The following is a 54,770-nucleotide window of genomic DNA, read 5'->3' as shown; positions in this document are numbered from 1 at the left end:
AATCCTGACCACATGCATCACATAGCACAAAATAAATTAAAGGATAATCTTCCTTGTATTTGTTTTAAACGACACTGCCAGTTGCTATGTCTGGCGTACATACTCAAAACTATTAAGGATAAACTTTGATAGTTATTACCGTGCCAGGAGCTTGTATGTGCCGCCTGGTGTACATATCAATAAAACATAAGGATATGCTTTCTAATTTCGTTGTTCATGCCGTGACTCCATATATGGGAGTGCGCGGTTTTTTCAAGTTCAGGATATTTTTACGAAATCAGTATGTTAGAATTTAATCCACTAGGAGATTTATGTATGAATGTTTTATTAGAATATGTTGATAGTTTATCTGCTTGGCCGATATCTATTTTAAATTGGATGGATAAAAATTCAACTGTCGCAGATTGGCTCAGCAGTATAGCTACAGTTATAGCAACGGTTACAGCATTGTATTTATCAAAAAAAGAACCCCAAAAAATCCATTTCAATTTGGTGAATGGGAGTGTATTTAAGGATGATTTTAAATACAGTAGAGTAAGTATTCAAAATTTGAAAAGTAAGTTCAGGGATAAAAAAGTAACTCTCCATTGGTTGAATGTCGCAATGCTTAATGCAGATATGTTTGATGTCGTTGTGGTTGAAAGCGGAATAATTGTTAAGGGGAGTTTTAAGAAACAAATACTCAATAAAGATAGTGTTTTTACTGTCAGAGCGAATAGCCGTGAATTTATTAATTTCGGACATATGTCCGGTAGTGGCTTAGGACACCTTGTATCTTTAAGCAGTTACAGTCTCAACCCTTTTATTACGGGCAGAAGTGTTACTTTTAAGGTATATGTAAAAGATTCAGTTGGGAGAATTTATAAATCAAAATATTATCACCTTGATATGTTTTAAAAGCGCTATAAGCGCTTTTTATTTTGCACTGAAAAGGAGTAATGGAATGAAAGAATATAAATTGGAAAACGGGTAAATCATTGAGTTCACCAAAGAGGGTGTATTGATTAAGGGGAATGCCATCTCATTGCGAGGAGACATTGACATTATTAGAGACAATCACGCGGTTTCTATTTCAGAAATTTTCGGTAATTCAGGGAGCAACAATGTTATCGATTTGAATGAGAATGAATCCGATAGAAAGGTTGTTCCAGCTCATGAGTTAATTGTATTTACAAACAACGGGCAAACGTACCATTTTGAAAATGTAACTAACTTCAGGCCAACTACAACAGGGTTCTCGTTTACTTATCATGGTAAGGCAACTGGTATTGATAGAGATGCAGTGTTCAATAATACGAGCGTTGCTGGTTGGGCATTTGCAGACCAACACTAGTCCTTGAGGTGAAATAGATGAGAATGCATAGATCTGCAGAGATTGGTTTCCGAGAATTGACTAGTTTGATGTGAACACCTATCTGTCTTGTCAGTTAATTTTTAGTGTTTAGTGGAAAGGATAGAAACATGGGACTTCGAGAAACTTATACGTTAATCATTGCCAAGAAGATTGGTGAGAATAAATGGCATGATCCGCTATATGCTGAGGCGATCAACATGAGTGGAGTGGATAAGTTGCTGGACAATTACGCTGACCAGATTGGGTTCACCGTAAATACAGATGAATTGACGCCTAATGTTGAGTGGGTTGGTGCACGGGTTATCTGGGACACCCGGGTTCATATCCTAACCGAGGTCAATACAGTTGAGGGTGTCACGGAAGCAAGGTGGGTGTGATGGGACAGAAGGTTCATAGATGCCGAGAGGTTGGCTGCCGGACAATGATTCCATATGAGGAAACCTGGTGTGCAGTTCATGAGCCATTGCATCCACGCAGGGTGTCAGCGAAGACGTACAAGCAGTATGACGAGAAGCGTATGGCTGACCCTGAACGTGGTGAGCGTAATGCCTGGTATCGCAAGCCACCTTGGCGGCAGATGAGAGATTACATTATGGAACGGGACAACAGTATGTGTGGATACTGTGCAATGTGGGACAGGGTAACGCCAGCCGACATGGTAGACCACATTGTACCGAGAGAGTTTGATAGAGAGTTGGAGTTGGATGAAGATAACTTGATTGCTTCTTGCAATTGGTGCCACCGACAAAAGACGAATTGGGAGCAAAAGTATTACGGTACCGGAAACGGGCGTAAATTGCGTTCTGACGTTATTCCTATTACTGATGTAAAACTAATCAAGACAATCTTTAAACAGGCTTAGAGACCCCCCTACGGCTTTCTAAGGAAGAACCAACGACGATAGTGTCGTTTTTTGTAGAATTCCCAGAAAATGAAATTTGAAAGGAGACCAGGGTATGGCTGGAAACAAAAATTCAGGGCGAAAAGCCAGTTTGAAAAATACAAATGACAAGAATTTGGACAGACGAGAACGTGCACAACGCGCGCAAGAGAATAATTCAGGGTTCCAGCCGATAGGCCCGGCTCCGGAAGAATTGAGTGAGTTTGGGAAGTCGCTTTGGGGCCGTGTCGTCGGTCAATTAGCAAATCGTAAGTACTTAACGGCGCTAGATGAGCCTTTATTGATGGAATACGTGGAACAAGTTGAGATGTCGAAGTTCGCTCAGGTTGAAATCCGGGAGAACGGTCTAACTTACACAGACGACAACGGGGTTATTAAGAAAAACCCAGCCGTAGACATCAAAAATAACGCAGCTAAAAACATTAAATCGATTGGTTCATCTTTGGGGTTAGATCCAATCAGTCGTTCAAACTTGCTTGCTGAAGAACCAACTGAAAGCGAAGGGAACGGCAAGAATGTCGTCGGTATGTTTGGATGACGTTTAAACCGCTTGACCCCGTAACTAAATATGCAAACGACGTTGTTAAAGGCAAAATTTTAGCTGGAAATGACATCATACTTGCATCACAACGTCATATAGACGACCTAGAACGCCAAGACACTGACGAGTTTAACTTCCACTTTGACGTGGAGTTGCTTCACAAGTTCCTGGCGTTCGCTGCATTAGTGCCAGACCCAGATGATGGTGTGCCTAAGCCGTTGATGCCTTGGCAAATATTCATTCTTGGTTCAATTATTGCGTGGCGTAATAACAAGACCGGTGGTAAGCGATTTAGACGAGCGATTATCTCGATTGCACGTGCGCAAGGTAAGACTTACTTAGCTTCAATAATTGCAGCATATGATTTTTTCGTTCAAAGCTATCAAAAGTCTAATCAGGACATTTTGTTGTCAGCGAATACAACTGACCAGACGAAAAAGTTGTTCAACTATACCAAAGCAACGGTAGAGTTAATGCTCAACTCAACGTTCAAAGGAACACACAAGAAAGACGTTGCAGTTCGTTTCATGGATATTTTTGATAACCGACGAAAGAACCAAATTGTGCGTATTTCTGCTGAAGGTGGTAAGTATGACGGTTATCACGCAACGACAGCAATATTTGACGAAGCTGGCGACCAAAAGACGCGTGAAGCGTTTAAGAAAATCACGTCAGGGCAAACTAACAACAAGGAAGCTATCTTCATTCAGATTTCAACTGCCTATCAAAATCCAAACGCTCCCTTGCGAGAGGACATTAAGATTGTTCGAGAAGCAATTCAGAGTGGAGAACGAGTTCTTGATGATAATTTCCTGGCCGTTTGGTCACAAGATGAAGCGAGCGAGATTGAACGCCCTGAAACTTGGATCAAGTCCAATCCGTTACTGGGGTTAGATGAGAAAAAGGACGCAATTCTTAATGGTTTGGTGTCAGACCGTGATGTGGCTGTGTTCGACGGAACGACCAATGATTTTTTGGTTAAGTCGTTGAATGTCTGGGTGAATGCAGATGAAAATTCAGCGTTCGAACTGCAAGATGTGACGGACACCGTGATTGATACGGGTGAGTTTGATATTCGAGGCCGTGATGTTTATATCGGGTTCGATAATTCCATGACATCCGACGACGCGGCAGTTGCGTTTGTGTTCCCGTATCGTGATGATGACGGAAACAAGAAGTGGCACCTGATGCAACATAGCTTTATTCCATGGCACAAGGCAGGAAGTATCGGTGCCAAAGAGAAGCAAGACGGCATCAATTATACTCACATGCAAGAGTTGGGTTATGCCGATATTACACAGCATGAAAAAGGACTGATTGATAATGAGTTCGTGTTCACCTGGTTAACTGATTTCGTATCGGATAACGAGTTGAACGTTATATATTTTGCCTACGACGCAGCTCACACATACGCCATTATCAAGGCGTTTGAAGAAGCTACAACGTGGACAATGTTGCCAGTGCGTCAGGGTATCTGGACGCTTAATGAGCCGACAAAGTGGTTAACCGACGCTTTCGTTGAGCACAGAGTGACGCACTACAACGATTTGATGATGGAAAAGTCATTGATGAATGCCGTTATCGTGTCGGCCGACAACGGGATAAAAATTGATAAGAACAAAGCAACGTACAAAATCGACCTTGTGGACGCTTTAATTGACGCATTAGTGGAAGCAATCAATCACTTTGAGGACTTCACAGACCTTGAACGAGATGATGATTACGACCGCATGAATGATGAACAGTTGAACAACTACATTTTGTCGGGAAAGTTTGGGTTTTAAACATGGATATGCGATACATTATTTCGAATATTTTGTCAGTAGTAGGAGCGTTGGCCGTTGTGGCTGGCGCTTTTTTTGTTGGCACGGTTTTTGGCCTATTCACAATTGGTCTGTTTTCGTTTGCTGCTTCGTACTTTATCGGAAAGGAATAATTGCGCATGTTTTTTGAAAAACGAAGCGTTCCTATTCGTGGTTCAGGCTCCGGTATAAGCGTAGTTGATGGTGGGTTTGCCTACTTTGGAGACTACGTAAATGCAGAGCAGGCAATCAGGAATAGTGACGTGTGGACAGCCGTTAACATCTTGGCATCCGATATTGCCAGAGTGAAATTCAAGGCCAAAGACGAGAAAGTGAATAACCTACTAGCTAACCCGTCTCGTTTGACCAATCGTTTCAACTTCTGGCAATCAATGGTGGCATCAATGTTGCTTTCAGGTAATGCCTACGCATTACGACGCGTGAAACAAGGACAAGAATTTCTTGAATTTGTGCAACCTGATCATGCAACAGTCTGGCTATCCGACGACGGCCAAACTCTAACTTATGATTTCCGGTTTGACGCAGTTGATGAACCAGATGAAAAGAACGTTCAATCAAGCGACGTCGTTCATCTTCGCATGTTGACGTTGAACGGTGGAATGGTCGGACGTTCACCACTAGTGGCGCTGAATAACGAACTCACACTGCAAGAGACGGCGCGTAAATTGACCCTGACAAGCTTGCGTAAAGCTATCATGCCTAGCGCTGTTTTGAAGGCTAAAAAGCCGTTGATGCCGGAAGCCCGTGAAAATGCACGTGCAGAGTTCGAGAAAGCCAATAGTGGCGATAACGCAGGCCGTGTAATCGTCATGGACACGCTATTCGACTTCACGCAGTCACAAGTTAGTGCTGACGTTGCGAAGTTGCTCAACTCAACTGATTGGACGCGTAATCAAATCGCTAAGGCGTTCATGATGCCGACTGACATGTTGGGTGGAGAGAGTGAGCACTCAAACGCTGAGCAAATCACAGCGACGTATAACACGACACTTGGTCGTTACTTGCAGCCAATCGTTGATGAGTTGCAAATGACGTTCGGTGTTGAGATTGATGCAGATGTTCGCACGGCAATTGATTTGGACGGGTCGCAAGTTGAAGCGCGCACCAAGGAACTATTCAGTGCTGGGATACTCTCTCAACAACAAGCAGTGAAGGTTTTGAGTGATTCAACTTCTGACATCGTCACGGATGACATTGCGAAGATGACTACCGCGCAAGAGTTGGAGGACAAAACAAATGGCAAAGAATGAAGTGCGTAGCCTGTTGTCAGCCGTTGAGTTACGTGCAGACGGTGACGGTCGGACGGTGAGTGGATACGCCATTATGTTTGACAAACCGTCGCAGGATTTAGGCGGATTTATTGAGTATATCGATAAGGGAGCACTCAAAGACGTTAATTTTGACGGTGTTTACCTTGTCTATGCTCACGACATGAACCAACCGCTTGCACGAGTTGATGCCGGCACTCTCAAACTTAAAGTTGACGACAAGGGATTGTTCTTCAAAGCAACGCTGCCTAATACAACGGTGGCAAATGACGTTTTGGAAAATATTCGAGTTGGCAACATCAAGGGAATGAGTTTCGCTTTCACGACGAAAGCTGATACGTGGACGTTTGGTAAGAATGGTTCACCCGACATCCGACACGTGACCGCGATTGATGAAGTGTTTGAGGTCACTATTACGCCATTACCGGCGTATCAAGATACTAGTATCGCTATTTCATCACGTGACGCCAGCAAGCCTGCATACGGCAAGCGAGAGCGTATGAGAGATGAGTTAGCAATCATTCGAGTAAGGAAGGAGTTCATGTAGATGAACATTGCAGACAGCATTGAGCAAAAGAAAGCTGAGCTGGTTGAAGCAATTGAAGCAACGCAAGCCTTGATTGATGATCCAGACTCAACTGCTGATGATTCAGCCGAAGCCATGGCAAAGGTGAAGCAAATCCAAAAGGATATTGAGGACTTGCAGAAGCTTCAAGAAGCAACGCCTGAACAAGAAAAAACTGAAGATAAAACGGACGAACCCGCACAAGACGAGAGCGAAGATAGCTCAACTCCTGATGCGGGTTCTTCTGTATCCGAAGAAAACACGGAAGATGATGCGCCAGCTGATGAGTCAGCAAAAGACAACACAGAGGAAACAGACACACCGGCAGACGGTGACGACGAAAAGAAGAAAGATGAGGAACGATCAATGCCTGTTGAAATTAAGGACAAAGAGCAAAAGGTAGAAGCACGTGACGCGTTCAACGCGTTCATGCGAACTAAGGGTGAGAAGCGCGACGGTTTGACGTCAGATGACGCTGCCGTAGTTATCCCTGAATCAATCATCTATGACCCAACATTGGAGTTGGAAACGGTTGTTGATTTGGCTTCATTGGTTACCAAGACGCAAGTGTCAACGGCTTCTGGTAAGTACCCAATTTTGAAGCGACCATCAGCAGTCTTGCCTTCAACTGAAGAATTGGTTGAAAACCCAACGTTAGCCAACCCACAATTCGATAACGTTGAATGGGACATTGACACATACCGTGGCGCTATTCCGGTATCACAAGAATCATTGGATGACGCACAAGTTGATTTGGGTTCACTAGTTGCACAACACATTCAAACGTTGAAGATTAACACGACGAACGCGAAGATTGCTGCCGTGTTGTCAACGTTTGCTGCAAAGTCATTCCCAGCTGCTGGTTTGGTGGACGGATTGAAGGGTGTTGTGAACGTTGATTTGGATCCAGCGTACAGCAAGTCGTTCGTTATGACGCAATCAATGTTCGATACTTTGGATAAGGTAAAGGACGGTGAAGGTCGTTACTTGTTGCAAGACCAAATTGGAACTGCAACTGGTAAGACTTTGTTTGGCTTGCCTGTCGTTGTTATCGGTGACACGCAATTTGCATCAACAGATGTAGCCGGAACTAAGAAGGCATGGGTTGGTGATTTGCGTCGGGCCGTATTGTTCGCTAACCGAGCTGATATTGCCGTTCAATGGGTAGAGAACAACATCTACGGACGTATCTTGCAAGGTGTATTGCGTTTTGACGTTGAAAAGGCCGACGCTGACGCTGGTTACATGGTAACTATCGCAGCACAAGAAGCTTAATTGAGAAAGGAATAGGAAAATGACTAAGGTTTACAAGGTATTGCAAGCATTTACGGATAAGGAAACGAAGGTGCGTTATGAAGTAGGCGATATGTTCCCAAAATTGCCAACAGATGAGCGTATCCAAGAGTTAATGGGTGGAGATTTGGCAAACTTTGACGGCCCTGTCATTGCTGATATCGAAGATGACGGCCAAAACGAGCCAAACGATGATGATGTTCAAGAAGTTGAGCTGACAGATAAGGCGACGGTTCCTGAAATCACTGCATATTTGGACGCTCACGAGATTAATCACGACGGCATCACCAAAAAGGCTGATTTGCTGGCTTTGATTTAACAGAAAGGGGATAGCGCATGGACGAACTGTTCCCAGCGGTTAAGACTGCATTGCGCTTGACTGTTCCAGATGCTGATTTGGATAACGAAATCAATGATTTAATTCAGGCAGCCCGCATGGACTTACATGTCGTCGGTTTAGTTAGCGCTGATTTCTCAACTGAGAATGCAGTGTTGATTAAGCAGGCGATTATTTTGTATACCAAGGGCAATTGGGGTTATGACAATCCTGACGCACCGCGTTTTTTGGCAACGTATGAAGATTTGAAGGTGTCACTGGCACTTCACTCACTGTACGACCCAGCGGGGGATGCAGAATGAGATATGATTCAGTTATCTACCTTGTAGCAGTTGAAAAGCAATTCGACGATCTAATGCAGGAAGTTGAAGTTGAGCAACCGCAACGCAAGGTGTTCGCAAATCGATACGCAGATGGACGAGAGATTGATGATGAGGCGGGACAAAGAACTTTCCGGCCTGATTATACTTTCGTCATTGCGCGTGTTGAGTACAATAACGAACCAATCGTATATTTCAACAATGAGCGCTTGCACGTCTCACGAGCTGACCTTTCAGGCGAACGTATTCGTTTGTACCTATCAAGGGACACACGTGATGGCAGATAAAGATTTTGCCAGTGAGCTAATGGCTGAACTCAAAGCTTATACCGAAGATGTACAGGAAGGGCTTGAAAAAGCCAAAACTGACATTGCAAAGGAAAGTGTTAAACGATTGAAGCGTGGTGGTGGTTTTAAGAACAAGACTGGTCGTTACAACAAGGGGTGGGCGATTAAGAAGGACAAGAAAACCATTAACGTTTGGAATGCTAAGGCGTGGTATTTAACCCACTTGCTAGAGGCTGGACACGCCAGTCGTAATGGAAAACGTGTGCGTGGTTACACTCACATTGAACCTGTTTACGATTGGGCACGTGATGAGTTTGAGAGTGAAGTTAGAAAGCGGATTTAGGGGGTTGATATGAAGTTTAGCGAGTTTGCCAAGGCGTTTGTGTCAGCTACCGGATTGCCACTGGCTTATTACGAGTTTAAAGGCGACGCACCGTCGTTACCGTTTGCTGTCTACATGGCAGTTGATGATGACGGAACGGTGTTCGCAGACAACACCAATTTTTACAAAGCAACCGTTGTAGACCTTGAACTGTACTTCGATAAAAAAGACTTAGCACTAGAAAAAAGTGTTGAGTCTTTTTTTGATGATAACGAAATCCCGTTTAGTTGGGATGAATCGTTTATCGACACAGAGCAAATGTTTATGCGGGTATATGAATTCACGTTAGGAGAATGAACATGGCAGAGAACAAGGTTCAATTTGGACTTAAGAATGTTTACGTTCACCCGTTTACGGATGACGGAACACAAATTACGTATGACACGGCTATTAAGTATCCTGGAGCCGTTAACCTTTCACTTGATGCAGCAGGAGATAAGACTGACTTCTATGCTGACAACGGAATTTTCTGGTCAGGTGATAACAACCAAGGATTTACTGGAAAGTTGGAAATGGCAAACATGCCATACGCTATTTCAAGCATTGTGCTTGGCGATTTGCGCGACGACCACGGTGTCATTGCACAATCGTTGCGACAAGGTAAGGCCGTTGCTTTGACTTTCGAGTTTGACGGTGACCAGAAGGCTACGCGTCACATTTTGTACAACGTAACCTTCGCACGACCTTCTGAAGCAGGTGCAACCAAGTCGGACAAGTTGGACGTGCAAACCAAGGAGTTCGACATCACGGCTGCATTGGATCCATATCTTGAAATTGCCAAGATGAAGACTGATTCAGAAACAGATGATGAAACTTATGCTGCATGGCACACGACGCCATACCGCGCATCTTTCACAAACCCAGCTCCTACACCAGAAGCGTAATGGGTTCCGGCTTTGGCCGGATACATATCTAAATATGAAATGGAGAAATAATCATGAAAAAGACAATCGTATTGGGACAACAAGAACTTACTTTGGTTTCATCTGGTGCAACGCCTATCTTCTATCGCAATGAGTTCGGCCGCGACTTTTTCGCAGATTTCACGAAGTTTTTGGAGTTCGCAACGCAAGCATCCGAAGCAGAAACAGATATGGACAAGATGAAGTTGATTATGGATCCAAACAACATTCAACTTGTACAACGCATGGCTTACGTCTATGCCAAGAACGCAGACCAAAACATCAAGCCTATTGAGCAATGGTTTGCAGAGTTTGAAGAATTCCCTGTGTTTGACGTATTAGGGGACTTGGTTGATTTGGCAATGACTTCAATCTCAACAAAAAAAGCCTAGAGGACGAGTACGTCAGCGACGAGCAATTTGATACTGACAGTTTCTTGCTGATTGCTAAAAAGACGGGCTTGTCCTGGGATGAAATGCAGATGATGGACTTGGGGCAAGTCATGGATTTTATCGTTGAATACGCTAATAGCGAGATGAAATCACAAGAGCGTGCCAAGTCGGATAAGAAACCGGCGCGCAAGGCACAACAACAAGATTTCGACGCTTTTTAGCAGAAAGGAGAATATATGGCGGGTTCACGAGTTAAAGGAATCACCATTGAGATTGACGGTAACACCAACGGACTTGATAAGGCGTTGGCTGGCGTTAATCAACAAGCTAATCGCACGACAACTGAGTTGCGTGACGTTAACAAGTTGCTGAAACTTGACCCCGGCAACACTGAACTGGTTGCGCAAAAGCAGAAGTTGCTATCGAGCGCGGTTGAGACAACTCAAAGCAAGTTAGATCAACTCCGGTCAGCACAAGCGCAGGTTGATAAGCAGTTCGAGAGCGGTGATTTGGGTGAAGCGCAATACCGTTCATTCCAACGTGAAGTCCAAGCTACTGAAGGACAACTGAATAAGTTGAAAGGTGGATTGGGTGATGTAAATAAGTACATGGACGGTTCGGAAGATGCGTCAGCACGAGCAGAGGCCGGATTTAAGAACGTTTCAACTGCTGCACAAGATACGGCGGATAACGTTGATACAATCACCAAATTAAACATTGGTGAGTTCATGGGTGGTATTGCTGATAAAGCTGCCGAAATGGGTGGTGAAGTCATTAGTACCGGTATGGACTTCGCAAATGCGCAAGCAACCATGCAAACTTCAATGGGGATGACTAAATCACAAGCCGAAGATGCCATGAAGTCAGTTCATGCTGTGTTTGATTCAGGTTTAGTGGATAACGTTGAAGAAGCTAACACAGCCGTTATGACGGTTAAGAACTCGTTTCAGGACTTGAACGGAACGGACTTGACCAACATGACAATCACACTGCAAGGTATCGCTAATCGTGCAGGAGTTGATATTGAAGATGCCGTTAATGCCAGTTCGCAGGCTATGAAGGGGTTCGGTGTCAGTGGAACGGAAGCGACTGATATTGTCGCTAAGGGGTTGCAGTTAGGACTTGATAAGAACCACGACTTCTTGGATACGGTTAATGAGTATGCACCAACATTTAAGGACGCTGGCTTGTCTGGCGAAAACATGTTGAATGTTCTTAACGCTGGATTGAAGAATGGGGCGTTCAACACTGACAAGGTTGCCGACGGTATCAAGGAATTCCAACTTCGACTGACATCCGGACAGCTTGATGAGCCAATGCAACAATTTAGCCAGGCGACGCAAGATGTCTTCCAGAAGTTCAAAGATGGTGGTGCAACATCAGCGGAAGTTATGGCGGCCGTTGGTAAGGATTTGAAGGGTATGCCAGCCGACGAAGCCAAGGCAGCGGTTTCAGGACTGGGTACGCAATTCGAAGACTTGGGTCAAAATGCGTCAGCTGCATTGCTTGAAGCTGCAACTGGTACGCAGAATGTAACCGGTGCTTCGAAAGAACTAGCGAAACAGACACCTGGCGAGAAAATGCAGGCTTCAATCAATAAATTGAAGGACGCACTTTCAAAAGTTGTGGCGCAGATGGCACCAGTCATTGATTGGGTAGCCAAACTAGTTGAAAAGTTTCTCAATGCTGATCCGATTATTCAAACATTAATCGGAGCGTTCGGTGCCGTGGCTGCAGTTATTGCAGTTCTAATGCCGGTAATTACAGGATTGGTTACGATATTTAGCGTACTTGGTACGGGTGCCATCCTACCGATTATCGGTATTATTGCGGCCGTAGTTGCAGCAATTTCGGTTATTGTCACCGTAATAAAGAATTGGGGTGCAATCGTTGAATGGTTGAGTACAGTTTGGGCGACTATCAAGGTAAACATTCAATACGCAATCTATCAAATACAGACCACTGCCACGGCCGTTTTTACGGCCATAGGAACGTTTTTCAAGAACGTTTGGAATGCTATTAAGGCAACGTTCACAACGACGCTAAATAGCATTAAAACGACGGTTTCGAATGTGTTTAACAGCGTTAAAACATTTGTGTCGAATACTTGGAATTCGATTAAGGCGTTTTTCTCGTCAACATGGAATTCAATCAAGACGACCACTACAAATGTTGTTAATGCAATTCGCACAACAATTCAAACTGTGTTCAATGCGATTAAGAGTTTCATTACGAACGTGTTCAACGGTATTAAGAACGTAATTACCAGCGTATTTAACGCAATCAAGACGTTCATTACTAATACGGTTAACGCTATTCGTTCTACCATTCAAACCGTCTTTAATGCTATCAAGTCGATTATTACTAACATCATCAACGGTATTAAATCAGTTGCGACGTCGGTATTTAATGCAATTAAAGCGGTGATTACTCACGCGGTTAACAGCATCCGTTCAACTATCCAGAACGTGTTTAATGCTATTAGATCATTCATTAGCAACGTACTTAATGCCATTCGCTCAAACGTTTCATCAATCTGGAGCGGCATTAGCGGTGTAACTAATTCAGTATGGAATGGTATTCGTAATGCGATTTCTAATGTTGTGAACGGAATTAGAGACACTGTATCCAACGTTTTCAACTCAGTTCGCAGTATTGCCGGGTCTATTTGGAATGGCATTTCTGGAACTATCTCAGGCGTTGTTAACGGTATTCGTGGAACAGTATCAAACGTTCTGGGTTCACTTGGCGGAATTGCCAGTGGAGCATTTGATGGAGTGCGAAACGCTGCATCAAACGTGTTGAATGGTGCGCTGAATGTTGTTCGTGGAATTATCGATAACATCAAGGGCTTGTTTAACTTCAACTTGAAGTTCCCGTCAATTGATATTCCTAAAATTCCACTGCCACACTTTTCATTGAGTGGTTCGTTTAACCCGCTTAAGGGTAAAATACCGTCTGTTTCGGTTGACTGGTATGCCAAGGGTGGTATTTTCTCAAAGCCTACACTGTTCGCTACTGGAAGTGGTATGAAGGGTGTTGGTGAGGCTGGCCCTGAAGCAGTTTTGCCATTGAACGCTGAAACATTAGGCGGAATTGGTGCCGGTATCGCAAATGCAATGGGTGGCATGGTTAATGACACGCCAACTGTTACTATTCAACAAAACTTCTACACGACGGGTGATACATCAGCACGTGAAGCAGCACGTCAGTCTAAAAACGCAATGCGCCAACTTGGTTATCAATTGTTAGGAGGTATCTAATGGGACGTTTAGTGAAATTCAAATACACGAATACGAACGGCGATTCTATTGTGATTTCCCACGTAGCGCCATTCGTCTATAAATCTATTTCAGGATTTGGACAGGCTGAAAATGAGCTGAGTTCAATTAAGCAGTACGGTGTGGACGGTGCGACGAAAACGACATCTTCACTGGCAGTTCGAGATATGGAAATTGAGATGATTATTGCTGCCGACAATTTCGCAGATTTGCAAGATTTGAAGCGCAATGCAATTCACGTTCTTAATCCAAAGATTGCGGGTACATTGACCTACACGGTGGCGGGCAAATCATACGAGATTGACGTTGAACTGATTAAAGGGATTGATGAAGGTGACGCTAATACGGCGCTAACACAATCAACCGTATTGCAGTTTCAAGCGCTTGATCCATACTGGCGAGATGTTTCGTATTACGACCGACTTGTTTCGCTTTCAACTGCTGACAATCGATTTAAGTTCCCGTTGCAAATCACGGACGCATACATTTTCTCAACTGTCCTAACTGGTCAGATTGTGCAAGTTGAAAACGCGGGTGATGCGGTTGTTGGTGGTGAGTTTACATTCACTTTCACTCGAACTGTGGTTAACCCGCGCATTTATAACATCAAGACAACCGAGTTTATGGAGTTTAATCGAACTTTCGTAGCTGGTGAAAAGTTGGTGGTTGTAACGACGCGAAACAAGAAGAAAATGACGCTATATGACATTGATGGAGAAGAAGTTAATGCCATGCAGTTCCGAGTGGTTGGTTCTACATTCCTTCAACTGGACAATACACAAACGAACTATCTTCAAGCGCAGGCAAAAAGCGGTATCGAAGGAATGTTTGTTACGTTGAAGTTCGTGCCACTTAAACTGGGGGTGTAAGGTATGCAGAAGCCAGTTGAAATTGAAGTATTCGGAGTTGAGAGTGAAGGGTCTACCAATTTTGTTCAACGAATGTTTATTGATAGTTTCGCCAGCTTGACGGTCGTTAGGAATTACTACCTGCACGATACATTCACAATGAAGGTCACGATTACTGATGAAAGTGTTCGTTATTTAGTTGATGATGCAGTATTGATGATTAACGGCGAGTTTTTCTACATTGACCAAGTTGTTGCTGACAAAGTTAGTGACGGAACAATGATTGTTTCAGGTCAATCGTTAATCGGAAAGGCTGGCTTTCGTATCGTCAACAAGACTTATTCAACGGCTAGCCAGGCACCTGAAACGATTGTCTATAATCATCTGATGCAGCAGGTTGTTAACCCTTCAACTGCACGGCGCAAAATTGGTTATTTGACGACTAGTGCGCCTGGTAGCTTAACGGGCGAGACAATCAACTATCAAGCGAGTTATGCAAATGTTCTAGCTGAAATCGAGGATCTAACCGAGACTTATGATTTTGGTTTCAAGGAAGTTGCAAGTTCATACTCACCGCTAACTCAAACTATCCAGATTTATAAAGGTAATGACGTTTCGAACTATGTTGAGTTCAACACTGATTTCGAAAACTTGCTAGATGAAGGATATGAGAGTTCAAACTACGACGAGATGAATTACGCTTACATCTTCGGTGAAGGTGAAGGAAGTGCGCGAAAGAATACGACGGTTGACCAAGGCAACAAATCTGATTTGTACTTGAAAGAACTGTATGTTGACGCGCGTGACTTGCAGCAGACATCAGAAGAAGTAACTTACACGGATACGCAGTACATCAAGGCGCTAAAAGACCGTGGTACAAGTAAATTAAACGAGCAAGAAGCGGTGTTGACCATTAGCGGTGACGTTAATTTGGACAACCCGCTTTTTGAATATGGCGTTGATTATGACGTCGGAGACCGTGTGCGAATTACGTCAAAGCGATTTGGTGTAACCAAGACAGTTGTTCTAACTTCAATGACTGAAATGTGGGACGATTCGCACCACACACTAACACCAACCTGGGGTAAAGAGTCACCAACCATGTTGGATATTATCAAGAGAGGAGCCAAGTAATGGCAGTTTGGACTTTTCCATGGCAAGACGTCGGGGGTGATCGTACCTATTCCGACGCAGATTTCGCACAATTCTATTCCAATCTGTTCACTGATGGTGTGTTCTTCAATTACGGGAACAAGTTGCAAGTTACGCAGTCACCAACGAACTCAATGAACGTTATTGTGAAGTCGGGTGGTGCAACTATCCGTGGCCGTCAATTCTTGAACACGGCAGACTTTATGCTGACGGTTCCGGTTGCGTCAAATACGCAAGACCGAACTGATGCAGTTGTTCTGCAGATGAGCACGGAAAATCGAGCGATTTCAATCGTCTACAAGAAGGACAGTGAAGCAATTGTTAACTCAGATACCATTCGAGAGTTGATGCTGGCTAAGGTTCGAGTTAAGAAAGGCGCATCAGTAATCACCAATGCTGACATCACTGATATGCGAGCAGATGAGACGTTAGGTGGATATAGTTCACCATTCGCTGACGTGCCAGTTTCAGGGCTTGAACAGCAATATACGGCAATGCTGCAAACTATTTATGAGTTGGCACAAGCAAATACTGAAGCCAATAACACACAACAACAGACGGCTTTGCAAACTATGCAAGCGACATTCCAAACTTGGTTGAGCAATCTTCAAACTCAACTGTCCGGTGATGTTGCTGGCAACTTGCAAAACCAAATCAATAACTTACTACCCACACACGACACTGGCATCACGTTTGAGCATGACTTCGGCGGTTATCCAGTTGTTCACGTGTTCAGTTGGGAGTATGGACTAGGATTAGTCGGCTTAGGTGATGAACCGGCCGGCTTTTTTGGTGGTGGCAATGTTATCAGTGCACCAAGCAAGGTTGAATACTTAGACGGATCACACCTGAAGATTTACCTGCCTGATGACATCATGCTAAGTGAACCAGCAATCACTGACCAAGGAGACGGACGTTACTTGTTAACTGAAGGTCACCGGTCAGTCGGTGTATTGATTGAAAATAACGGATATAAGAATTAGGAGGCACGACATGAGTGTATTTCAAGACATTATCAAGGGTATGGCAGATGGTGCCGAAACCCTACAAGCTAATTTCGTAAAACTAGCAAAGGCAATTTCAGCAATTGACGACGACGGAACTATTCATTTTGGAAAGGTGAGTGCCGAAAACCTAGCAGTACCAGGCGATACTAATAACTGGCAAAATGCAGTCACTCCATCAAATATCACGGGAACCATTTCATACCGTGTAATCAATAATGTACTTTATATCAAAGGGTACGGTATCAAAGGTATTACTGGTACGGGTTCAACGAATGGTTTGTTCGCAACATTTCCAGACATCACCGTTACTAATGGTGACCGCTGGGGTATTCCTGTTAGTGGTTCAACGTATATGCCTATGACACTTAACGGAACTACTAATCAGCTATATCTAGCCGGTACAAATGGAAGCACAGTTACGTCTAGTACGTTCTTCACGTTAAATGCAGCCATTCCGCTTTAATAGCAGTTAATGGAACGGCATTACAACAGGTAGCGACTTTCACTGTTTCAGGCGATAATATCGCAAATACAACGGCTACTGGCGCGGTATATAAACTTGGCACAATGTATGTGTATGACTTCAAAGGAATGTCCATAAACGTATCAGCGCAAATGACAGCGGGAACATTCTACACAATCAATCTGACGGCACAAACGGGCGCACTACCCACAGCAACGCCTTGGATTGCCACGAGTGCTGCTACTAACATTAGTCCTGTTATTCCTGAGCTGACGTTAATGACAACTTCATCAGTCCGTGTGAAACCTGTAGGTGGTGGCATATCAACTAGCGGATATATTCGACCTGGTAACGCCATTTTCTTTGTATAGGCTAATAGTTAATACCGACTACACGCTCCAAAACAATTGAAGTGTTGCCGTCTGTTCGTTGCTGTCCGTTTGCAGTATGATCCACCGAAACGCTTCGATTAATAATCAGTGATGACGCGGTAGCAAGAATAACATCAGCTTCTAGAAACGTTCCAGTCGTATTGCTTCCTGTATTTGCGACGTTAATGCCACTTACAGTCACACCTTGTCCAACTGAAGGGTTATAAATCATGAACGTGTTCCTGTTTCCAACAAATGAAACCGTTAGTTCAAGTTGTTTATAGTTCAACGCTGTTTGATTTAACAACGCAGCCGCTCCGTTGTATACTGTTTGACCTTCAAATAGCACTTTGCGAATCGGCGTTTCATTAACTGCTAAGTTTCTGCTACGCTAAGTCATTTGGAGGTTTTTGAGATGATTTTAGGGTACGCACGGGTTAGTGGAACTGACCAAGATTTAACTGGTCAAATTGAAGAATTGAAAGCGTTGGGATGCACGAAAGTTTATAGCGAAAAGTTCACGGGTACGACTACGGATAGGACGGAGTTTAAGAAGCTACTACGCAGGTTAAAGAAAGGCGACATGCTGGTCGTCACAAAGTTAGATCGGTTTGCGCGTACAGCGAGTGACGGCATTGCATTAATTGACAAACTCACTGGAAAAGGAGTGCGTGTGAATGTGCTTAACCTTGGTTTGTTGGACAATTCAACGGCAAGACGCCTGTTGCGTAATATCATGCTTGCATTTGCTGAGTTCGAACGAGACATGATAGTTGAACGACTGGCAGAGGGTAACGCGAGAGCGAGATTGAGAAAAGGTTATAGAGAAGGAAGGCCAAAGCAACGTATTACAAAGCGACACAGGGAAGTCGTTGCGTTGCTAGAGGTACACACGTATTCAGAAGTTACAGCTATGACGGGGTTCAGCAAGTCAACGTTGTATCGCTGGAAGAAAAAGTTAGAGAAGGGCAGTAATAATGGGAGACTTGCTAAAGTTCATCCATGACTTCAACTGGGCAATTACGACCGTTGGTGCGACCATCACAACCGTTGGTGGTTTGCCATTGGTACGGATGATTAATCAGGCAATTAGTCATAGACGACAATTAGAAAAGGAAGTAGATGATAGAGTTGAGCAGCGATTGACGGTACTTGAAGCTAATTCGGACAATTTGGCAAAAGCGCAAATTGCGACACTGCATGATCGTGTTTATGCAGAAGGTGAACGACTAATTGCACAAGACTGGGTGACACTTGACCAACTCAACAATTTTCAATACTTATTCGACGCTTACAAGGCGCTGGGTGGGAACGGAACGGGAGAGATTATTTATCAGCACGTTTCCGAATTGGATGTAGTTGATGGAATAACAGCCTACACGAAAGAGGCTGAGAAGAAACACAAGGAGAATAAACATGAATAAGACAGTGAAACTGGTCGCCATTTCGGCGGCCTTTTTGTTTGGAGCAACAACTATTTCAACTGCCACGGTTCACGCTGATACACCACGAACTGATATGGTGGACGTGTCGAACCACAATGGACAAATGACGACACCTGAGTTCGTGGATATGCGAAACAATCACGGTGTGAAGTCGATTGTAACCAAGATTTCAGAAGGGACGACATATCACGACTGGACGGCAGCTGGTAACATTCGAGCTGCACAAGAAGCTGGATTGTACATTAACGGGTATCACTACTTGCACGCGACAACGGTAGCTGGTGCGATTGCAGAAGCACAATATGCTGTATCAATGGCACAAGCTGACGGTTTGCCAGTCGGTGCCGTGTTGGTAGCTGATATTGAAGAATCCGCGCAAATGGCAATGGGTGCTGCAATGCAACCGGTAGCCAAGGCATTTGAAGATGCAGTGATGCAGTATGGCGGTTACCGTTCAACTTCTTACACAATGGGTTCACATGTTGATGTGACACCTGCAGGTGAAAAGGCGTGGGTAGCTTCATATCCTTACACACCAACTTCAACTCATAACTACTACTCAACTGAGCACGCGTGGCAATGGGGTTCAAATGGTTATTTCCCAATGTCACTAGGTCGCTTCGACGTTAACCAGTTGTACGACAACTTCTTCACTGCTGACCAAGCGGTGATTAAGAAGAACCCTGGTGATGGTGCTACGGTATGGTCAAAGAAGGGTGTTTGGTACACGGACAAGTCATTCAAACACAAGGTCAACAGTATCAAGAAGCATATGGGGTCATACTGGTCATTTGCTAACGGTAAACTGATCAAGTCTAACTGGACGCAATCATGGGGCTTGTATTACTGGTCAGACGGCGAAGGCAAGCTGGTGCAAGGTCAAGGTACGTGGAAGGGCTACAAGTGGGACTTCGGAACCGACGGTACTTACTACGTTAAGAATGCCACACCAAAGAGTTTGAACAAGTTGGTTGAACAATTAAATAAGTAAACTGGTCGAATTCGACCAGTTTAAAAAGCCCGTCTGGACTAAAAATGATTGCACTTTATCTGGACGGGCTTTTTTATTTGTTTTGTATTTCGCATCTATTTCGCACCTTAATTCGCTAAAACGTTGATATACAAAGGAATGAAGAATTCTACAAGAAAAACGTTGAACGGTACAACGAAGAAAAGCAATCACGTGATGCTTACAAAGAAAAGTTCTGGGGTAGCGCAACACACTAACTACGCAACAGACCACACGACTCGTTTGGGTTGTGTGGTTTTTTTGAAGGAATCATGATGAGATGTGGATATTGCTGACTAAATCGTATGAATTTTGTATACTATCTAATGGATTAAATGAAAGAGAGATGACGATAGCATGCATTTTACGTTTTTGGTCAACCCAGCGGCGAGTTCTGGACAAGCCGTTGCGAGTTGGCAAGTGCTTGAATCGTACCTGAAGGAGCAAGCAACGGACTATGAAGTACGTTTTTCGCAACGCGCAGGTGACATTAAAGAATGGACGCGCCTGTTTGTAAAGTATCAGCAGGGTTCGGGTCAAACGCTCGTCATCGTGGGCGGGGATGGTTCGCTTAATGAAGCAATAAATGGCGCCATGGCTTACAGTGCTGCAAATCGGTTGCCATTGGCTTATATTCCTGCGGGGTCAGGCAATGACTTTGCAAGAGCACGCCAATTACCAACTGACCCGGTTGCGGGGTTCAAACGGATTCTGACCAACGTGACCGCAGGCACGCCAGAAAAAATCGATATTGGTGAATATGTTGATGCCATTAAGCGGGAACACCGCTACTTCGTGAATAACGTTGGCATTGGGTTTGATGCAACGACGGTCAAATTAGCTAACGCATCCACACACAAGAAAATATTGAATAAATTAAAGTTAGGTAAATTAGTCTATTTGTCGGCACTCTTCAAAACATTTAGTCTGCAAGATACTTTTCAAATCGAGTTAGATGTCAATCAGCGACGGCATTACTTTAATCGCGGCTACTTACTGACTTTGTCAAATCATCCGTATTTTGGCGGGGGCATTAAAATTATGCCGGATGCTGATGAAAAAGACGGCCTAATTGACTTGATTGTGATTGAGCGCCCCAAAGTGTTTATTAAACTGTTCGTTATTCTGGCGCAATTAATGCGCGGTAAACACTATCAGTACAAAGAAGTTCATCGCTTTACGGCTGCCCAAATTCGCATTCGAACAGCACGGTTAGAATTTGGCCATGCGGATGGTGAAGAGCTTGGCTCGCGGGCCTTTGATATGGTAGCAACAACGCAACCTTATCCGTTTTGGTAACATTGACCTGAATTCTGGACATTTCATTGAATTGTGAAAAAACAATGTTACACTAATTTAGTAAGTTTTTTGTGCAATTTTTTTAGAAAGAAGGCATTCGTATGGCAACGCTCTTGGAGTTGTTCGCGACGACGCTTGTGCTATATCTCGTAACGTATGCATATGTTAAGTGGGATTGGCATAAGGCCTAACGACTTAAAAAACAGGTAGCCCTTGGCTACCTGTTTTTGTTACACTAAAAATATGAAAGCGAGGGCGTGATTGTGTATAAGCATTTAATTTTTGATTTAGATGATACTTTGTTGGATTTTCGAAAAGGCGAGAAAGTTGGCTTATTGAATGTTTTCCGTGACCATGAAGTGCCGGATGTTCACCAAGCTTTTGATAAGTATCAACAGATTAATCGTGGGTTATGGGCCGCTTATGAACGTGGGGAAATTAGTAAGGACCAGATTCACAATACACGCTTTGCAACTTTATTTGATCAGTTTGGCCGTGATGTTGATGGTGTTGCACTTGAAAAAGAGTATCGTGGGTATTTAAATGAGAATTACTACGTTTTGGACGGCGCAGAGTCGCTATTGCAACAATTAACCAAGCAAGGATATAAATTGATTGCGGGTACAAACGGGGAGCAACACACGCAGGAACAGCGCATGGCTCATACCGGCTTTATGAAATATTTTGATGATATGGTAACGTCTGATGAAATTGGGCATGCTAAACCAGCCACAGAGTTTTTCGATGCAATTTTTAATAAGCAACCGGCTATGACACGCAGCAACACAATTATGATTGGCGATGGCCTTGCGTCGGATATTCAGGGCGGAAACCGGTATCACCTTGATACGCTTTGGGTTAATTTACACCGAGTGGCAAACAACACGCCATATCAGGCAACATACGAAGTTAACCAATTAGACACAATTCCAGATATTGTGCGTCGATAATTCAAAAATATCAAACCATCCCCTTAAATAAAGTGGATGGTTTTCTTTTTGGCAGCATACAGCAGTCAAACACCTGGCATATAATAGTTGATAAAGAAACATGATAGGAGGGGATACTGATGGAACAAACAAATGGGGTAGTTATTTACGCATCAAAATACGGTACGACTGAGAGGTATGCACAAGCCTTTGCGACATTGATGGGACTGCCGTTGTGCGACTTAAAGCAATGTCAAGCATTGGCGAGTGAACCAGGTATTGAAAAGGTTTATGTCTTTGCGCCAATTTACCGACGGGTTATTATGGGGCTACCGGAAATTTCGCATGTTTTTGACCCAGTTAAGGTTGAAAAGGTATTTGTCGTTGGAATGACATCACCAGAAGACCATGCCACGATACATTTCTTGCAGGAACAAGTGTTAGACTACATGCCAAATGCAACGATGCAGCTGTTGGGTGGCAAGATTGCCTTTGACGAAATTAGTATGTCAGATAAGATGCTGTTGCGGGTGATGTACGGTTTTGAAAAGCGTAAGGCGCTAGCCGATCGCACACCAACTGAACAACGACTTGTTGAAATGTTTGAAGAAGGTAAGGCTGATATGACCGACATGACTAAAATTCATGACGCGGTATCCTTACTTGAATAGTAAATCAGTTGAGGTGGTGTTAACATGAAACGTTTTGCGTCACCAATTGTGTATGGCGGGTTAGATGGCATTATTACCACGTTTGCGGTCGTTGCCGGATCGGTCGGTGGAGATATTTCAAATGTGGTCATTATCATCTTGGGTTTTTCTAACTTGTTGGCCGATGGATTTTCAATGGCTGCAGGCGCCTATTTATCTGCAACGGCCGGTAAAACAAAAAGGGCCGCGTTTGAGGATGGTGTGGCCACGTTTTTGTCCTTTAATGTTTTTGGGTTAATCCCGTTGAGTACTTACTTAATTGTAAATGCTGTGATTCATAGTCCAACCGTGGCTTTTCCGATTTCATTCCTGATTGTGGGGGTGGCTTTGGCGCTGCTGGGGATGGTCAAAGCAGAACTAACCAATAAATCCAAGCGGGCTGAAATTGGTTTAACATTGCTAGTTGGTTACGTGGCAGCCAGTGTTGCTTACGGCATTGGCGCATTATTAAATTATTTGCTATAGAAAAAGCGAGTTTACCAGCAATGGGTAAACTCGCTTTTTGTTATTAAAGGCCTAGATCAAGATGAACATAGGCAAGATTAATGGGCGACGCTTAGTCTTCTCGTATAAGAAGCGTTGTAGTTGTGACACAACCGCGTTGCGAATACTGTGCTCGCTAGCGTTTGGTTCACGCATCGCTGTTAGAATCGCGTGGAAAATTTCCTTGCGACCTTCATTGATCAGGTCTTCTGACTCACGCATGTAGATAAAGCCACGTGACAAAATATCAGGACCGGCTGTGATTTCTTGGTTCTTCAAGTCGATTGTTGCTACTACAACAACCAAACCGTCTTGTGACAACATTTGGCGATCACGCAACACGGCAGAACCAACATCACCAATGCCGTTTCCATCGACATACGTGTCTTCAGCAGGAATGTGGTCTGCAACTCGGGCTGAATCAGCGGTCAAAGCAAGCACATCACCGTTATCGAGGACAAACGTGTTTTCCTTTGGCACACCAACTTCATGACTCATACCTTCGTGAACCTTCAACATCCGGTACTCGCCGTGAACCGGCATAAAGTACTTTGGCTTAATCAAAGATAATATTAACTTTTGTTCTTCTTGGCCACCGTGACCAGAAGCGTGAATATTGTTGATCTTACCATGGATAACAGTGGCACCAGCTTCTTCAAGTTCGTTAATGACACGGTTAACAGATTGTGTGTTACCAGGAATTGGTGAACTAGAGAAGATAACGGTATCATCTGGTTGGATTGAAATCTGCTTGTGAGTACCGTTAGCGATGCGGGCCAAGGCAGCCATTGGCTCTCCCTGTGATCCCGTAGACAAAATCAAGACCTCGTTCGCAGGGAGGTGATTAATTTCGTACGCATCAACCAACATTTCTTTTGGAATATCCAAGTAACCAAGGGCCAAACCATTCGTTACAGCGCTTTCCATTGAACGACCAAAGACGGCAATCTTACGTCCATGAGCAAGGGCGGCTTCAGTCGCCATTTGCACACGTGACATGTTTGAGGCAAACGTGGCAAAAATAATTCGGCCATCGATTTCATCAAACAACTTGTCGATGGTCTTACCCACCCAACGTTCTGACTTTGAAAACTCAGCTCGTTCGGCGTTCGTTGAGTCAGACATCAAAAGTAGGACACCTTCGGAACCGATGCGTGCCATCTTTTGTACGTTAGGTGGCTGCTTAGTTGTTGGGGTGAAGTCGAACTTGAAATCACCGGTCTCAACGATTGTTCCTGATGGTGTATGCACTGCAATTCCAAATGTATCTGGAATTGAGTGCGTTGTGCGGAAGAATTCGACACTCATGTTGTCAAACTTAAGAACAGTATCTTCATCAATTTCGTGAAGTTCGGTACTGTTTAACAATCCGTGCTCATCCAACTTGTTCTTAATTAATGCCAAGGCGAGAGGGCCAGCATATACAGGGACGTTAACTGCGTTCAAGAAAAAATGAATGGCTCCAATGTGGTCTTCGTGACCGTGGGTGATAACCAAAGCTTTAATCTTGTCGCGGTTTTCCTTGAGGTAGGTGTAATCAGGAATCACATAGTCAATTCCTAATAGTTCATCTTCCGGAAACTTAACACCGGCATCGACGACGATGATTTCATCACCAAATTGAATGCCATAAGTGTTCTTTCCAATTTCCCCAAGGCCACCAAGCGCATATACTGCAGTCTCGTCTGGACGAATATCCAGATTCATGACCATGTTAGAACTCCGTCAACTTAAAGTTGGGGCTTTGTTGCTCGTAAGCCAAAGCCTTTTCTGACAATTGTTCAATCAATTCAACGTTGTAGTCTGTGTTTGACTCAACTGCTAAACGTGCAGCTGGTTGATCAGCTGCATCAATGTAAAGTGATTGCGTGTTTTCACGCTTTGGGTTTTGTGTCTTAGTAGGTTGGTAGTAAACCTTAAAAATCATAATCGGTTAATCTCCTTATTTATTACTGTCTTGTACCGAACAATCTTAAAATTAATTTTATCAGAAATACCGGCTAAATACCATATTCAACGAAACTAAGGCGCATGTATCCTAAATATATTTGAAATCATGCGTCGGATTTGGGTAGTCGTTTTTTATCTACTTTTCGGTTAAACTTGAAGTAATGAAGACGGAGGACAGCAAAGATGAGTAAGAACATCTGGGAAAAAATAAAAGATAATGTCCGCGGTGTACAGGGAAAGTTCAAGCGTTCTTATGTGCCAACAACGACACCAGAAGAAGTGGCACTGGCTAATCAACTGAAAATGACGTTGCCATCAACCATTGCAACTTATATTTATGTCAGTGGGGAATGGGATACCATGGCGAGTCGTGCGTTGAGTGGTTCAGTCATTTTGTCAACTGATACGCCGGCTGAACAAAATGCCGTACTACATCAAGCAATTTCATCCGCCTATGAGGCAGAATTGTTTGCGATGGTCGATGCGTTGTCAGCAATTGACTTGGTTAAGCGTCAAACGGGTCATTTTGTGCTTGTTACTGGATTAACTGATTTCGTTCGTAACTATAACGATTTTACGTTAGCACAGCATTTTTCAGAATTGCCAGAGCGACCAACTTCAACGGATCGCCTCTATCATGATTTTGTCCAATTGGCGGCGACGTACCAATCGTTACGGGTTGTTGCTGGTGGTGAAAAGGATAAGCAACAAACAACTTTTGTGGCTCAGAAGTTAAATCGCATGCTGATGGGGTACCGCGATTCACGAGGTAAGTAATCATGTGGTTAGTTTGGGTGGCTTTATTAGTTGGATTACTGTTGCTGGCGTTGACCATCTATCGTCGGTATGGGCGTCGTTTGACTGAACGACAAATCATTGCCTCACAACAAGTTGTTAACGCTGGTATGACCGTGGCACTCCGAGAATTGGCCAATGACTTGCTACTATTTGCAATGGAACGACCAACTTCAACATTAGTGGCTAATATTTGGGGGCATGAGGTCATGGCATTCGAGTTCGAACTACCATACCGGGAGCGCCAAGAAGTTGTCGTGGTCCGGCAAGCATTGAATAATGCGCTACGTGACTATGCGCAGGATGAAAATCTAGTCAGTGCGTCAGAGACAGATATGGCCTTGGTTGTGACGGACGTCTGGTATGACAACCGTAAGCCAATGTTGCACGTCGATGTTGCGCACATCGTTAATGAAGAAACGGCCGCGTATTTACGAGATTTACGTAAGTTGAATCAACCGGTCTAGAGTTTGCTATACTAGTATTATTAAGAATTTTTTGTAGGAGATGAGCAGATGTATTTGATGAAAGATATCGTCCGTGATGGCGATCCTGTGTTGCGTCAACAAGCAGCTAAGGTGACTTTCCCTTTGTCAGATGAGGTAAAGGAAGCAACTAAGAACATGATGGAGTACTTGGTTGTCTCACAAAACGAAGAAGAGAACGAGAAGTATGGTCTTCGTCCAGGTGTTGGACTTGCGGCGCCACAAGTTGGCATTTCACAACAATTTTCGTCGATTTTGATTCCTGATGAAGATGTTGACGATACTGACATCGATGAAGACGCAGCCCCAACGTATTTCTTTAAAGGAACGATTTATAACCCAGTTATCACACGTCAATCTGTTAAGCAAACGGCTTTGTCAATGGGTGAAGGGTGCTTGTCAGTCGATGAAGATATTCCTGGGTATGTAGAACGTGCTTACCGGATTACGGTTAAGTATCAAGATGAAAATGGGGATGCACAAGAGTTAAAGTTGGAAGGCTACCCAGCCATCGTATTCCAGCACGAAATTGACCATTTGCATGGCACGCTATACTACGATCACATCAGCAAGACGGCGCCATGGGATGAAACCGATGGCACACGTTACATTGGGTAATTCGTATGGCAAACGGTGATTCGAATTTTAATTACCCAATGTTAGACGGTTGGTCAACGGCTGATATTATTGCTGTTAGTGGTCTATATTCTGCAGTGGCTACGGCTTATGAATCTGGGATTGATCGATTGAAATTGTTAGCGGCCTACGATGCATTTAAGCAAGTTGTCCCCAGCAAAGCTGAAGAAAAGCAACTTGACCGGGAATTTGGTGGTGAATCAGGGTATAGCATTTATCGCACCATCCAAGCCGCAAAGCAAAGTGATAAAAAACAGCTAAAAATGGAAGGCTAGCGGTATGAATGAAGCGCAATTAAAAAAGCTTGATCAGACTGTATTAGGCTGGTTGGACACGGTACACGATACGGTGCTCAAACGCGTCACGCAGCGCATGCGTGTAGATACAAAAGCAGGTCACCGCGATTTGGTCACTAATGTGGATCGCGAGACAGAACAATTTTACGTTGATGCAATTCGTCGTTTTGATCCTAAAGCGAAAATTCTTGGTGAAGAAGGTTTCGGGGATGCGGTTAATGACATGGCCGGTCGAGTTTGGTTTGTTGATCCAATCGATGGGACGATGAATTTTGTGAAACAACAGGCAGAATTTGCAACAATGTTGGCGCTGTATGAAGATGGTCAGCCAGTGATGGCTTGGATTATGGATGTTGTTAACCATGACATCGTCCACGGTGGTCCGGCATATGGGGTGTATCACAACGACACACCGCTGGCGACACCAAAAGATACAGGGTTGGCTGACGGATTGATCATTTTGTCTGGTGCACGCCTGCTATATGAGCAATTTGGGTTTCCTGAAGTGGCGAAGGCCGCTCTGGGATTCCGTGTGTATGGCTCGGCGGGCATTTCGTACCTACATGTTCTGACAGGTAAGGCCGTTGGATATGCCAGCAATATGAAGCCGTGGGACTACGCTGCGGGGACATTGCTTGGTGAAGCTTTAGGGTTTAAAGTCGGAAAAATTGACGACCAACCTATGAATATGTTAATATCAGGAACAGTTCTAGTGGCAACACAACAAGCATATAGCGATATTATGGCAATTGAACGTGACCTTTAATGCTTATTTCTATAGGTGGGCCGCGTGTAAGCGGCTCGCTTTTGTTAGTTGTTACACCGATTAGAGTAAAAAAGTGACGTATAGTCAAGGAGAATTAGGATTTTGGCAAAGCGCGAAAACATCCGTAACATTGCAATTATTGCCCACGTCGACCACGGTAAGACGACGTTGGTTAATGAATTGTTGAAGCAATCAGACACGCTTGATATGCGTACTGAACTTGGCGATCGTGCCATGGACACAAACGATCTTGAAAAGGAACGTGGAATCACGATCTTGGCCAAGAACACGGCCGTTAAGGTTGGCGACAAGCAAATTAACATCTTGGACACGCCAGGGCACGCGGACTTCGGTGGTGAAGTTGAGCGTATCATGGGTATGGTTGACGGTGTTTTGTTGGTTGTTGATGCCTTTGAAGGTACGATGCCACAAACTCGTTTCGTTTTGAAGAAGGCCTTTGAGCAAAACTTGACGCCAATCGTTGTTGTGAACAAGGTTGACCGTCCAGGTGCTCGTCCTAACGAAGTTGTTGATGAAGTGCTTGATTTGTTTATCGAATTGGGTGCGGATGAAGATCAATTGGAATTCCCAGTTATCTTCGCTTCAGCTATGAACGGAACATCATCATTGGATGCTGACTTGGCTACGCAAGAGCACACAATGACACCAATCTTCGACACTGTTTTCGAAACGATTCCTGCCCCAGAAGATAACTCAGACGAGCCATTGCAATTCCAAGTGTCATTGTTGGATTACAACGATTTCGTTGGACGTATCGGTGTTGGACGTGTCTTCCGTGGTAAGATCAAGGTCGGAGATAACGTTACGGTTATGAAGCTTGATGGTACGCACCAAAACTTCCGTGTAACGAAGTTGTTTGGTTTCATCGGTTTGGACCGTGTTGAAATTAACGAAGCGATTGCTGGTGACTTGATTGCTCTTTCAGGTATGGAAGAAATTTCAGTTGGTGAAACGGTTGTTGATCCAGCCCACTTGGATGCTTTGCCAATTTTGCGTATTGACGAACCAACGTTGCAAATGACGTTCCGTACGAACGATTCACCATTTGCCGGTCGCGAAGGTAAGTTTGTGACGGCTCGTCAATTGGAAGATCGTTTGCGTCGCGAATTGCACACTGACGTTTCGTTGCGTGTTGATGACACTGATGAAGCTGGTGCATGGTTGGTATCAGGACGTGGTGAGTTGCACTTGTCAATCTTGATCGAAAACTTGCGTCGTGAAGGCTTTGAATTGCAAGTTTCACGTCCACAAGTTATCTTTAAGGAAATTGATGGCGTTGAATCAGAACCATTTGAAGCGGTTCAAATTGATACTCCTGACGAGTACTCAGGTTCAGTTATCGATTCATTGAACCAACGTAAGGGTGAAATGCGCAACATGGAGCCAACTGGTACGGGTACGACTCGTATGGAATGGTTGGTACCTTCACGTGGTTTGATTGGTTACTCAACTGAGTTCATGTCATTGACACGCGGTTACGGTATCTACAACCACACGTACGAGACTTACGCACCGGTTGTTAAGAACTGGAACCCTGGTCGTCGTAACGGTACTTTGGTTTCAATTAACCAAGGAGCTGCAACGACTTACGCTATCATGGGAGTTGAAGATCGTGGAACGATGTTCATCCACCCAGGTGATGATATCTATGAAGGAATGGTTGTTGGTATGAACAGCCGTGACAACGATATCTCAGTTAACGTTACTAAGGCCAAGAATCAAACTAACGTTCGTTCATCAAACAAGGACCAAACTGCCTCAATCAAGACGCCACGTGATATGACGCTTGAAGAGTCATTGGAATTCTTGGATGATGATGAGTACGCTGAAGTAACGCCAGAACACGTTCGTATTCGTAAGCAAATTTTGGTTACGGCTGAGCGTGAGAAGGCTGCAAAGCGTCGTAAGATTGCTCAACAAGGCTAATCTATTAAAATAGACTAAGAAAACTCCCGCGACCATCTGGTCCCGGGAGTTTTTTGTAATTTCATGAAGGTCCGAGAGGAACTACTAGTTTTGTGCTAAAATTATAAGAGCAATTAAAGACAGTAAAGGGGTTCTCCTATGCAAAAAATTAACGCACGGCGGGGCAGTCTATCTGTCTTTTGGCGTGAAGTGTTAAAAATGATTGTGAAACAAGTTAAATACATGGACATCCAGATGTTGATCGCAATTGTTGCCTTAATGGTTTTTGGGACGGGAATGGTATTCACCTCAAGTACTAACATGGCAAGTGGTTCCGCGCTAAGCTTTTTTGGAAAACAGGTCCTTTTTGCAATCGTTGCATTGATCGCAATGATTGTGATGACTGTTATCCCAATTCGGTGGCATTCAAAAGGAATCAGTAAACTAATTGTGTTCTCAGTTTACATTTTAATTGGTGTCCTGATTTACACGTTCCTATTTACTGACCCAGTGTCTGGGGCTAAGGGATGGATTAATTTTGGATTTCTATCATTTCAACCAGTCGAATATTTTAAAATTGCTTTGATTTTGTGGTTTGCTTACCGTTTTTCACATCGGCAACTTGATTCAAGTCGGACCTGGCATAGTATTCGTGAACGATTGAATATTCATGATATTTTGCCACCGCTGTTTGGTGTCATTTTATCAGTTGCGATGCCTGACATGGGTGGTGCGGCTATCTTAACATTTATTATTTTGACAATGGTCTTTACGTCAGGAATAAAAGTACGGGGCTTGAGTTTCTATATTTTGGCAATCGTTGCCTTTTTGGTTGCTTTGCCTTATTTGCTACCGATAATTAGTAAGACCGGCTTGATGGCTTACCAATTAAAGCGGTTGGAAACATACGCCAATCCCTGGGCAGATTTAGACAGTGGTCACCAATTGATTAATTCTTACTATGCTATTAGCAATGGCGGCCTATTCGGGCGTGGTCTTGGTAATAGTATTCAAAAAACGGGTTATTTGCCAGAACCGAATACCGACTTCATTATGGCGGTAGTTGGCGAAGAATTGGGGGCTGTGTCAATTTTGATTGTGTTAGCCGTATTTGGTTTTATCTTATGGCGACTCATTCACTTTGCACTCCAGACGCCAAGCATGCAGTACCGTTTGATGTTGTATGGTATCTCAGCTTACATCACCATTCAAATTTTAATTAATTTAGGTGGAGTTGTCGGATTACTGCCAATTACTGGGGTGACCTTCCCAATGATTTCGTATGGTGGATCATCATTATTGTCTTGGGGAATAACGTTTGGCATTGCATTTAATGTCATCGGTTTGATTAAGCAACAACAAGAATACGAAAAGGAGCGTGCGTCGGTATGACATTTGAAGTTACCCAGCGGCGCAGTGTCATTGTCCACCTAAAGAATGTGCGACAGGCACGCCAATTACGGCGCTTTGGCGTGGTGAGTTATATTTCAGAAAAAATGAAGTATGCTGTCATTTATATGAACGAGGCAGATGTCACTACAAAATCTGCGTTGATTGAGCGATTGGGTTTTGTGTCATCAGTAGAGTTATCACACTGGCCAGACGTGGATACCACGGTAGGTAGCCAAGGTGACGGCTTTGAATTATCTGTTGATCCATCAGAATTAGCTGATGAACCAGCTGAAGAAGAGGAATTATAATGCGTATTGTTAGTGGAGAGTTTGGCGGTCGCCCTTTAAAGGCGGTCCCAGGTGATGCAACGCGACCAACGACAGATAAGGTTAAGGAAGCTATTTTTAGCATGATTGGCCCTTATTTTGACGGTGGACGCTCATTGGATTTGTATGCAGGTTCAGGTGGCTTGAGCATTGAAGGTGTGTCACGAGGCTTAGATGAAGCGGTATTGGTTGATCGTCAGTTTGCGGCGATTAAGACGATTAATGACAACATTGCGGTTACAAAGGCACCAGAAAAATTTACAGTTATTAAGAGCACAGCAGACGCGGCCATCCAACGTTTGATGGGATCGACACCATTTGATGTCTTATATTTTGACCCACCATACGCTAAGCAAACTATTTTGGCTGATTTAACCAAGTTGCAAGCTGCGAACTTGATTGCGCCGGATGCTTTGATTGTTGCAGAGACGGATCAGTTCGCGAATTTACCAGAGAATATGCCAGGGTTTAGTTTCATTAAGCAAAAAGATTACGGCATCACTGTTGTGACACTTTATCAATATGAGGGGGAGTAAATATGCGTCGGGTGTTGTTTCCAGGAAGTTTTGATCCATTTACAAATGGGCATTTAGATGTTGTTCGTCGTGCGTCGAAGTTGTTTGATGAAGTGGTTATCGGCGTTGGTACAAACAAAATGAAGAAGTATTTATTTTCTCCTGAAGAAAAGATTCAGTTAATTGAGGCGTCGACGGCTGATTTACCTAATGTATCAGTACGCGAAATGACGGGCCTTACGGTTGACTACATGAAAGAGATTGCAGCTGATACATTGGTGCGTGGTTTGCGTAATGAAACGGACTACTTGTACGAACGTGATATTGCAGAAATGAATCACTATTTGGGTACAGTTGAAACTGTTTTTTTGATGGCACGACCAGAGCACCAAAATATCTCTAGCTCAATTTTGAAAGAAGTTGTCAGTTTCGGAGCGGACGTACATGATCTTGTGCCTGCGCCAGTAGCCGCCGCTTTAATTGAAAAAGTGCAGGGTAAGTAATATGGCGAAAGCAACCCATAAGAAACGACGTTGGCTTAAAATTTCCGGCATTATTGTTGGCATTTTGATGTTGTTAGTTTTAGTTTGCCCATTACCTCTGTATGCTGAAACGCCTGGAGAAGCTGACAACTTGAGTCACTACATTAAAGTCGATGGTAAAAAGCCAAAACTTGATGGTCAATTTATGATTACAGCAGTTTATATGTCACAAGTGAACGGCATTGGCGCCATTATGGCTTGGCTAGATCCAACGGCCTCGCTGATGACATCTTATGAGGCGAATGGTGGCGGTTCATCTGCAGATAACGTCGCCATTAACAAGATTTATATGGATTCAGCTGTCAATGAAGCTAAGGCAACGGCCTATAAAGCAGCAAAAATACCTTTCAAACGGTCTTTTAACGGTATTTATGTGATGGCAGTTCAGGACAATTCTAATTTTAAAAAGGCTTTAAAAGTGGGTGACACGATTACTTCGGTTGATAATCATCACTTTAAATCAGCAAAGGGATTTCAGGATTACATTCGGTCAAATAAAGTTGGCACGAAACTGACAATTTCTTATGAGCGGAATAAGAAAGCTAAACAGGCAACTGGAAAATCCGTGGCATTAGCTGGTACTAAAAAGTTACCAGGCATTGGTATTGCACTGACGGATGATGTGTCGGTTAGTTCGTCACGTAAAGTTTCGGCCAACATGGGTGATATCGGTGGCCCGTCTGGTGGCTTGATGTTTTCGTTGGAAATGTATGACGCCTTGTCGAATCAAAATCTAGCAGCTGGTCGAAAGATTGCTGGAACAGGTACGATTGATAAGGACGGCAATGTTGGTGAAATTGGTGGTATTGATAAGAAAGTCATTGTTGCCCATGAGGCGGGTGCCAAAATTTTCTTTGCACCATATCTAAAGCCAACTAAGAGTAACTTGGCACTTGAGTCAGACGGGTTAACCAATTATCAATTGGCTGTTAAAACGGCCAAAAAATATGCACCAAATATGAAGATTGTGCCGGTTAAGACCTTTGCTGAAGCGGTTAAATATTTACAAACTCATTAAATTAAGAATGACTGTGCGTTTTGACAGGATTGGAAAATTCTGTTAATTTAGTACAAGTTGTTTCGTACAGATAGCTCGATAAGAGCCGAACACAGAGGCGTAACATCACTGCAATTAGCGGTGGTGTCGCGCCTTTTTTATTTTTTTTAGGAGGTCGATAGGAGATGCAAGCAAAGGAATGGCACGTACTTAGAGCTGTACTGGCTGCCGGAATTATGAGTTTTAGTGGTGTTTTGATTGAAACGTCAATGAATGTCACGTTCCCTGAGTTGATGCATGAGTTTAGCACAACAGCAAATGGTATTCAGTGGGTAACAACGGGTTATTTACTTGCGATTGCAGTTATTGTACCGGTGTCTGCATTTTTGATTCGAAATTTTGCGCCACGCCGACTTTTTATTATTGCAAATTTAGCATTTATTCTAGGGGTGCTTATTGACGCCTTTGCGCCAAGTTTGGGTGTTTTGCTAGTCGGACGTGTTTTACAAGGTATCGGAACAGGAATCGCGCTACCGTTAATGTTTCATATTATCTTAACTAAGTCGCCTAGTGATCGACGGGGCGTGATGATGGGGATTGGGACGATGACAACCTCGATTGCCCCCGCCATCGGACCTACATACGGGGGTGTATTGCTTAACAGCCTTGGCTGGCGTGCTATTTTCTGGTTTTTGATTGTACTTTTAGTCATTTCCCTGATGATGGGATTAACAAGTATGCCCATTGAATCAGTTGAAAAAAACGAAAAATTTGCCTTACCAGCTTTTATAACACTAGGCCTTGGCTTGGGATTATTGTTAATTGCGATTGAAAAGATGTCACTGCTATGGATTGTCATTGCTTTGGTTGTGTTGGTCATTTACTACCAATTCAATAAGCGCCAGTCCTTGCTTCGTTTGAGCATTTTGCGTAACCGTAAGTTTAATGCGTATCTTTATAGCTTTTTGGTTTACCAAGCCATTTTACTGGGACTGTCATTTATTTTGCCGAACTATTTGCAACTAGGCTTGCACGTTAGCGCCACGGCTGCCGGATTGTTTATGTTCCCTGGGGCTGTAATCGGTTCAGTTTTGGCCCCAATTTCTGGTCGTTTGTTAGATAAAGTGGGTGCTACGAAGCCGATTTTGATGGGTGTAATGATTGCAACAATTGCATTGTTGCTGATGGCGGGATTGTTTGGTCAATTAAACTTTTGGTTACTGATGGCAGTGCACATGTTATTGATGGTCGGAATTGGACTGTCATATGCTAATTTAATGACAATTACGCTGGCAACGTTGCCTGGTGCAGATAACGCCGATGGTAATAGTATCTTGAATACGTTAACCCAGTTTATCGGTGCCAGTGCCACAGCAGTTGTCGCGCAGATCTTTGCAAGTGCCGTTGCAACGCATGCGAATACCGGCGTCGTCCGTGGCTCACAATTAGGAGTAGTCGTATTAGCTGCGCTTGTTGTTGTGTCATTAGTTGTATTTATAATTAATCGTCCCCAAAAATAAGCTGAAATTCAACTAAATACACGGTATAATACGGGTAGGCAATTAAAGCTACGGGGGACAGGAACATGACAACAGAAAATGAATTGGATTATCCCATTATTTTGGCAGCTGTGGACGATTCTGAGTTAGGTCAATTAACGTTGGCTAACGCTATCCACCAAGCGCATGAGGATGGTGCGGTGTTGATTATCGCGTCTATTTTCGAAAAAGATCAGCTAAATGTGTTTGATGCGCTTTCAAAGGAGCGGACGACTGACGCACGCGCCGACGTCGAAAATGCCTTGAAACGTTACCGGCAAGAGGCGCTTGATGCGGGTGTAAAAACGGTTGCAACTGTCTTGCGTGACGGTGAGCCAGGTAAAGTGATTGTGCGTGACATTATTCCAGTTATTAAGCCTAATTTGGTTGTAATCGGGGCGCACTCGAAACGCTCGCTTTCAGATCGCTATTTTGGGACACAATCAGGTTACGTTGCAGCGAATGCACCGGTTACGGTCATGGTTGTACGGCAATAAACAAAAGATCATTTAACTGAGGGACCCGGTTAATAAATTTGTAAAAGACACCAATTGTTGTTTTGAGACAATTGGTGTCTTTTTCTGGCGGTGTTTGTTAAATGAAGTAATCCCAAGACAGTAGATATTTCACTTAAAATGTAGGACGCTTTAGTTTACATAATATTTTAGGCAAAAATGAAAAATGTTAATATACCGGCCTTTGGCTAGATTATAGGGGCTTGACAAGCTACTTGCATATTGTACGTTCCGGCGTATAATAATAAGAGCTGGAAATGTTCATTTTAAGAGATGGGGGTGATGACTATCGCAACACGTATTCCAGAACACCTTGTCGAAGAAATTCGCGAGCGTGTCAACATTGTTGATGTCATTTCGCCATATGTACAACTGAAAAAACAGGGACGTAATCTGTTTGGGCTGTGCCCGTTCCACGACGAACGCACGCCCTCGTTTTCAGTTAATGAAGATAAGCAAATTTATCACTGCTTCTCATGCGGTCGTGGGGGAAACGTGTTTAGCTTTATCATGGATATTGATAATGCAACGTTCCCACAAGCAGTTGCGAAGGTCGCACCGTTTGCGGGCGTTGACCTTGATGCATCTTACACGGCAGATGAGCCAACTGAAACAGTTGATCCACAAACGAAAGCATTACGGTCACTGTATGCAGATGCAACGAAGCTATACCATCACTTGCTAGTTAACACTGACGCGGGTGATGCTGCGCTGACGTACTTACACGAGCGTGGTTTAGATGACGGAACGATTGATGCCTTTATGTTAGGGTACGCACCTGAAAATGATGTTTTATACAATTATTTCAATGAACAAGGCGTAGATTATCAATTATTGCGAGCGTCTGAATTATTTATTGAGTGGGACGATGGATCGTTGCATGATCGCTTCACAAATCGTGTGCTTTTTACAATTCGTGATGCTGCAGGGCACCCAATTGCATTTTCTGGGCGTCGCTTATCGAATGACGACTCACAGGCAAAGTATATGAATTCGCCAGAGAGTCCGTTATTTAATAAGTCACAAGAATTGTTTAATTTGGATTTGGCTAAAGGTGCCATCCGTAAGCAAAAACAGGTTGTTTTATTCGAAGGATTTATGGATGTCATCGCCGCATTCCAAGCTGGTGTTCAAAATGGGGTTGCCTCAATGGGAACATCTTTGACAACGGAACAAGTCCAGATTTTGTCACGAATGGCCGACAAGATTAGTATCAGTTATGATGCTGATGACGCCGGACAACGGGCGACAAAGCGGGCACTCGACTTAGTGGCACAGAACGGTAAAATGGAAGCCACGGTTGTGCATATTCCAGATAACCAAGACCCAGATGAATTTTTACGTGCCAATGACGTATCAGCATTTTTGAATGTGTTATCACATAATACGGAAGATCCGATTGCTTTCAATATCCGTTATTTGCGGATGGGACGTGATTTAACAAATCAAACAGAAATGTTTGCCTATGTTAGTGACGTGTTAGGGACGATTGCAACTGTGACCGAACCGGTTATGCGCGAAACGTATTTGCGCCAAATTGGTGAGGAGTTCAACATCGGTTTGGACGCCTTGCAGGATCAGCTACGGCCGTTGTTGTTGCAACAACAAGCACGACGATCGAATCCGCGACGCTCGAATAACAAGCGGTCACGCCAAAGCGAGCGCGTTGCTGATGCTGATTTTGGTGCGGCACCGTATGATGAGTGGCAAGATAGTGCGCCTGCACCTGTACCAGCGCCGGTTGCACCGACAATTTCGCGAGTTGAACAAGCAGAGCGAATGTTGCTGGCTTGGATGTTACAGGATAATGATGTCTGGCTACAAGTAACCAACACACCAGATTTTACTTTTGCTGATGTACCGTATGAAACGATTATGATGCTCGCATCAGGTTACCGATCAGAACATGGTAACCAGCCAATTACTGATATGGCTGGATTTATGGATTACGTACAGAAAGCAGATTTGACTAGAATATTGGCCACATTGGATACTTACGCGCCTGAATTATTCACGGATCGATCGCAAGTTGATGAATATATTCAATTTATTAGTCATGACGCACCATTATCTGATAGAATTAATAGGTTACAACGACAAATTAAAGAAGCTAATCAAATGCACAACGATGCATTAGTTGCTCAGTTAAGTGTTGAATATTTAGCTGCGCTTCGTGAACAACAAACACACAAGTAACTTAAGGAGGCCGCTATGGCAGAAAAGCAAGCACCTATCTCAGCTAAGTTTGATCAAGTTGAGTTTGATAAGGCAGTGAAGAACATCATCAAGGAGTTCAAAGCTGATAAAGAAATCAAGGAAAATGCCCTCCAAGATGCTTTGGTTAAGCCAATGCGTTTGAATGCTGATCAAATCGATGAATTATACGAAAAGATCGAATCCGCAGGAATCTCAATCGTTGACGAAAAGGGAGAGCCAACTGCGCGTGCATTGGAAAATAAGAAAACTAAGTTATCAGATAAGGAGTTGAAGCAAGCTGCTGATGCGCCAACTGGTATGAAGATTAATGACCCTGTCCGGATGTACTTGAAGGAAATTGGGCGTGTCTCATTGCTAACTGGTGACGAAGAAGTTGCTTTGGCTGAGCGTATTGAGCAAGGCGATGACACGGCCAAGCAAGAACTGGCAGAAGCTAATTTGCGTTTGGTGGTATCAATTGCTAAGCGTTATGTTGGTCGTGGGATGCAATTCTTGGACTTGATTCAAGAAGGAAACATGGGATTGATGAAGGCGGTTGAAAAGTTTGATTACCGTAAGGGATTTAAGTTTTCAACGTACGCCACTTGGTGGATTCGTCAAGCGATTACACGTGCGATTGCTGACCAAGCTCGTACAATTCGTATTCCTGTGCACATGGTTGAAACGATTAACAAGTTGATCCGTATTCAACGTAACTTGCTACAGGACTTGGGGCGTGAGCCAACGCCAGAAGAAATTGGTGCCGAGATGGACATCGTAACCGACAAAGTTCGTGATATCTTGAAGATTGCGCAAGAGCCTGTATCATTGGAAACGCCAATTGGTGAAGAGGATGATTCGCATTTGGGTGACTTCATTGAGGATAACGAAGCCATTTCGCCTGCAGATTCAGCTGCTTACCAAATGTTGAAGGAACAATTGGAATCAGTACTGGATACGTTGACGGATCGTGAAGAGAACGTTTTGCGTCTGCGTTTCGGTTTGGAAGATGGTCGTACACGTACTTTGGAAGAAGTCGGTAAGGTATTTGGGGTTACGCGTGAGCGTATTCGTCAAATTGAAGCCAAGGCACTTCGTAAGTTACGCCACCCATCACGTTCAAAGCAATTGCGTGATTTCTTGGATTAAAATTAAAGCTAATGAGCCGGGGCGAACGCCTCGGTTTTTTAGTAACGACAGAATACTTATTTTTTCACAGTTAAAAGCATGCCGGGCCAGGATATTTTTTTGCTAGCGTTGCATAAGGAGGGGGAAATGCGAAGATTTTTATTAATGCTTTTGGGGAGCATCTTGTTGTTTGTTGGCAGTGTTCAAGCTGCCGAACGTGATTTTTCAGTTGCCATCGACACGGCTATTTCTGAACAACGGCAACCATCCAATACGGCATACTATGATTTGTTATTGGCACCAGGAGCTACAAAAGAATTAGCTTTTATTCTAACTAACCATACGGATGACGATTTGCGGATTGCGATTAATACGAGTAATGCCACCACATCAAGTAGCGGTCACATTACGTATCAACCATTGACGGAGAATCAAGCGCCGACGGTTCAGATGACGGATTATCTACAAACCGCTAAAACTGTTGTTATCCCCGCAGACGGGCGGAAAACGGTCACAGCAACGCTTACAATGCCTAATACAGCGAACATCGGATTAATGGCAGGTGGGGTGTCATTTACAGCTATCAAAGCAAAGCAGGATATTGATGATAAAGTTCAGTTAGCTCACGCGCTGTCTTATACGATTGCTGTTCACGCCCGTGCGCAGGCACAACTACCTAAAACGTCGTTATCATTGTCAAAGCCAACAGCACTTTCGTTACCGAATCGGACAGGCATTGCGTTTCAGATTAATAATAAAGTTGGACGATTTGTGAATGATCTCTCGGGTACTGCGTCACTAACCGATATCGCAACTAATAAACAAATCATGAAGTCAACGTTCAAACAGATTTCGCTGGCGCCAAACACATCGTGGCCACTAACCGTTTCCCGTAAAAATAAGCAATTACCGCCGGGGAAGTATCGTCTAACCGTTCATGTCAAAACGACGGGGCTGACCCAGTCCTGGCGTGAACAGGTAACGGTCAGAGTGGCGCGCCAAAACCAGCAAGGACGGCGTCTTTCATTGGGGCGGGTCGGAATTGGTATGATAAGTATCGGTGCAATTGCAGCTATTAGTTATTGGATCATTTCTAAAAGCCAACCGAATGGCTAGTTAATAACTAACAAATAAATGGTACTTGGCTATGGCTACTGCGTGCATTTTATTAGCAGACATTCTATAATTAATCTTTAGTTAGAGAAAATTAGGGGTACGGGTTTATGAACTTGCGAACAACGATACTTGCTGTCGCATCAACATTAATGTTTGGTGCGGTTGGTGTGACGGGTCATGCGGATGACGCTAAACTGCCGGATTATGATATAACGGCTTCAATTCCGGCCACTCAGATTAATAAGAATAATTTATCAGCGATTGATCTAAAGTTGGCACCAGGTCAAGAAGAACATGTGACATTCTATATTACAAATAACACGAAAAAGCCAATTGACTTGCAGTTAACAGGTGGGACGGCCACTACCCGCGATAATGGTATTATCAATTATGTGACAGGTAGCCAAAATGTGACTGGTCAAGTGCCGTATAAGGTTGGTGATTATATTACCATTCAAAATACGGTGACTGTACCTGCTGCTGGTGAAACGTCAGTGGCTGGGACGATTAAAATGCCGGACCATGCTATTCAAGGTCAGTTGGTTGGTGGGGTGTCGTTTGTCCATACGACGAGCGCAAACACGGCTTCTGAGATACCTGTTATTTTGCAAAACGATACAACACCGGTACCGGCAGATGTGAAAATCGGCCGTGCCGCGTTGACGCAATTGACGAGCGCACGCGTCATTGGTGTCAAATTAACCAATAATGCTAATCAACTCGTGAACGATGCAACTGTGGCAACTAAGGTTCAGGATCATAATGGTAAAACAGTTTTTGAAAAGACCTCGCATCGCGTTGATATGGCGCCGAAGTCAACTTTTAACTTTGAAATCAAAGACAAGGTGAAGTCGATTAAGCCAGGGAAGTATACAGTTAAGGTTCAGGTTAAAACAGCTGATACGACTAAGACAGCCACTAAAACATTGACGGTAACTGCAGCACAAGTAGCTGAACTGACTGGTTCGGCAGTAGCAGGCAACGATTGGCGACAACCACGTAATTGGTGGAAATTGGCCGTGGGACCAATTATTGTGTTCTTAGCGGTATTCTTACTTGCGCGATACCTATTGCCTGCTCGAAAGCGTCGTGGTGGCACACCGAAAGATTTGAAACGAAAAGATAACTAAACGTAACACCTGCCATATGGTGTTTAAGTGGTCGCTATTCAATTTATTTTGAATGGCGACTTTTTTGCTTCGTTGCAACACTTAACGGAAAAATTTTCACAAGCTTGTGAAGCGTTTGTGCGAATGTGTTTATTGAAAATACTGTTAATACAAGGAATTAAAATTAAAAAAGAACCAAATTTCACAAACTTGCTTGCTCAAAATACTTGCATTTCATTTTTAAAGAACTACAATAATAAAGCAATAATAATTATAAGTAAGTTTCGAGGAGAAGAATTGTGGTTCTTGTATTTCTAGGTTTGTCGCTCTTTGCTGGTTTTATGTTGGCAAACCAAAATCCAATTAACGCTGACATGAAGAAGGTGGTTGGTTCACCATTCATTTCAGCGGCAATTTCATTTTTGATTGGTTCAATCTTTTTAGGTGGTTTAAGTGCGGTTATGTCACATCGTGTGTTCCCATCAGGGGATTTCATTAGTTCGAATCCGGCTTGGATTTGGCTAGGTGGTGTGCTAGGTGCTGTCTATTTGACATCGAATGTGTTACTATTCCCACGATTGGGTGCGATTCAGACGGTTATTTTGCCAATTTTGGGTCAAATTCTAATGGGTACGATTATTGATACCTTTGGTTGGTTTGGTACGGCACAAACGCCTTTGACGTTGATGCGCGTCATCGGCTTGATTGTGTTGATTGCTGGCGTTGTTGTGGCAGTTGTTTTGCCGAACGTCCTAAACAAGGATGTGGAGGCAATGGATAAGGCTATTCAGGAGAGTGAAACAAAGCCGGTCTTGCTCGGTTGGCAAATCTGGGCAATTTTTACTGGAACATTGTCAGCAATGCAGCAGGCGATTAACGGTCACTTAGGAGCATTGTTGCAAGCGCCAGCGCAAGGCTCATTCATTTCATTCTTTGTTGGGTTTATCTTAATTACCATCGTTGCTTTGGTCGTTGATAAGCGCTTGCCTAAGGTTTCAGAGTTAAATCAGGCTAAGTCATGGAACTGGCTTGGTGGTATTTTGGGTGGTCTATTCGTCTTCGCCAGTGTTTTGTCAGTGCCAAAGATTGGCGCTGGTTTGACGATTACGATGGGATTGATTGGTCAAATTGTTGGTTCAATGCTTGTGCAACAATTTGGTTGGTGGCGTTCAGCCAAGGCTAGTGTTAACGGTATTCAAATTTTGGGTGTTGTTGTAATGGCCGTTGGTGTTGTCTTTATCAAGTTTCTTTAATAATTAACACTATTTAAAAAAAGATCCTTTGCGCGGTAATATTACCAATCAAAGGGTCTTTTTTTCAGTGTTACTGATGTGCGAGCTATGATAAACTGGAGAGAATTATAGGTGGGAGGTGAACTGATATGATTGAAAATGATAAGCGCTTAGCGAAATTTAGTTTTCCACTACTTGCGTCGAATTTTGCTTCGGTGTTTGGAGATGGCGTCTATCGGTTTGGCCTGAATTGGTTTTTAGTATCTAGTTATGGTAATGCAAAAATTTTAGGCTGGTTAACGGGGTTCGGGTTTTTAGTTTACCTATTAAATGATGTTTACGTTGGTTCGGTGCTGGACCGGTTTAATCGTAAGTGGGTGTTGTTAGGCGCAGATTTATTTGGCGCCATCGGGGCTTTAACGTTATCGTTGTTAATTGATCCGACTAAGCCCCAACTCTGGGTGTTATTTTTACTAACCTTCATTTTGAATGTGGATGTCTCATTTGCTTATCCAGCTGCGCGCGCAATTTTGCCAGATGTCATCAAGTCGAGTGCACTGGCCCGGTTTAACGCATGGGCCAGTGCAGCCTTCTCGACGGGACAAGCTTTTGGGCCACTAGTCGGTGGTCTATTGCTTCACTTGAAATGGATTAACTTACAAACATTTTTGCAGTTGTTTGGTGTGATGCTCGTCATCACGGTCTTGTTGAACTTGGCTATTAGATATCAGCCACAACCAAAAGATTCTAATACGCCATCGGAGTCATTTCTAGCCAGTTTGGTGGGTGGTTACAAATACGTGTTGTCCCAGCCAAAATTATTTGAGTCGATGTTGCTAACGATGTGGAGCAATTTCTTCTTTGAAGGATTTATTATTGCGATGCCATTTCTGATTCAGCACAATTATCACGGATCAGCTTCGTCATATTCTACGGCTTTAACTTTGGCTGCAGTTGCGGGTATCATTGCGGGCATCATTTTGGCCCGCTTACCAAAATTCAATTCGTTAAATACGCTGTATTGGGATCTGTTTGTTCTAGGTGGGGCTTTTATCATCGGCACATTCATTCAAGAAATTTGGGTGTTTATCGGTCTAGTTATCTTGAATGGGTTCGCTCGAGCATCATTTGTTATTAAGATCAATACGGTTCGTCAACAAGAGAGTGCACCAGCATACTTGGGACGAGTATTTGGTATTTCTTTCTTTGCGACAGATTTATTTGCCCCAATCATAACAATTGCTTTTGGATACGGGGTATCTGAATTAGGCGAATGGACGGTCTTTTTGCTTGGCGCGATGATGGTTGTCGGCATGCTGGCAATTAAGATCATTAGCAAACGTCATGCGCAACATTTCGAATAGCATAATATCTTTAAGGTCGATGATTTGACAGTTAGTCGCTGTTGCTTCAGCGACTTTTTTATTTATTTGGGCTGTCAATAATGGTGGCTTGTGAAATATCAAAAATTTATTTTCGTATATTTGTTATATTTTAACTGTATTAGATTTACAGTTGTAAACCCAAAGGAACTCGAGGAGCTGATGGCATGAGTAAAGATGGGGGACTGTGACTAAATGCAATTGGGATAAAAACATCGATTTGACTGACTGGGCACATTATACCTGCATATGAATAAAATGGAACCGGTTCTAAAGCGACATTGTGAAAAAATTGACAGAGAGATTATGCCCGCGTTAAGGTGAATCTTACACCAAGGCCTTGGGGATATGAATAGAATACGGGGATATAATTTTGCAAGACGAGTCACAGAAGTTTAGAAAGAAGATGTATAAGTCCGGAAAGTTTTGGGTAGCTGCCGGTGCTTTGTTTGTTGGGTTAGCGTTCGTTGGTAACGCGCAGGCTGATACTGTATTACCAAGTGAGCAACGTGTAACGGAGGCGACACAGACCAGTGATGACATGGTTGCCACCAAGTCACCAGATTCAGCGGCGGACGTAAAAACAGAGAGTGTTGTCACGAGCAACCTGCCTGACAGTGCCAGCATCACGGTTGACAGCACAAGTACAAGTGCAAGTACAAGTACAAGTGCAAGTGCGGTAAGTGATACCACAAGTGCAAGCTCCCTGAGTGATAGTGCGATTGCGCCGGATGCTGGATCACAATTTGCAAGCTCGTCTGTGCCAACGTCATCATCAGCTGTGTCGTCACTAGAGGCAACAACCAGTGGTAACGATGACCGTCAATCAGCGGCAGTAACGAGCGCAGATGTTAGTTCGGTTGCAACGAATAGTTCAGCTTCTTCAGTCAAAACAGCCACAAGCGAATCAGCAGTGATAAGCAGCGCGGTGTCAGATGGTTACCATGATGAAGGCGGTGATTGGGTCTATTATCGAGCTGGGAAAAAGTTAGTCGGACGACAAACAATTGATACGTTTGGGGTTTACTTTGACGCCGATGGCAAACAAGTCAAAGGTGATTGGCGTGAAAGTGATGGTCAACGAGCATACTATGATGGACAAGAAGGACGCGCGTTGACACAAACACAAGCAGTCAATGGTGTTATCTACGGATTTAATCAAAATGGTTATCAAATTAAGAATGGTTTCGGCCAAACTGCTAATCGAGATACGTATTATTTCGATGGACAGGGTAGTGTCGTAACGGGAATTCGGACAATCGCAAACAAGGTTTATGATTTTGATGAACAAGGTCGGATGTTGAAAGGGGTCGCCGCGTCAGTTGATGGCAAAATGATGTATTTTGATGATCAAACGGGTGTTGCGCAACCGACTGATCATCCTGAATTTAACCCTGAAACGGAACCGGTTCCTGATGGGAATATCAAGCATAATGCAGCGCATGGTACGACACCGGCAGATTTTGATACGATGGCTGGTTACCTGACGGCTGATACGTGGTATCGACCAACGGATATTTTAGAAAATGGTCAGACATGGCGTGAATCGCAACCAACTGAATTTCGACCATTGTTAGCAACTTGGTGGCCAACAAAACAAACCCAGGCTGATTACGTGAACTACATGAATCACGCATTAGATATGGCAAATAAAAATGTGTCAGCCACTGATTCAGAGGCCACCCTGACTGCGGCAACCGATGCTATTCAAGCGGCCATTGAGCACCAAATCACAGTACGCCAATCAACAACCTGGTTACGTGAATTAATGGCTGCGTTTGTCGTGACACAACCACAGTGGAATAAAACAAGTGAAGATGTTAATGATGATCATTTGCAAGGTGGGGCACTAACATTTGAAAACAATGGCGACACAGACGCTAATTCGGATTATCGCCTCATGAATCGCACACCAACAAATCAGACTGGTGAGCGCTTGTATCACATTGATGACTCACTTGGCGGTTATGAATTATTGCTGGCTAATGACGTTGACAACTCAAATCCACAAGTTCAGGCAGAACAATTGAATTGGTTGTACTACTTGATGCATTTTGGGGATATTACAGCAGGTGATCCAGATGCAAATTTTGATGCGATACGAATTGATGCGGTCGATAATGTCGATGCTGATTTACTTCAACTAGCGGCGCAATATTTCCGGGATGCCTATGGCATGGCCACGACTGATGCGACATCAAATAAGCATCTTTCAATACTTGAGGATTGGAGCCACAATGATCCGGCCTATATGCAAGCACATGGCAATGATCAATTGACGATGGATGATTACATGCACACACAGTTGATTTGGTCGTTAACCAAGCCGGAGGCACAACGTGGTACCATGGCACGATTTATGGATTTCTATCTCACCAACCGAGCCAATGATGATACAGAAAATACGGCGCAACCTAGTTATTCATTTGTGCGTGCCCATGATAGTGAAGTGCAAACAGTCATTGCTGAAATCGTGACAAAACTGCATCCTGAAGCAGGAAATGGGTTAATGCCGACGGAAGAACAAATGGCGGAAGCGTTTAAGATTTACAATGCGGACCAAAAGAAGGCCGTGAAGACTTACACGCATTACAATATGCCATCTGCATACGCCATGCTGTTAACGAATAAAGATGTTATTCCACGGGTTTACTATGGTGACTTATACACGGATGATGGGCAATTCATGGCGACAAAATCACCTTATTTTGATGCGATTTCAGCCATGTTACAAGCACGTACGAAGTATGTTGCTGGTGGACAGACGATGGCGGTTGACAAGCGAGATGTCTTGACTAGCGTTCGGTTTGGTAAGGGTGCGATGACAGCCAATGATTTGGGAAATGCTGAGACCCGAACTGAAGGTGTGGGATTGATTGTTAGCAACAACCCTAAGTTGCAATTGGGACAGCAAGATAATGTGGTCCTACACATGGGACTGGCACACGCGAACCAGGCATTCCGAGCAGTCGTGCTGACGACGGCGACCGGATTAACTATTTATAATGACGATGATGCACCAATTCGTTATACCGATAATAAGGGTGATTTAATTTTTACTAACCACGACGTGTATGGCGTGTTGAATCCACAGGTGTCAGGCTTCTTGGCGATGTGGGTACCTGCTGGTGCACCAGCGACACAGGATGCGCGGTCTGCTGCGTCAACAAATAATTCAACAGATGGATCGGCATATCATTCTAATGCGGCTTTGGATAGTCAAGTGATTTTTGAAGCATTTTCTAATTTTCAGGCTATGCCAACAAGCCATGACACATACACCAACGTTGTATTAGCCAATCATGCTGACCAGTTACACGATTGGGGAATAACTTCTGTGCAGCTAGCCCCACAATACCGTTCCTCAACTGACGGGACCTTTTTAGATGCGATTATCCAAAATGGCTATGCCTTTACTGACCGTTATGATCTAGGGTTCGGTACGCCAACTAAATACGGGGATGATAAGGATTTGCGGAACGTCATCAAAGCGTTGCATGCAAATGGCATGCAAGTAATGGCTGATTTTGTCCCTGACCAATTGTATACATTACCTGGTAAGGAATTGGTACAAGTAACCCGAACAAACAATATGGGGGAGCCAGATACACATTCTGACATCCAACATATTTTATATGTGACGAGTACTCGTGGTGGCGGTGAGTATCAGAAACAGTACGGTGGTGAGTTCCTTGAGCGCTTACGTGCACTATATCCTGATTTATTTACGACACGTCAAATTTCAACGGGACAAACCATTGATGATTCAGTAAAAATTAAAGAATGGTCAGCTAAGTATTTGAATGGTACCGCAATTCAAGGTCGTGGTGCGGGTTATGTACTGCGCGATAATGGTACTAATGCTTACTACAAGGTGACGGCAAATGACGGTAATGTAAACTTGCCAAAGCAATTACTCGGACAACCGGTGATGACCGGATTTTATCATGAGGCAGACGGTTATCATTTTGAAACATTGAGTGGTACATCGGCCCGAGATGCCTTTATTATGGATGACGATGGGGCACTGTACTATTTTGATGATCAAGGCGTCATGGTAACAGGTAAGCAACGTGTACACCAAGATCAATATTTCTTCTTGCCAAATGGTGTTGCTTTGACGGATGCTTTCGTACAAACGGCTGATGGTCAACGTCAATACTATGATAAAACAGGTCGACTGGTTATTAACCAATACGTTACTGACCATCAAGCAAATGCGTTCCGGGTTGATGCAGATGGTAACGTTGTCCGCAACCAGGCCTTAACCGTTGACGGTCATGAACAATACTTCGGCGCGAACGGTGTCCAAGCAAAAGCCGTGCTCATTCGAACCGACGATAATCGGGCACGCTACTACGAAGCAAATAGTGGTAATCTGGTGAAGCAACAGTTTATTCTTGATACAGATGGGCATTGGTTTTATGCAGATGCTGCAGGAGACTTGGCACGAGGACAAATTACGGTTGGCCAAGACACGTTGTACTTTGACGCTAATAATCACCAGGTAAAAGATGATTTCGTCTATGAGAATGACGGTGTGCACTACTTTAATGGCACAACAGGCGCTGAAATCAAACAAGATTACGCTTTTCATGATGGGAAATGGTACTACTTTGATGAGCTGGGACGAATGGTAACGGGCTTGCAACGCATTAATGGTGAGTATCGCTATTTCGATGCTAATGGTGTGCAGCTCAAGGGCGGTACAGTGACTGATCCACTAACACACCAAACATACGCTTTGGATTCGCAAAGTGGTGTCGGCACGTTGGTGACGATTTAACTGAATAACGGACTGGAAAAGACGATTTAGTATCGTCTTTTTTAGTTTCGATAACTAAATAAGTGCTCATTTTTGCGTTGGGGCTCAGAATTAGCGGGCGCGTAAGTATCTTTTCGTGTTAAACTTATTAGTAATTAATATTTTGAGGAGTCTGTTATATGGCAACAATTTTAGTTGTAGATGATGAGCCATCATTGGTGACGTTACTGTCATACAACCTGACTAAATCAGGCTTCGAGGTTGTAACCGCTACATCGGGTGCCGAGGCACGAAATCAGTTGGCAAATCATGCTATTGATTTGATGCTGCTAGATGTCATGTTACCTGGTAAGAGCGGTGTTGACTTAACACGGGAATTGCGAGGCGAACAGAATCGTATTCCAATTATTATGATTACCGCCTTAGATGACGAAGTTGACAAGATTTTGGGTCTCGAAATCGGGGCGGACGATTATGTCACGAAGCCATTTAGTCCACGTGAAGTGATCGCACGCGTTCGGGCGGTTTTGCGTCGTTTGGATAAACAACAAGAACCGCAAGTAACCAAAGCACCAACGAAGCTAAAACAATTTGGTAACTTAACAATTGATTTTGACAAGATGGTTGTGCAACGGCAGGGTGAAATTGTAAAGCTAACACCGAAGGAATATGAGCTATTGGCTTATATGGCAGATCGTGAAGGACGGGTGCTAGACCGCGAAACAATTTTGCATGGCGTCTGGGGCTACGATTATGCTGGACCTGACACACGAATGGTTGATATGCACTTGTCGCATCTCCGTGATAAGGTAGAAGACGATCCTAAACACCCAGTTCATTTAAAAACCGTGCGTGGCTTTGGCTACCGGTTTGATGATCAAGCGGTAGATTAGGGGGCCGTATGCATACAGAATTAATGCAAAACGCCAAAAAGTTCGTTGCTTTTTGGTTTTTATATGCGGTTTTAATTTGGCTGATTTTGTTCGTGGCCTCTGCATTAGGCGACCAAGTTGTCTCATTAAAATTCCACGTGCTGGTATTACTCTCAATGTTTTTGTCGGGTGCCACAACTTTGGCTCTGGATTTACAACAACAACGTCGTGATGCTCACATGGCTATTTTTATTGACAAACTGCGCGATCTACATACTGATAATACGCGAGCTGGTCATATCTTAATGCGACCTGACGACTCGTTAGCACCGCTAGCGGAAGCGATTAATGATGTGCAACGCCTAAATCGCGATCGCATCAAATTGTTGCAACAACAGGGCAGCACTTTAGCTGCCCTAATGACAAATATGCCATTAGGTGCGTTGCGTATTACACCAGAACGCACGATTATCCAAATGAATGCCCAAGCGCAGGAGATGCTTGCTGTTGACCGTGACGCACTAGGACGAGATTATTCGGACGTTATTAAGCATCACCGCTTAATCTCATTGTTGGAGCAGGCTTTAAAAATGGAGACACAAGTTCGCGAATTAGTTAAGTTTGATAATCGCATGCTTGATGTTTCGTTAGTCTACTACGAAACACGCGAACGACATCACGAACTATTGGTTTTGCTATATGATATGACCGAAGTTACGCAAATGCAGGACATGCAAAGCGCGTTTGTTGCTAATGCATCGCATGAATTACGAACCCCCTTAACGGCAATTGCTGGTTTCACTGAGACACTGTTAGCTGGAGCCAAGGATGATCCGGCGGCTTTAGATGAGTTTTTGCATATCATTCAAAATGAGACAAGTCGCCTGTTGGCGTTGACTGAAGACATTCTAGCATTAGCGAAATCACCAGAACGTTTGTCCAAGGTAGCACCTGTGAATGTTGCAAATATTGTGACAGAAATCTTTGAGGCAAACAAAGCGGCTGCCGATACGTTAGGATTACAGCTCCAGAATGAAATTAGTCCGTCGTTTACAGTTAACCAGGATGAAAGTGTGGTTCGACAAGTTTTGACGAACTTAATTGTTAACGCGATTAAGTATAATCGGCCAGGTGGTCTTGTAAAGGTTGCCGCAATGGTGACGGCTAGTGAATTTGTGATGGCTGTGAAAGATACTGGCTTAGGTATTTCAAGTGAAGAGCAAAGTCGGATTTTTGAACGTTTTTATCGGATTGACAAGTCGCGGAACCAAGCAATTCCCGGCACCGGTCTGGGATTAGCAATTGTGCAGGATTTGGTGTCAAAATCGCAAGGAACGATTGAACTTGACAGTCAGGTTGGCGTTGGGTCTACCATTACAGTGAATTTGCCACTACAATAGTAATAATATAAAAAGTGTATTGAAGAAAGAGGATTGAAAAATGTCTAACTCACGTCCAGTTGTTATCGGGGTTACGGGTGGTTCAGGGTCTGGAAAGACAACAGTTAGCCGCGAAATTATTGAACGCTTGAAGGGCGAGTCTGTGGTGATGATCCCACAGGATGCATATTATAAGGATCAAGGTGATAAAAGTATGACGCAACGTGTTGCGACAAACTACGATCACCCAGATTCATTAGATAATGATTTGTTGATTGCGCAACTTAAGCAATTGTTGCAACGTGAAACAATTGAGCAACCAACTTACGATTACGCGGCACACACGCGTTCAGACAAGACAGTGACAGTTGCTGCCGCTGACGTTATCATCGTTGAAGGCGTTTTGTTATTCACAGAACCTGAACTTCGCGATATGCTTGATATTAAGGTTTATGTTGATACAGACGATGATTTGCGTTTCATTCGTCGGATGCAACGTGATATCGTTGAGCGTGGCCGTACGACAGAATCGGTGGTTAACCAATATTTGGCGACAGTTAAGCCAATGTACCACCAATTTGTTGAGCCAACTAAGCGTTATGCTGATATTATTTTGCCCGAAGGTGGTGCAAATGTTGTCGGAATCGGCATGTTGGAAGCACAGATACGTGCAATTTTAGACTTACATAAGTAATTAGATTAGAAAGTGTGATTGCAAGATGGAAGAACGAATTTGGAATCGAATTGTTAAGTATACCGAACTGCAAGGCACATCAGGTCAAGAACATGCCGTTAGAAAGGCATTTCGCGATGATTTGACGCCCTTAGTTGATGAAGTTGTGCAGAATGGTCTTGGTGGCCTATATGGTATCCGTAAGCATTCGGATGCAGATGCACCACGTGTGATGTTTGGGGCACACCTAGATGAGGTGGGCTTTATTGTCACAGCAGTTACGGCTCGAGGCATGTTAGTTGTAGCACCGGTTGGCGGTTGGAATCCTTATACCGTTTCAGCACAACGCTTCACGCTTTTTACTCGTGACGCATCGTATCCAGTTGTCTCTTCAGCAGTCTCACCACACTTCTTACGTGAAGGTGGCGAAAACGGGGCACCGAAGATTGAAGATATTCTATTTGATGGTGGCTTTACATCACAAGACGAAGCATGGTCTTTTGGGATTCGTCCAGGTGACTTTATTGTCCCTGATGTCAAAACTGTTATGTTGGCCAATGGTAAGCGCGTTGTATCAAAGAGCTGGGATAATCGCTTTGGGTTAGTGACAATTTTGAACGCACTTGAAAATTTGCAACATGACGCGTTACCAAACACCTTGATTATGGGCGCTAATGTGCAAGAGGAAGTCGGCTTGCGAGGGGTCGGCCCAGCCGTCAACCAGCTCCAACCAGATTTATTCTTTGCCTTAGATTCTTCTGCCGCTGATGATACTAAGTCAGATCAGGCGCAAGGCCGAATGGACGGAGGCGCCTTGTTACGCGTCTTTGATCCGGGTGTCATTATGCCATTACGTCTAAAGGAATTTGTGCTTGATACAGCCAATGATGCCCACATTCCGTTGCAGTACTTTGTTGCGAAGGGTGGTACGGACGCACATGGCGCACAATCACAAAATAACGGTATTCCTTCAGTTGCCTTGGGGGTTGCTTCTCGCTATATTCACACGCACCAGACGGTTTGGTCAGTGGCTGATTTTGAGGCTGCCCAAGCATTGGTTGAAACCCTTGCTCGTAAATTAGATAAGACAACCGTTCACGATATTGTGTACGGTGATTAATTAATAATAGAAATGGAGACTGACAATATGTTGATTGCCAGCTATAACCCAGCCGGAATGGGTGATGTATTAGTTGTGCTAACGGCCCCAGCTGCTGAGCACACGTTTGAACAAAAAGAGAATGTTGTCCGCATTGCAGATGAGCAGAACATGACGCTTGGTTTTAATTTTTTGCATGCGTCAACGATGTTGGATTTGCCCGAAACAGTTGGTCAAGTATTTTTGACGTCAGATGATGTCGCTAAGCTAAATGCTGTTTTAGTTGAAGCTGGTTTTGAAGCAGAGTTGGTTGCTGATGAAACGCCTAAGTTTGTCGTTGGCTACGTCGAAAAGGCTGAGCCACATCCAGATTCAGATCACCTGCAAATTACAACGACGGTTGTTGATAATGATGAACGGGTTCAAATCGTGTCAGGTTCACCTAACATGCGTCAAGGCATTAAGGTAGTTGTTGCCAAGGTTGGTGCGATGATGCCATCTGGCTTAATTATTTGGCCGGGCGCCTTGCGCGGTGTCGCTTCAAATGGCATGATTACATCAGGTCGTGAATTGCGTTTGCCTAACGCACCACAAGTGCCTGGTGCCTTGATTTTGCCGGATGATTTTGCTGAAGTTGGTACGCCATTTGACGCAAGTTCAGCGGAAGCACAAGCATTATTTCAATAAGGTGAGGTGATACCGTATGGTTGATCGTCGGCCTATTGTTTTTTATGAGCGCTTAATGAACACCTATGATGGTCAGGTAGCAGCTCTAATGGCAGCTAAAACCTCATATATCTTGTTAGCAACTGAAGACACAGATGCTGTTGATTTGACATCGGCTTCAGTCACGGTCGAGACACCGGCGCAAGCCATTGTGGTTACACCGCGGCATCAAGTTACGGTTGAAGTGTTGCAACCACGCGTTATGCCCGCAATGCCAGAAGTCGAACCGCTAGTAGAGGAGTCAAAGACGGTTGACCCAGCACCAGTCAAGCAAACAACCGTAGCATCAATGCCCACTAAGCCACACAAAGTTAAAACAGGCTTAGGATTAAGCCTTGACGATATCTTGTCGGAAGAAGCAAGTGTTGCTGCGCGTGGTGATAGTCAATATTTTGACAACTGATAAGTAAAAATAATGAAAAGAGCTCTGAGGCACCCGTGCCGAATAGCTCTTTTTTTGGTATCATAGTAAGTACTTACAAACAGATTGGACAGAATAGATAATGGACAAGGATACGTTATACTACTTTATTGGGATTAAAGGATCAGGTATGAGTGCATTGGCACTTATTTTGCATGATCAAGGCTTGCAAGTCGCGGGCTCAGACATTGATGAATACACGTTCACGCAAAAGCCATTGGCGGCAGCTGGAATCCCAATGTATAGTTTCGATGCAGCTAACATTAAGCCTGGTATGACGGTTATTCGTGGAAATGCCTTTAATGATGACCAGGTGGAAGTAGCGGCTGCGTTGGGGTTGGGTGATCAGATTAACTTGGTTACTTACCCAGATATGGTTGAAAATCTAGTTAAGCAATTCACATCAATCGGGGTTGCAGGGGCACACGGTAAGACATCAACAACAGGTCTTTTGGCCCACGTTTTGGCTGGAATTGCACCTACATCATACTTAATCGGCGACGGTACAGGTAAGGGTGTGCCAGATGCACGGTTCTTCATTTTCGAGGCGGACGAATATCGTCGACACTTCCAAGACTACACGCCAGACTATGCGATTATGACGAACATTGACTTTGATCACCCAGATTAT

General features: G+C 43.8%; 61 protein-coding genes (1 of these 61 only partly in view). 58 read left to right on the top strand and 3 right to left on the bottom strand.

All coding sequences use genetic code 11. The features are described 5' to 3' along the window. The first annotated feature begins 315 nt into the window (after nt 1-315). The 24 genes from ACJ28U_RS04070 to ACJ28U_RS03955 all read left to right on the top strand — a co-directional run bounded on the left by ACJ28U_RS04070 (nt 316) and on the right by ACJ28U_RS03955 (nt 17,487). A complete protein-coding gene (locus ACJ28U_RS04070; RefSeq protein ID WP_407618461.1) occupies nt 316-897 on the top strand; it encodes a hypothetical protein in 582 nt (193 codons plus the stop codon). Nucleotides 898-1,000: 103 nt separating this feature from the next. Next, on the top strand, nt 1,001-1,333 hold the full coding sequence (locus ACJ28U_RS04065) for a hypothetical protein (protein ID WP_407618460.1): 333 nt from the start codon (nt 1,001-1,003) through the stop codon (nt 1,331-1,333). Nucleotides 1,334-1,461: 128 nt separating this feature from the next. Then, entirely contained in the window at nt 1,462-1,731 is a 270-nt protein-coding gene (locus ACJ28U_RS04060; RefSeq protein WP_407618459.1) for a hypothetical protein, read from the top strand. A gap of 44 nt (nt 1,732-1,775) precedes the next feature. Continuing rightward, complete coding sequence (locus ACJ28U_RS04055; RefSeq protein WP_407618458.1) at nt 1,776-2,216, top strand: HNH endonuclease; 441 nt, start codon at nt 1,776-1,778, stop codon at nt 2,214-2,216. Nucleotides 2,217-2,310: 94 nt separating this feature from the next. Further along, the gene (locus tag ACJ28U_RS04050; protein ID WP_164239455.1) at nt 2,311-2,793 is read left to right on the top strand and encodes a phage terminase small subunit P27 family; all 483 of its coding nucleotides are present in this window, start codon (nt 2,311-2,313) and stop codon (nt 2,791-2,793) included. Then, nucleotides 2,790-4,580, top strand: a complete 1,791-nt coding sequence (locus tag ACJ28U_RS04045; protein ID WP_407618457.1) for a terminase large subunit — start codon at nt 2,790-2,792, stop codon at nt 4,578-4,580. Before ACJ28U_RS04050 ends, ACJ28U_RS04045 begins: the two co-directional genes overlap by 4 nt. Nucleotides 4,581-4,582: 2 nt before the next feature. Continuing rightward, entirely contained in the window at nt 4,583-4,732 is a 150-nt protein-coding gene (locus ACJ28U_RS04040) for a hypothetical protein (RefSeq protein WP_407618456.1), read from the top strand. Between the two features lie 6 nt (nt 4,733-4,738). Further along, nucleotides 4,739-5,869, top strand: coding sequence for a phage portal protein (locus ACJ28U_RS04035; protein ID WP_407618455.1), 1,131 nt, complete (start codon nt 4,739-4,741; stop codon nt 5,867-5,869). Further along, complete coding sequence (locus ACJ28U_RS04030; RefSeq protein WP_407618454.1) at nt 5,856-6,434, top strand: HK97 family phage prohead protease; 579 nt, start codon at nt 5,856-5,858, stop codon at nt 6,432-6,434. Before ACJ28U_RS04035 ends, ACJ28U_RS04030 begins: the two co-directional genes overlap by 14 nt. After that, on the top strand, nt 6,435-7,727 hold the full coding sequence (locus ACJ28U_RS04025; RefSeq protein ID WP_407618453.1) for a phage major capsid protein: 1,293 nt from the start codon (nt 6,435-6,437) through the stop codon (nt 7,725-7,727). A gap of 19 nt (nt 7,728-7,746) precedes the next feature. After that, nucleotides 7,747-8,064: a hypothetical protein gene (locus ACJ28U_RS04020; protein WP_407618452.1), complete on the top strand. Its 318-nt coding sequence runs from the start codon at nt 7,747-7,749 to the stop codon at nt 8,062-8,064. Nucleotides 8,065-8,081: 17 nt separating this feature from the next. After that, nucleotides 8,082-8,384, top strand: a complete 303-nt coding sequence (locus ACJ28U_RS04015; RefSeq protein ID WP_407618451.1) for a hypothetical protein — start codon at nt 8,082-8,084, stop codon at nt 8,382-8,384. Then, a complete protein-coding gene (locus tag ACJ28U_RS04010; protein ID WP_164239440.1) occupies nt 8,381-8,689 on the top strand; it encodes a hypothetical protein in 309 nt (102 codons plus the stop codon). The genes ACJ28U_RS04015 and ACJ28U_RS04010 overlap by 4 nt, the downstream gene beginning before the upstream one ends. Beyond that, nucleotides 8,679-9,032 (top strand): HK97 gp10 family phage protein, encoded by a 354-nt coding sequence (locus tag ACJ28U_RS04005; protein ID WP_164239438.1) that lies wholly within the window; start codon nt 8,679-8,681, stop codon nt 9,030-9,032. The genes ACJ28U_RS04010 and ACJ28U_RS04005 overlap by 11 nt, the downstream gene beginning before the upstream one ends. A gap of 9 nt (nt 9,033-9,041) precedes the next feature. Then, nucleotides 9,042-9,368, top strand: a complete 327-nt coding sequence (locus ACJ28U_RS04000; protein WP_164239436.1) for a hypothetical protein — start codon at nt 9,042-9,044, stop codon at nt 9,366-9,368. A gap of 2 nt (nt 9,369-9,370) precedes the next feature. Further along, nucleotides 9,371-9,955, top strand: coding sequence for a major tail protein (locus ACJ28U_RS03995; protein ID WP_407618450.1), 585 nt, complete (start codon nt 9,371-9,373; stop codon nt 9,953-9,955). A 53-nt stretch (nt 9,956-10,008) separates the two neighbouring features. Continuing rightward, entirely contained in the window at nt 10,009-10,365 is a 357-nt protein-coding gene (locus tag ACJ28U_RS03990; protein ID WP_259706969.1) for a hypothetical protein, read from the top strand. Between the two features lie 44 nt (nt 10,366-10,409). Then, nucleotides 10,410-10,586 (top strand): hypothetical protein, encoded by a 177-nt coding sequence (locus ACJ28U_RS03985; protein WP_407618449.1) that lies wholly within the window; start codon nt 10,410-10,412, stop codon nt 10,584-10,586. Between the two features lie 15 nt (nt 10,587-10,601). After that, nucleotides 10,602-13,628: a phage tail tape measure protein gene (locus tag ACJ28U_RS03980; protein ID WP_407618448.1), complete on the top strand. Its 3,027-nt coding sequence runs from the start codon at nt 10,602-10,604 to the stop codon at nt 13,626-13,628. Continuing rightward, complete coding sequence (locus ACJ28U_RS03975) at nt 13,628-14,515, top strand: phage tail domain-containing protein (RefSeq protein WP_407618447.1); 888 nt, start codon at nt 13,628-13,630, stop codon at nt 14,513-14,515. The genes ACJ28U_RS03980 and ACJ28U_RS03975 overlap by 1 nt, the downstream gene beginning before the upstream one ends. A 3-nt stretch (nt 14,516-14,518) precedes the next feature. Next, the gene (locus ACJ28U_RS03970) at nt 14,519-15,628 is read left to right on the top strand and encodes a siphovirus ReqiPepy6 Gp37-like family protein (protein ID WP_407618446.1); all 1,110 of its coding nucleotides are present in this window, start codon (nt 14,519-14,521) and stop codon (nt 15,626-15,628) included. After that, complete coding sequence (locus ACJ28U_RS03965) at nt 15,628-16,629, top strand: hypothetical protein (RefSeq protein ID WP_407618445.1); 1,002 nt, start codon at nt 15,628-15,630, stop codon at nt 16,627-16,629. The genes ACJ28U_RS03970 and ACJ28U_RS03965 overlap by 1 nt, the downstream gene beginning before the upstream one ends. 10 nt (nt 16,630-16,639) lie before the next feature. Beyond that, nucleotides 16,640-17,116 carry a hypothetical protein gene (locus tag ACJ28U_RS03960; RefSeq protein WP_407618444.1) on the top strand — a complete coding sequence of 159 codons (477 nt, stop codon included), beginning with the start codon at nt 16,640-16,642 and terminating at the stop codon, nt 17,114-17,116. 152 nt (nt 17,117-17,268) lie between these two features. Continuing rightward, nucleotides 17,269-17,487: a hypothetical protein gene (locus ACJ28U_RS03955; RefSeq protein ID WP_407618443.1), complete on the top strand. Its 219-nt coding sequence runs from the start codon at nt 17,269-17,271 to the stop codon at nt 17,485-17,487. 1 nt (nt 17,488) lies between these two features. Here the strand turns inward: ACJ28U_RS03955 and ACJ28U_RS03950 are convergent, their stop codons facing one another. Beyond that, entirely contained in the window at nt 17,489-17,836 is a 348-nt protein-coding gene (locus tag ACJ28U_RS03950) for a hypothetical protein (RefSeq protein WP_407618442.1), read from the bottom strand. A gap of 66 nt (nt 17,837-17,902) precedes the next feature. Between ACJ28U_RS03950 and ACJ28U_RS03945 the strand changes: the two genes are divergently transcribed. The 7 genes from ACJ28U_RS03945 (at nt 17,903) to ACJ28U_RS03915 (ending at nt 23,344) form a co-directional block, all read left to right on the top strand. Then, nucleotides 17,903-18,493, top strand: coding sequence for a recombinase family protein (locus tag ACJ28U_RS03945; protein ID WP_407618441.1), 591 nt, complete (start codon nt 17,903-17,905; stop codon nt 18,491-18,493). Continuing rightward, on the top strand, nt 18,465-18,911 hold the full coding sequence (locus ACJ28U_RS03940; protein WP_407618440.1) for a hypothetical protein: 447 nt from the start codon (nt 18,465-18,467) through the stop codon (nt 18,909-18,911). Before ACJ28U_RS03945 ends, ACJ28U_RS03940 begins: the two co-directional genes overlap by 29 nt. After that, on the top strand, nt 18,904-19,923 hold the full coding sequence (locus tag ACJ28U_RS03935; RefSeq protein WP_407618439.1) for a GH25 family lysozyme: 1,020 nt from the start codon (nt 18,904-18,906) through the stop codon (nt 19,921-19,923). The genes ACJ28U_RS03940 and ACJ28U_RS03935 overlap by 8 nt, the downstream gene beginning before the upstream one ends. 375 nt (nt 19,924-20,298) lie before the next feature. Further along, a complete protein-coding gene (locus ACJ28U_RS03930; protein WP_407618438.1) occupies nt 20,299-21,240 on the top strand; it encodes a diacylglycerol/lipid kinase family protein in 942 nt (313 codons plus the stop codon). A 263-nt stretch (nt 21,241-21,503) separates the two neighbouring features. Continuing rightward, entirely contained in the window at nt 21,504-22,190 is a 687-nt protein-coding gene (locus ACJ28U_RS03925; RefSeq protein WP_407618437.1) for a YjjG family noncanonical pyrimidine nucleotidase, read from the top strand. 119 nt (nt 22,191-22,309) lie between these two features. Further along, the gene (locus ACJ28U_RS03920; protein WP_407618436.1) at nt 22,310-22,840 is read left to right on the top strand and encodes a flavodoxin domain-containing protein; all 531 of its coding nucleotides are present in this window, start codon (nt 22,310-22,312) and stop codon (nt 22,838-22,840) included. A gap of 24 nt (nt 22,841-22,864) precedes the next feature. Beyond that, entirely contained in the window at nt 22,865-23,344 is a 480-nt protein-coding gene (locus ACJ28U_RS03915) for a VIT1/CCC1 transporter family protein (RefSeq protein WP_407618435.1), read from the top strand. A 51-nt stretch (nt 23,345-23,395) separates the two neighbouring features. Here the strand turns inward: ACJ28U_RS03915 and rnjA are convergent, their stop codons facing one another. Together rnjA and ACJ28U_RS03905 are read right to left on the bottom strand one after the other, a co-directional pair. Then, complete coding sequence (gene rnjA, locus ACJ28U_RS03910) at nt 23,396-25,075, bottom strand: ribonuclease J1 (RefSeq protein WP_407618434.1); 1,680 nt, start codon at nt 25,073-25,075, stop codon at nt 23,396-23,398. 1 nt (nt 25,076) lies between these two features. Then, on the bottom strand, nt 25,077-25,289 hold the full coding sequence (locus tag ACJ28U_RS03905; protein WP_010373688.1) for a DNA-directed RNA polymerase subunit epsilon: 213 nt from the start codon (nt 25,287-25,289) through the stop codon (nt 25,077-25,079). A gap of 206 nt (nt 25,290-25,495) precedes the next feature. On the opposite strand from ACJ28U_RS03905, the gene ACJ28U_RS03900 reads away from it, so the two are divergent. The 27 genes from ACJ28U_RS03900 to murC form a co-directional block, all read left to right on the top strand. Then, nucleotides 25,496-26,089 (top strand): hypothetical protein, encoded by a 594-nt coding sequence (locus tag ACJ28U_RS03900; RefSeq protein ID WP_099088075.1) that lies wholly within the window; start codon nt 25,496-25,498, stop codon nt 26,087-26,089. 2 nt (nt 26,090-26,091) lie between these two features. Further along, a complete protein-coding gene (locus ACJ28U_RS03895) occupies nt 26,092-26,574 on the top strand; it encodes a hypothetical protein (protein ID WP_099088074.1) in 483 nt (160 codons plus the stop codon). A 48-nt stretch (nt 26,575-26,622) separates the two neighbouring features. Further along, entirely contained in the window at nt 26,623-27,210 is a 588-nt protein-coding gene (def, locus tag ACJ28U_RS03890; RefSeq protein WP_043708371.1) for a peptide deformylase, read from the top strand. Nucleotides 27,211-27,215: 5 nt separating this feature from the next. Further along, on the top strand, nt 27,216-27,503 hold the full coding sequence (locus ACJ28U_RS03885) for a UPF0223 family protein (RefSeq protein ID WP_010373679.1): 288 nt from the start codon (nt 27,216-27,218) through the stop codon (nt 27,501-27,503). Between the two features lie 4 nt (nt 27,504-27,507). Then, the gene (locus tag ACJ28U_RS03880) at nt 27,508-28,290 is read left to right on the top strand and encodes an inositol monophosphatase family protein (protein WP_043708369.1); all 783 of its coding nucleotides are present in this window, start codon (nt 27,508-27,510) and stop codon (nt 28,288-28,290) included. A 102-nt stretch (nt 28,291-28,392) separates the two neighbouring features. Continuing rightward, nucleotides 28,393-30,237 (top strand): translational GTPase TypA, encoded by a 1,845-nt coding sequence (gene typA, locus ACJ28U_RS03875; RefSeq protein WP_099088073.1) that lies wholly within the window; start codon nt 28,393-28,395, stop codon nt 30,235-30,237. Between the two features lie 138 nt (nt 30,238-30,375). After that, complete coding sequence (locus ACJ28U_RS03870) at nt 30,376-31,608, top strand: FtsW/RodA/SpoVE family cell cycle protein (RefSeq protein WP_099088072.1); 1,233 nt, start codon at nt 30,376-30,378, stop codon at nt 31,606-31,608. Next, a complete protein-coding gene (locus ACJ28U_RS03865) occupies nt 31,605-31,916 on the top strand; it encodes a YlbG family protein (RefSeq protein WP_063083435.1) in 312 nt (103 codons plus the stop codon). The genes ACJ28U_RS03870 and ACJ28U_RS03865 overlap by 4 nt, the downstream gene beginning before the upstream one ends. After that, nucleotides 31,916-32,470, top strand: a complete 555-nt coding sequence (gene rsmD / locus ACJ28U_RS03860; RefSeq protein ID WP_407618433.1) for a 16S rRNA (guanine(966)-N(2))-methyltransferase RsmD — start codon at nt 31,916-31,918, stop codon at nt 32,468-32,470. The genes ACJ28U_RS03865 and rsmD overlap by 1 nt, the downstream gene beginning before the upstream one ends. Nucleotides 32,471-32,472: 2 nt before the next feature. After that, a complete protein-coding gene (gene coaD / locus ACJ28U_RS03855; protein WP_407618432.1) occupies nt 32,473-32,952 on the top strand; it encodes a pantetheine-phosphate adenylyltransferase in 480 nt (159 codons plus the stop codon). Between the two features lies 1 nt (nt 32,953). Then, nucleotides 32,954-34,009 carry a SepM family pheromone-processing serine protease gene (locus ACJ28U_RS03850; protein WP_172437036.1) on the top strand — a complete coding sequence of 352 codons (1,056 nt, stop codon included), beginning with the start codon at nt 32,954-32,956 and terminating at the stop codon, nt 34,007-34,009. Nucleotides 34,010-34,173: 164 nt separating this feature from the next. Next, entirely contained in the window at nt 34,174-35,508 is a 1,335-nt protein-coding gene (locus tag ACJ28U_RS03845) for an MFS transporter (protein WP_099088070.1), read from the top strand. A gap of 65 nt (nt 35,509-35,573) precedes the next feature. Beyond that, a complete protein-coding gene (locus ACJ28U_RS03840) occupies nt 35,574-36,023 on the top strand; it encodes a universal stress protein (protein ID WP_099088069.1) in 450 nt (149 codons plus the stop codon). A gap of 300 nt (nt 36,024-36,323) precedes the next feature. Then, nucleotides 36,324-38,237, top strand: a complete 1,914-nt coding sequence (gene dnaG, locus ACJ28U_RS03835; protein WP_407618431.1) for a DNA primase — start codon at nt 36,324-36,326, stop codon at nt 38,235-38,237. Nucleotides 38,238-38,252: 15 nt separating this feature from the next. After that, nucleotides 38,253-39,386: an RNA polymerase sigma factor RpoD gene (rpoD, locus tag ACJ28U_RS03830; protein WP_099088067.1), complete on the top strand. Its 1,134-nt coding sequence runs from the start codon at nt 38,253-38,255 to the stop codon at nt 39,384-39,386. 126 nt (nt 39,387-39,512) lie between these two features. Next, nucleotides 39,513-40,481 carry a WxL protein peptidoglycan domain-containing protein gene (locus ACJ28U_RS03825; RefSeq protein ID WP_407618430.1) on the top strand — a complete coding sequence of 323 codons (969 nt, stop codon included), beginning with the start codon at nt 39,513-39,515 and terminating at the stop codon, nt 40,479-40,481. Between the two features lie 107 nt (nt 40,482-40,588). Then, nucleotides 40,589-41,611 (top strand): WxL protein peptidoglycan domain-containing protein, encoded by a 1,023-nt coding sequence (locus ACJ28U_RS03820; protein WP_407618429.1) that lies wholly within the window; start codon nt 40,589-40,591, stop codon nt 41,609-41,611. Nucleotides 41,612-41,889: 278 nt separating this feature from the next. Beyond that, nucleotides 41,890-42,843, top strand: coding sequence for a DMT family transporter (locus tag ACJ28U_RS03815; protein WP_407618428.1), 954 nt, complete (start codon nt 41,890-41,892; stop codon nt 42,841-42,843). A 128-nt stretch (nt 42,844-42,971) separates the two neighbouring features. Continuing rightward, nucleotides 42,972-44,186 (top strand): MFS transporter, encoded by a 1,215-nt coding sequence (locus ACJ28U_RS03810; RefSeq protein ID WP_407618427.1) that lies wholly within the window; start codon nt 42,972-42,974, stop codon nt 44,184-44,186. 391 nt (nt 44,187-44,577) lie between these two features. After that, nucleotides 44,578-48,990: a glycoside hydrolase family 70 protein gene (locus ACJ28U_RS03805; RefSeq protein ID WP_407618426.1), complete on the top strand. Its 4,413-nt coding sequence runs from the start codon at nt 44,578-44,580 to the stop codon at nt 48,988-48,990. A 158-nt stretch (nt 48,991-49,148) separates the two neighbouring features. Continuing rightward, nucleotides 49,149-49,862: a response regulator transcription factor gene (locus tag ACJ28U_RS03800; RefSeq protein ID WP_407618425.1), complete on the top strand. Its 714-nt coding sequence runs from the start codon at nt 49,149-49,151 to the stop codon at nt 49,860-49,862. 8 nt (nt 49,863-49,870) lie between these two features. Then, nucleotides 49,871-51,241 carry a cell wall metabolism sensor histidine kinase WalK gene (locus ACJ28U_RS03795; RefSeq protein WP_099088059.1) on the top strand — a complete coding sequence of 457 codons (1,371 nt, stop codon included), beginning with the start codon at nt 49,871-49,873 and terminating at the stop codon, nt 51,239-51,241. 40 nt (nt 51,242-51,281) lie between these two features. Next, nucleotides 51,282-51,914, top strand: a complete 633-nt coding sequence (udk, locus tag ACJ28U_RS03790) for a uridine kinase (RefSeq protein WP_010373641.1) — start codon at nt 51,282-51,284, stop codon at nt 51,912-51,914. A gap of 25 nt (nt 51,915-51,939) precedes the next feature. After that, a complete protein-coding gene (gene pepA / locus ACJ28U_RS03785) occupies nt 51,940-53,013 on the top strand; it encodes a glutamyl aminopeptidase (protein WP_407618424.1) in 1,074 nt (357 codons plus the stop codon). A gap of 27 nt (nt 53,014-53,040) precedes the next feature. Next, a complete protein-coding gene (gene ytpR / locus ACJ28U_RS03780; RefSeq protein WP_099088057.1) occupies nt 53,041-53,679 on the top strand; it encodes a YtpR family tRNA-binding protein in 639 nt (212 codons plus the stop codon). A 16-nt stretch (nt 53,680-53,695) separates the two neighbouring features. Then, nucleotides 53,696-54,121, top strand: coding sequence for a hypothetical protein (locus ACJ28U_RS03775; RefSeq protein ID WP_099088056.1), 426 nt, complete (start codon nt 53,696-53,698; stop codon nt 54,119-54,121). A 100-nt stretch (nt 54,122-54,221) separates the two neighbouring features. Beyond that, nucleotides 54,222-54,770, top strand: the 5' portion of a protein-coding gene (murC, locus tag ACJ28U_RS03770) for a UDP-N-acetylmuramate--L-alanine ligase (RefSeq protein WP_099088055.1). Its footprint extends 792 nt past the window's final position; only the first 549 of its 1,341 coding nucleotides appear in the window; its start codon is at nt 54,222-54,224; its stop codon lies off the right edge, out of view.

It is taken from the genome of Weissella sp. MSCH1 (assembly GCF_045799135.1).
Taxonomy (GTDB): Bacteria; Bacillota; Bacilli; order Lactobacillales; family Lactobacillaceae; genus Weissella.
Note: the sequence above shows the minus strand (reverse complement) of the source record. Positions and strands in the feature narration are given on the sequence as shown.

Coding starts and splice junctions, on each gene's coding strand:
- ACJ28U_RS03990 (WP_259706969.1), top strand. CDS start 10,009: ATGAAAAAGACAATCGTATTGGGACAACAAGAACTTACTTTGGTTTCA.
- ACJ28U_RS03880 (WP_043708369.1), top strand. CDS start 27,508: ATGAATGAAGCGCAATTAAAAAAGCTTGATCAGACTGTATTAGGCTGG.
- ACJ28U_RS03825 (WP_407618430.1), top strand. CDS start 39,513: ATGCGAAGATTTTTATTAATGCTTTTGGGGAGCATCTTGTTGTTTGTT.
- ACJ28U_RS03800 (WP_407618425.1), top strand. CDS start 49,149: ATGGCAACAATTTTAGTTGTAGATGATGAGCCATCATTGGTGACGTTA.
- ACJ28U_RS04000 (WP_164239436.1), top strand. CDS start 9,042: ATGAAGTTTAGCGAGTTTGCCAAGGCGTTTGTGTCAGCTACCGGATTG.
- ACJ28U_RS04015 (WP_407618451.1), top strand. CDS start 8,082: ATGGACGAACTGTTCCCAGCGGTTAAGACTGCATTGCGCTTGACTGTT.
- ACJ28U_RS03965 (WP_407618445.1), top strand. CDS start 15,628: ATGGCAGTTTGGACTTTTCCATGGCAAGACGTCGGGGGTGATCGTACC.
- ACJ28U_RS03975 (WP_407618447.1), top strand. CDS start 13,628: ATGGGACGTTTAGTGAAATTCAAATACACGAATACGAACGGCGATTCT.
- ACJ28U_RS03885 (WP_010373679.1), top strand. CDS start 27,216: ATGGCAAACGGTGATTCGAATTTTAATTACCCAATGTTAGACGGTTGG.
- ACJ28U_RS03810 (WP_407618427.1), top strand. CDS start 42,972: ATGATTGAAAATGATAAGCGCTTAGCGAAATTTAGTTTTCCACTACTT.
- dnaG (WP_407618431.1), top strand. CDS start 36,324: ATGACTATCGCAACACGTATTCCAGAACACCTTGTCGAAGAAATTCGC.
- coaD (WP_407618432.1), top strand. CDS start 32,473: ATGCGTCGGGTGTTGTTTCCAGGAAGTTTTGATCCATTTACAAATGGG.
- ACJ28U_RS03920 (WP_407618436.1), top strand. CDS start 22,310: ATGGAACAAACAAATGGGGTAGTTATTTACGCATCAAAATACGGTACG.
- ACJ28U_RS03895 (WP_099088074.1), top strand. CDS start 26,092: ATGTGGTTAGTTTGGGTGGCTTTATTAGTTGGATTACTGTTGCTGGCG.
- udk (WP_010373641.1), top strand. CDS start 51,282: ATGTCTAACTCACGTCCAGTTGTTATCGGGGTTACGGGTGGTTCAGGG.
- ACJ28U_RS03940 (WP_407618440.1), top strand. CDS start 18,465: ATGGGAGACTTGCTAAAGTTCATCCATGACTTCAACTGGGCAATTACG.
- ACJ28U_RS04055 (WP_407618458.1), top strand. CDS start 1,776: ATGATTCCATATGAGGAAACCTGGTGTGCAGTTCATGAGCCATTGCAT.
- rnjA (WP_407618434.1), bottom strand. CDS start 25,075: ATGGTCATGAATCTGGATATTCGTCCAGACGAGACTGCAGTATATGCG.
- ACJ28U_RS04050 (WP_164239455.1), top strand. CDS start 2,311: ATGGCTGGAAACAAAAATTCAGGGCGAAAAGCCAGTTTGAAAAATACA.
- ACJ28U_RS03900 (WP_099088075.1), top strand. CDS start 25,496: ATGAGTAAGAACATCTGGGAAAAAATAAAAGATAATGTCCGCGGTGTA.
- ACJ28U_RS03945 (WP_407618441.1), top strand. CDS start 17,903: ATGATTTTAGGGTACGCACGGGTTAGTGGAACTGACCAAGATTTAACT.
- ytpR (WP_099088057.1), top strand. CDS start 53,041: ATGTTGATTGCCAGCTATAACCCAGCCGGAATGGGTGATGTATTAGTT.
- ACJ28U_RS04035 (WP_407618455.1), top strand. CDS start 4,739: ATGTTTTTTGAAAAACGAAGCGTTCCTATTCGTGGTTCAGGCTCCGGT.
- ACJ28U_RS03820 (WP_407618429.1), top strand. CDS start 40,589: ATGAACTTGCGAACAACGATACTTGCTGTCGCATCAACATTAATGTTT.
- ACJ28U_RS04070 (WP_407618461.1), top strand. CDS start 316: ATGAATGTTTTATTAGAATATGTTGATAGTTTATCTGCTTGGCCGATA.
- ACJ28U_RS03935 (WP_407618439.1), top strand. CDS start 18,904: ATGAATAAGACAGTGAAACTGGTCGCCATTTCGGCGGCCTTTTTGTTT.
- ACJ28U_RS03970 (WP_407618446.1), top strand. CDS start 14,519: ATGCAGAAGCCAGTTGAAATTGAAGTATTCGGAGTTGAGAGTGAAGGG.
- def (WP_043708371.1), top strand. CDS start 26,623: ATGTATTTGATGAAAGATATCGTCCGTGATGGCGATCCTGTGTTGCGT.
- ACJ28U_RS03955 (WP_407618443.1), top strand. CDS start 17,269: ATGACAGCGGGAACATTCTACACAATCAATCTGACGGCACAAACGGGC.
- ACJ28U_RS03775 (WP_099088056.1), top strand. CDS start 53,696: ATGGTTGATCGTCGGCCTATTGTTTTTTATGAGCGCTTAATGAACACC.
- ACJ28U_RS04025 (WP_407618453.1), top strand. CDS start 6,435: ATGAACATTGCAGACAGCATTGAGCAAAAGAAAGCTGAGCTGGTTGAA.
- ACJ28U_RS03915 (WP_407618435.1), top strand. CDS start 22,865: ATGAAACGTTTTGCGTCACCAATTGTGTATGGCGGGTTAGATGGCATT.
- ACJ28U_RS04045 (WP_407618457.1), top strand. CDS start 2,790: ATGACGTTTAAACCGCTTGACCCCGTAACTAAATATGCAAACGACGTT.
- ACJ28U_RS03840 (WP_099088069.1), top strand. CDS start 35,574: ATGACAACAGAAAATGAATTGGATTATCCCATTATTTTGGCAGCTGTG.
- ACJ28U_RS04005 (WP_164239438.1), top strand. CDS start 8,679: ATGGCAGATAAAGATTTTGCCAGTGAGCTAATGGCTGAACTCAAAGCT.
- ACJ28U_RS03870 (WP_099088072.1), top strand. CDS start 30,376: ATGCAAAAAATTAACGCACGGCGGGGCAGTCTATCTGTCTTTTGGCGT.
- ACJ28U_RS03905 (WP_010373688.1), bottom strand. CDS start 25,289: ATGATTTTTAAGGTTTACTACCAACCTACTAAGACACAAAACCCAAAG.
- rpoD (WP_099088067.1), top strand. CDS start 38,253: ATGGCAGAAAAGCAAGCACCTATCTCAGCTAAGTTTGATCAAGTTGAG.
- ACJ28U_RS03960 (WP_407618444.1), top strand. CDS start 16,640: ATGAGTGTATTTCAAGACATTATCAAGGGTATGGCAGATGGTGCCGAA.
- ACJ28U_RS04060 (WP_407618459.1), top strand. CDS start 1,462: ATGGGACTTCGAGAAACTTATACGTTAATCATTGCCAAGAAGATTGGT.
- ACJ28U_RS03980 (WP_407618448.1), top strand. CDS start 10,602: ATGGCGGGTTCACGAGTTAAAGGAATCACCATTGAGATTGACGGTAAC.
- ACJ28U_RS03865 (WP_063083435.1), top strand. CDS start 31,605: ATGACATTTGAAGTTACCCAGCGGCGCAGTGTCATTGTCCACCTAAAG.
- ACJ28U_RS03930 (WP_407618438.1), top strand. CDS start 20,299: ATGCATTTTACGTTTTTGGTCAACCCAGCGGCGAGTTCTGGACAAGCC.
- ACJ28U_RS03795 (WP_099088059.1), top strand. CDS start 49,871: ATGCATACAGAATTAATGCAAAACGCCAAAAAGTTCGTTGCTTTTTGG.
- ACJ28U_RS03850 (WP_172437036.1), top strand. CDS start 32,954: ATGGCGAAAGCAACCCATAAGAAACGACGTTGGCTTAAAATTTCCGGC.
- ACJ28U_RS03995 (WP_407618450.1), top strand. CDS start 9,371: ATGGCAGAGAACAAGGTTCAATTTGGACTTAAGAATGTTTACGTTCAC.
- ACJ28U_RS04030 (WP_407618454.1), top strand. CDS start 5,856: ATGGCAAAGAATGAAGTGCGTAGCCTGTTGTCAGCCGTTGAGTTACGT.
- ACJ28U_RS04010 (WP_164239440.1), top strand. CDS start 8,381: ATGAGATATGATTCAGTTATCTACCTTGTAGCAGTTGAAAAGCAATTC.
- rsmD (WP_407618433.1), top strand. CDS start 31,916: ATGCGTATTGTTAGTGGAGAGTTTGGCGGTCGCCCTTTAAAGGCGGTC.
- ACJ28U_RS03845 (WP_099088070.1), top strand. CDS start 34,174: ATGCAAGCAAAGGAATGGCACGTACTTAGAGCTGTACTGGCTGCCGGA.
- pepA (WP_407618424.1), top strand. CDS start 51,940: ATGGAAGAACGAATTTGGAATCGAATTGTTAAGTATACCGAACTGCAA.
- ACJ28U_RS04020 (WP_407618452.1), top strand. CDS start 7,747: ATGACTAAGGTTTACAAGGTATTGCAAGCATTTACGGATAAGGAAACG.
- ACJ28U_RS04040 (WP_407618456.1), top strand. CDS start 4,583: ATGGATATGCGATACATTATTTCGAATATTTTGTCAGTAGTAGGAGCG.